Source organism: Streptomyces sp. HUAS MS02, assembly GCF_055702265.1.
Window position 1 is genome coordinate 2563250 of record NZ_CM146747.1, and the last position, 57671, is coordinate 2620920.

The 57671-nt window shown below is 71.6% G+C and carries 38 protein-coding genes and 2 pseudogenes (2 of these 40 running past the window's edge); 14 read left to right on the forward strand and 26 right to left on the reverse strand.

What is annotated here, in order from left to right; genetic code table 11:
* From ACZ9QC_RS10805 to ACZ9QC_RS10815, 3 genes and pseudogenes are all read left to right on the forward strand, one after another.
* A protein-coding gene (locus ACZ9QC_RS10805; protein ID WP_472919964.1) for a hypothetical protein crosses the window boundary here: on the forward strand, positions 1-113 show its final stretch. It extends 667 nt beyond the left edge of the window; only the last 113 of its 780 coding nucleotides appear in the window; its start codon lies off the left edge, out of view; the stop codon is at positions 111-113.
* Between the two features lie 298 nt (positions 114-411).
* Positions 412-495, forward strand: a pseudogene (locus tag ACZ9QC_RS10810) (SCO5717 family growth-regulating ATPase); the annotation flags it as partial.
* 1305 nt (positions 496-1800) lie between these two features.
* Positions 1801-4086, forward strand: a pseudogene (locus ACZ9QC_RS10815) (MinD/ParA family ATP-binding protein); the annotation flags it as partial.
* Positions 4087-4175: 89 nt separating this feature from the next.
* On the opposite strand, the gene ACZ9QC_RS10820 reads toward ACZ9QC_RS10815, so the two are convergent.
* The 9 genes from ACZ9QC_RS10820 to rimP all read right to left on the reverse strand — a co-directional run bounded on the left by ACZ9QC_RS10820 (position 4176) and on the right by rimP (position 17597).
* Positions 4176-5138, reverse strand: coding sequence for a bifunctional riboflavin kinase/FAD synthetase (locus ACZ9QC_RS10820; RefSeq protein ID WP_472919965.1), 963 nt, complete (start codon positions 5136-5138; stop codon positions 4176-4178).
* Between the two features lie 155 nt (positions 5139-5293).
* Complete coding sequence (locus tag ACZ9QC_RS10825; protein ID WP_472919966.1) at positions 5294-9805, reverse strand: trypsin-like peptidase domain-containing protein; 4512 nt, start codon at positions 9803-9805, stop codon at positions 5294-5296.
* Between the two features lie 612 nt (positions 9806-10417).
* A complete protein-coding gene (gene truB, locus ACZ9QC_RS10830; protein ID WP_472919967.1) occupies positions 10418-11332 on the reverse strand; it encodes a tRNA pseudouridine(55) synthase TruB in 915 nt (304 codons plus the stop codon).
* Positions 11329-11787: a 30S ribosome-binding factor RbfA gene (gene rbfA, locus ACZ9QC_RS10835; RefSeq protein ID WP_472919968.1), complete on the reverse strand. Its 459-nt coding sequence runs from the start codon at positions 11785-11787 to the stop codon at positions 11329-11331. The genes truB and rbfA overlap by 4 nt, the downstream gene beginning before the upstream one ends.
* A 63-nt stretch (positions 11788-11850) precedes the next feature.
* A complete protein-coding gene (locus ACZ9QC_RS10840) occupies positions 11851-12144 on the reverse strand; it encodes a DUF503 domain-containing protein (protein WP_472919969.1) in 294 nt (97 codons plus the stop codon).
* A 247-nt stretch (positions 12145-12391) separates the two neighbouring features.
* The gene (infB, locus tag ACZ9QC_RS10845) at positions 12392-15493 is read right to left on the reverse strand and encodes a translation initiation factor IF-2 (RefSeq protein ID WP_472919970.1); all 3102 of its coding nucleotides are present in this window, start codon (positions 15491-15493) and stop codon (positions 12392-12394) included.
* Between the two features lie 147 nt (positions 15494-15640).
* Complete coding sequence (locus ACZ9QC_RS10850; RefSeq protein ID WP_472919971.1) at positions 15641-15937, reverse strand: YlxR family protein; 297 nt, start codon at positions 15935-15937, stop codon at positions 15641-15643.
* 152 nt (positions 15938-16089) lie between these two features.
* Entirely contained in the window at positions 16090-17076 is a 987-nt protein-coding gene (gene nusA, locus ACZ9QC_RS10855; protein WP_033527005.1) for a transcription termination factor NusA, read from the reverse strand.
* A gap of 2 nt (positions 17077-17078) precedes the next feature.
* On the reverse strand, positions 17079-17597 hold the full coding sequence (gene rimP, locus ACZ9QC_RS10860; RefSeq protein WP_184899989.1) for a ribosome maturation factor RimP: 519 nt from the start codon (positions 17595-17597) through the stop codon (positions 17079-17081).
* 285 nt (positions 17598-17882) lie between these two features.
* Here rimP and ACZ9QC_RS10865 point away from each other — a divergent pair, with 285 nt between their 5' ends.
* From ACZ9QC_RS10865 to ACZ9QC_RS10875, 3 genes are read left to right on the forward strand one after another with little or no spacing between them, the layout of a single operon-like run.
* Positions 17883-18407, forward strand: a complete 525-nt coding sequence (locus tag ACZ9QC_RS10865) for a hypothetical protein (RefSeq protein ID WP_472919972.1) — start codon at positions 17883-17885, stop codon at positions 18405-18407.
* Positions 18404-18859 carry a ferritin-like domain-containing protein gene (locus tag ACZ9QC_RS10870; protein WP_472919973.1) on the forward strand — a complete coding sequence of 152 codons (456 nt, stop codon included), beginning with the start codon at positions 18404-18406 and terminating at the stop codon, positions 18857-18859. The genes ACZ9QC_RS10865 and ACZ9QC_RS10870 overlap by 4 nt, the downstream gene beginning before the upstream one ends.
* 28 nt (positions 18860-18887) lie before the next feature.
* Positions 18888-19820, forward strand: coding sequence for an aminoglycoside phosphotransferase family protein (locus tag ACZ9QC_RS10875; RefSeq protein ID WP_472919974.1), 933 nt, complete (start codon positions 18888-18890; stop codon positions 19818-19820).
* A gap of 154 nt (positions 19821-19974) precedes the next feature.
* Here ACZ9QC_RS10875 and ACZ9QC_RS10880 read toward each other — a convergent pair whose 3' ends face one another.
* From ACZ9QC_RS10880 to dxr, 6 genes are all read right to left on the reverse strand, one after another.
* Positions 19975-21678, reverse strand: a complete 1704-nt coding sequence (locus tag ACZ9QC_RS10880) for a proline--tRNA ligase (RefSeq protein WP_472919975.1) — start codon at positions 21676-21678, stop codon at positions 19975-19977.
* 101 nt (positions 21679-21779) lie between these two features.
* The gene (locus ACZ9QC_RS10885) at positions 21780-22310 is read right to left on the reverse strand and encodes a GNAT family N-acetyltransferase (RefSeq protein ID WP_472919976.1); all 531 of its coding nucleotides are present in this window, start codon (positions 22308-22310) and stop codon (positions 21780-21782) included.
* 78 nt (positions 22311-22388) lie between these two features.
* Entirely contained in the window at positions 22389-23243 is an 855-nt protein-coding gene (locus ACZ9QC_RS10890) for a GNAT family N-acetyltransferase (protein WP_472919977.1), read from the reverse strand.
* 210 nt (positions 23244-23453) lie between these two features.
* Entirely contained in the window at positions 23454-24611 is a 1158-nt protein-coding gene (gene ispG, locus ACZ9QC_RS10895; RefSeq protein WP_472919978.1) for a flavodoxin-dependent (E)-4-hydroxy-3-methylbut-2-enyl-diphosphate synthase, read from the reverse strand.
* A gap of 152 nt (positions 24612-24763) precedes the next feature.
* Positions 24764-26068 carry a M50 family metallopeptidase gene (locus tag ACZ9QC_RS10900; protein WP_472919979.1) on the reverse strand — a complete coding sequence of 435 codons (1305 nt, stop codon included), beginning with the start codon at positions 26066-26068 and terminating at the stop codon, positions 24764-24766.
* Positions 26065-27348, reverse strand: coding sequence for a 1-deoxy-D-xylulose-5-phosphate reductoisomerase (gene dxr, locus ACZ9QC_RS10905; protein ID WP_472919980.1), 1284 nt, complete (start codon positions 27346-27348; stop codon positions 26065-26067). The genes ACZ9QC_RS10900 and dxr overlap by 4 nt, the downstream gene beginning before the upstream one ends.
* Before the next feature lie 202 nt (positions 27349-27550).
* Here dxr and ACZ9QC_RS10910 point away from each other — a divergent pair, with 202 nt between their 5' ends.
* A complete protein-coding gene (locus ACZ9QC_RS10910; protein ID WP_472919981.1) occupies positions 27551-28006 on the forward strand; it encodes a lamin tail domain-containing protein in 456 nt (151 codons plus the stop codon).
* A gap of 94 nt (positions 28007-28100) precedes the next feature.
* Here ACZ9QC_RS10910 and ACZ9QC_RS10915 read toward each other — a convergent pair whose 3' ends face one another.
* Positions 28101-30041: an acyl-CoA dehydrogenase family protein gene (locus tag ACZ9QC_RS10915; protein WP_472919982.1), complete on the reverse strand. Its 1941-nt coding sequence runs from the start codon at positions 30039-30041 to the stop codon at positions 28101-28103.
* 358 nt (positions 30042-30399) lie between these two features.
* Between ACZ9QC_RS10915 and ACZ9QC_RS10920 the strand changes: the two genes are divergently transcribed.
* From ACZ9QC_RS10920 to ACZ9QC_RS10935, 4 genes are all read left to right on the forward strand, one after another.
* Positions 30400-31413, forward strand: coding sequence for a LacI family DNA-binding transcriptional regulator (locus tag ACZ9QC_RS10920; RefSeq protein WP_472919983.1), 1014 nt, complete (start codon positions 30400-30402; stop codon positions 31411-31413).
* A gap of 87 nt (positions 31414-31500) precedes the next feature.
* The gene (locus ACZ9QC_RS10925; protein WP_472919984.1) at positions 31501-33552 is read left to right on the forward strand and encodes a glycoside hydrolase family 31 protein; all 2052 of its coding nucleotides are present in this window, start codon (positions 31501-31503) and stop codon (positions 33550-33552) included.
* Positions 33553-33905: 353 nt separating this feature from the next.
* Positions 33906-34931 (forward strand): AI-2E family transporter, encoded by a 1026-nt coding sequence (locus ACZ9QC_RS10930; RefSeq protein ID WP_472921655.1) that lies wholly within the window; start codon positions 33906-33908, stop codon positions 34929-34931.
* Between the two features lie 149 nt (positions 34932-35080).
* Positions 35081-36268 (forward strand): sulfotransferase family protein, encoded by a 1188-nt coding sequence (locus ACZ9QC_RS10935; RefSeq protein ID WP_472919985.1) that lies wholly within the window; start codon positions 35081-35083, stop codon positions 36266-36268.
* 71 nt (positions 36269-36339) lie between these two features.
* On the opposite strand, the gene ACZ9QC_RS10940 is transcribed toward ACZ9QC_RS10935, so the two are convergent.
* The gene (locus ACZ9QC_RS10940) at positions 36340-38814 is read right to left on the reverse strand and encodes a CBM35 domain-containing protein (RefSeq protein ID WP_472919986.1); all 2475 of its coding nucleotides are present in this window, start codon (positions 38812-38814) and stop codon (positions 36340-36342) included.
* A 240-nt stretch (positions 38815-39054) separates the two neighbouring features.
* On the reverse strand, positions 39055-40092 hold the full coding sequence (locus tag ACZ9QC_RS10945) for a LacI family DNA-binding transcriptional regulator (protein ID WP_472919987.1): 1038 nt from the start codon (positions 40090-40092) through the stop codon (positions 39055-39057).
* Between the two features lie 141 nt (positions 40093-40233).
* Between ACZ9QC_RS10945 and ACZ9QC_RS10950 the strand changes: the two genes are divergently transcribed.
* On the forward strand, positions 40234-42744 hold the full coding sequence (locus ACZ9QC_RS10950) for a glycoside hydrolase family 36 protein (protein ID WP_472919988.1): 2511 nt from the start codon (positions 40234-40236) through the stop codon (positions 42742-42744).
* A gap of 93 nt (positions 42745-42837) precedes the next feature.
* Here ACZ9QC_RS10950 and ACZ9QC_RS10955 read toward each other — a convergent pair whose 3' ends face one another.
* From ACZ9QC_RS10955 to ACZ9QC_RS10980, 6 genes are all read right to left on the reverse strand, one after another.
* On the reverse strand, positions 42838-43563 hold the full coding sequence (locus ACZ9QC_RS10955) for a glycoside hydrolase family 12 protein (protein ID WP_472919989.1): 726 nt from the start codon (positions 43561-43563) through the stop codon (positions 42838-42840).
* A 152-nt stretch (positions 43564-43715) separates the two neighbouring features.
* Entirely contained in the window at positions 43716-45728 is a 2013-nt protein-coding gene (locus ACZ9QC_RS10960; protein WP_472919990.1) for a beta-galactosidase, read from the reverse strand.
* Positions 45728-47956 (reverse strand): 1,4-beta-glucanase, encoded by a 2229-nt coding sequence (locus tag ACZ9QC_RS10965; protein ID WP_472919991.1) that lies wholly within the window; start codon positions 47954-47956, stop codon positions 45728-45730. The genes ACZ9QC_RS10960 and ACZ9QC_RS10965 overlap by 1 nt, the downstream gene beginning before the upstream one ends.
* 226 nt (positions 47957-48182) lie before the next feature.
* Positions 48183-49145, reverse strand: coding sequence for a carbohydrate ABC transporter permease (locus ACZ9QC_RS10970; protein ID WP_472919992.1), 963 nt, complete (start codon positions 49143-49145; stop codon positions 48183-48185).
* Entirely contained in the window at positions 49142-50176 is a 1035-nt protein-coding gene (locus ACZ9QC_RS10975; RefSeq protein WP_472919993.1) for an ABC transporter permease, read from the reverse strand. Before ACZ9QC_RS10975 ends, ACZ9QC_RS10970 begins: the two co-directional genes overlap by 4 nt.
* A 27-nt stretch (positions 50177-50203) precedes the next feature.
* Positions 50204-51892 (reverse strand): extracellular solute-binding protein, encoded by a 1689-nt coding sequence (locus ACZ9QC_RS10980; RefSeq protein ID WP_472919994.1) that lies wholly within the window; start codon positions 51890-51892, stop codon positions 50204-50206.
* Between the two features lie 388 nt (positions 51893-52280).
* Here ACZ9QC_RS10980 and ACZ9QC_RS10985 point away from each other — a divergent pair, with 388 nt between their 5' ends.
* Positions 52281-55133, forward strand: coding sequence for a glycoside hydrolase family 3 C-terminal domain-containing protein (locus tag ACZ9QC_RS10985; RefSeq protein ID WP_472919995.1), 2853 nt, complete (start codon positions 52281-52283; stop codon positions 55131-55133).
* A gap of 145 nt (positions 55134-55278) precedes the next feature.
* Here the strand turns inward: ACZ9QC_RS10985 and ACZ9QC_RS10990 are convergent, their stop codons facing one another.
* Positions 55279-56766 carry an aldehyde dehydrogenase family protein gene (locus ACZ9QC_RS10990; RefSeq protein ID WP_472919996.1) on the reverse strand — a complete coding sequence of 496 codons (1488 nt, stop codon included), beginning with the start codon at positions 56764-56766 and terminating at the stop codon, positions 55279-55281.
* A gap of 192 nt (positions 56767-56958) precedes the next feature.
* On the opposite strand from ACZ9QC_RS10990, the gene ACZ9QC_RS10995 reads away from it, so the two are divergent.
* A complete protein-coding gene (locus tag ACZ9QC_RS10995; protein WP_472919997.1) occupies positions 56959-57309 on the forward strand; it encodes a hypothetical protein in 351 nt (116 codons plus the stop codon).
* Between the two features lie 19 nt (positions 57310-57328).
* On the opposite strand, the gene ACZ9QC_RS11000 is transcribed toward ACZ9QC_RS10995, so the two are convergent.
* Positions 57329-57671 carry the 3' portion of an anthrone oxygenase family protein gene (locus ACZ9QC_RS11000; RefSeq protein ID WP_472919998.1) on the reverse strand. It continues 104 nt past the right edge of the window, so the window shows 343 of its 447 coding nt (coding positions 105-447); the start codon falls outside the window, past its right edge — the gene reads right to left on this strand; it ends in the stop codon at positions 57329-57331.

The window sequence follows — 57671 nt, forward strand, 5'->3', positions numbered from 1 at the left end:
CGCTCGCCGACGGTGTCACTCTCTGGAGTGCCGACCGTGACCGGCAGTACGTGATGACCCAGCCGACCGACGCCGAGATCGGATTGCTGGGTACGCCCCGGCGGATGGACTGACGGATACGACCGCCTCGGCGTACCGGTCCCGTAACCCTTCGCCTCCTTCTTCTTTCGAGTTGTTCACCTGCAATGACCGATTTGCCGGCACTCGTTGGGGATATGTGCGCCATCTCAGGGCAGGGCGTGACGGAGCGGGCAGGTACGCAGGGGTGGACTGGCCTGCCGTCATGGCGCTTGTGGTGATTAGGCTGGGACCGGGGGCGCACATCACGACGTCACGACGACACGGCTCGAACGACCAGAACGGTCGGCCCCGGCACGGCTTTGAGGGTGCTCGACCACACCAGGAGGAATTGTGAACAGCGATCGGGACGGGATCCGCGGGGGCTGGGCCACACCCGGCGATGACCAGTCCGACGCGGAGTCCGCCGTCGAGGCGACGGGCGAGTTCACCATCGACTACGCGCCGCCTGCCTGGTACACGCAGAACGCTTCTTCGCAGGGGGCCGGTTCGGAATCGGGGTCGAGTTCGGGTGCGGCTGCGAACGCTGACACGGGGGTGGGCGCGGGGAGCATGCCGTCCGCCGACGGGGCCGTGACGCCTTCGCCCGCGCCGCCGGTCGGTCCGCCTGTCGGTCCGCCTGTCGACACGTCCGGTGCGCCGGTTGGCGCTTCGGGTGGCACGTTGCCGCCGCCCTGGCCCCCGGTGGCCGCCGCCCCCGAGGCCGGCGGCCAAGGTGCGGACATCGAGAGTGGCGCGACCATGCGCATCTCTGCTACCGCGTTGAAGCGTGAGATCGCGGACGTGGCCGTGCCCACGGGTGCCTCCGGCGAGCCTGCGGGTGCGGCTTCGGGTGCGAGCGAAGACAGTGGCGCCGCCTCCGCTGCCGCTGAGATCGTCGAGACGTCGGGGGATGCCGCCCCGTCCGGCGAGGGTCACGGCGCGGCGAGCGGCCACGGTCAGCACGGCGAGGGGAGTGGCGGCGCCGAGGGTTCTGCCGCTGAGGTGGCGTCTGGCTCTGCCGATGCCCCTGAGGGCGAGCAGTCCGGTGGCGTCGCGGCCTCCGAGGACGTCTCTGCAAGCGTCACCGATGCGGCCGAGCCGGTGGGTTCGGGATCTCAGGACGCCGTTGCGCAGTCTGCCGGTCCGCAGGAACCGTCCACTCAGGGCTCAGACCCCCAGGAGCCGTCCGCCCAGGGCCCGGATTCGCAGGACAGTCCCGCCCCCGGCGCCGTCTCACAGGGAGCGCCCACCGAGGGCATCGCTCCGCAGGGCGCGGCTCCGCTGGACGCGACTCCGCAAGATGCCCTTCCTGGGGATCCCGCTCCGCAGGACGCCGCTCCCGACGCCTCCGAGGCCGCCGATTCCTCTCCCGGCGCCGAGCCCCGGGCCACCGCTTCGCAGGAGTCCGCTCCCGAAGCCACCGCGCCTCAGGGCGCCGCTCCTCAGGCCACCCCGCCCCAGGACCTCCCGCCGCAGCCCGGCACTCCTCAGGCTGTCCCGTCCCCCGCCGCCGCTCCCGGCGCGGCCCCCACCGCCGTACCGCAGGCGCCTCCCGCCTGGACGCCTCCGCCGCCGCAGAGTGGACTTCCGCCGTTGCCGCCCGCGTTTCAGCTCGCTGAGACCAAGGCCCCCGCCGCCGCGGCTCCTTGGCCCCCGTCCGCACCACAGGCTCCGACCACACCTGGGGTTCCCGAAACGCCCGACGGGCAGCAGCCGGCGGCCGCGCAGGGGGAACCCTCCGTGCCACCTCAGCAGCCGTTCCACCCGCAGGCCCCTCAGGGCGCGCCCTCGGCCTGGGGCAACCCGGTCGACGCCGCGGTCCCCGCTTCCGCCCCCGGCGCGCCTGTGCCGCCCGCCGATGCCGCCGCTGCGCCGCCGACCCCAGCACCCGGTCCGACGCCGCCGCAGGACCCCGGGGCCCCCTCCCCCGCCGGTTACGGCTTCCCGCCCGCGGGCGCGCCCGTGCCGCCGCAGGCACCCATCCCCCAGCAGGGCGGCTACGGCTTCCCCCTGGCCCAACCCGGCCAGCCGGGACCGGGCCAGCCGGAGCAGCAGGCACAGCAGCAGGAGCAGGGACAGGGACAGACCGAGCAGCCCGGCCAGCCGGGACACCCGGGGCAGCCTGTACACCCGGGTCAGCCGCCGATCGCCCCGCATCCCGTTGCGGCGCCCCCCGCGCAGCCCACCCCCGGTTACGGCTTCCCGCCCCCCAGCGCGCCCGTCCCCCCGCAGGCACCCATCCCCCAGCAGAGCGGCTACGGCTTCCCCCAGCCCCCGGCCCAACCGGGCCAGCCGGCCCAACCAGCCCAGCCGAGCCAGCCAACCCAGCCGGTCCAGCCGGAGCAGCAGGGGACCCCCGGCGGTGTGCCCGTGCCTCCGCAGCAGGGTTACGGCTTTCCTCAGCAGGCGGGGCAGCCCGGCCCTCAGTACCCCCCGGCGCCCCAGCCCGGCTACGGGTTCCCGCCCGCCGCCGCTCCGGGTACGCCGGCGACGACCCCTCCGGGCCCGCCCAACTCCCCCGCGCCCCAGGCCGGTTACGGGTTCCCCCAGCCCCCCGCCCAGCCGGGACACCCGGGCCACCCCGGTCAACCCCAGCCCTCCCAGCCCCCCTTCCCCGGTCAGCCCGGATACCCGGGGCAGCCCGGAGATGCCGTTCAGACCGGTCAACCCGGTCAGCCCGGTGGGCAGCCCCAGCCGTCCGCCCCTGTCGACCCCCGCACCGGCGCCGCCTGGCCGCAGGCCGTGCAGCACGACCAGCGGCAGCCGACCAACCCGGGTGTCGCACCGCTCGGTTACACGGCCGCGGTGGAGCTGTCGTCGGACCGGCTGCTGAACAGCAAGAAGCAGAAGCAGAAGAGCAGCCGCCCGGCCTCGGGCGGCGGGCTGTTCAAGCTGGGCGGCAAGAAGGAGGAGGCCGAGCGGCAGCGGAAGCTGGAGCTGATCAGGACGCCGGTGCTGTCCTGCTACCGCATCGCGGTCATCAGCCTCAAGGGCGGCGTGGGCAAGACGACGACCACCACAGCCCTCGGTTCGACCCTCGCCACCGAGCGGCAGGACAAGATCCTCGCGATCGACGCCAACCCGGACGCCGGCACGCTCGGCCGTCGGGTGCGGCGCGAGACCGGGGCCACGATCCGCGACCTCGTCCAGGCGATCCCGTACCTCAACTCGTACATGGACATCCGGCGGTTCACCTCGCAGGCGGCCTCCGGTCTGGAGATCATCGCCAACGACGTGGACCCCGCCGTCTCCACGACGTTCAACGACGAGGACTACCGGCGGGCGATCGACATCCTCGGCAAGCAGTATCCGATCATCCTCACCGACTCGGGCACCGGTCTCCTCTACAGCGCGATGCGCGGCGTGCTCGACCTCGCCGACCAGCTGATCATCATCTCGACGCCGTCCGTGGACGGTGCGAGCAGCGCCAGTACGACACTGGACTGGCTCTCCGCGCACGGCTACCAGGATCTCGTGGCACGCTCCATCACGGTCATCTCGGGCGTGCGCGAGACCGGCAAGATGATCAAGGTGGAGGACATCGTCTCCCACTTCGAGACGCGCTGCCGGGGCGTCGTGGTCGTGCCGTTCGACGAACACCTCTCCGCGGGCGCCGAGTTGGACCTCGACATGATGCGGCCGAAGGTGCGGGAGGCGTACTTCACGCTCGCCGCGATGGTCGCCGAGGACATCGCCCGGCACCAGCAGTCGCACGGCCTGTGGACGTCGGACGGCAACCCGCCGCCGGTCGTCGCCCCGCCGATGCCGGGTCAGCAGGCGCCGGGCCGGCAGGCGCCCGGTCAGCAGCCGTACGCGCCGCAGTACCCGCAGCATCCACAGCAGGGGCAGCAGCCGTATCCCGGTCAGCCCTATCCGGGCCAGCCGGCTCCGGGACAGGCTCCGCAGCCCTACGGCCACCCCGGCTACCCCGGCGGCCACCCCGGTCAGCCCGGTCAGCCCGCCCCCGGGCAGCCGTATCCGCCGCAGCAGGGTCAGCCGCACCCCCCGGCCCCGCCCCAGCAGTAGCCCGGCGCCGCACGCCGGCACGACCGAGGCCCGTACCGTTCACGATCCGTGAACGGTACGGGCCTCGGTCCATCTCCAGGTCTCGGCGGCTACTTCGCCTCGTCGCCCTCGTACGCGCCGATCAGCTCCCGGCACCGCTTCACGTCCTCGCCCATCGCCACGAGGAGCGCGTCCAGCGAGTCGAACTTCGCCTGGCCGCGCACGAAGGAGAGGAAGTCGACGGCGACATGGAGGCCGTAGAGGTCGAGCCCGACGCGGTCGATGGCGTACGCCTCGACCGTGCGTTCGGTGCCGTCGAACTGCGGGTTGGTGCCGACCGAGATCGCGGCGGGCATGGCCTCGCCGACGGCGTGCAGCCAGCCGGCGTAGACGCCGTCGGCGGGGATCGCGGTGTGCGGGAGGGTCTCGACGTTGGCCGTGGGGAAGCCCAGCTCACGGCCGCGCTGGGCGCCGCGTACGACGACGCCCTCGACGCGGTGGGGGCGGCCGAGGATCTCGCGCGCGCCCTCGACATCGCCCTCGGTCACCAGCCGCCGGGTCAGGGTCGAGGAGAACGGCTGTCCGCCGCCCGCCTCTCCGGTGACGAACAGGTCGACCACCTCGACGTCGAAGTCGTACGTCTTGCCCTGCTCGGCCAGGAACGCCACGTCCCCGGCGGCCTTGTGGCCGAAGCGGAAGTTGGGGCCCTCGACGACGAACTTGGCGTGCAGCTTGTCGACCAGCACCTTGACGACGAAGTCGGCCGGGGACAGCCGCGAGAACTCGGTCGTGAAGGGCAGGATCAGGACCGCGTCCACGCCCAGCTCGGCCATCAGTTCGGCACGGCGGTGGTGCGGGGCCAGCAGCGGAGGATGCGTACCGGGGCGCACGACCTCGCTGGGGTGCGGGTCGAAGGTGACGACGACGGAGGGAACGCCCAGCTCACGCGCGCGTTCCACGGCGTGCCGGAGGATCAGCTGGTGCCCGCGGTGCACCCCGTCGTAGGAACCGATGGTGACGACGCTGCGCCCCCAGTCCTCGGGGATGTCCTCCAAGCCACGCCAGCGCTGCACTGTGACCGCTCCTCATCGAACCCGTGTCCGTATTGACGCTCAATCCTTGCGCAGGTCTAAGGGTGCCATGCCCGATGCTCTCCGCCCGCATCGGCATCCGGGCTGTGACCCGGAGCACGACACCCAGCCCCCCGACCCGGCACGCGCGCCCCTCCTCACGCCGACACCCGCACCCCCGGTACGCCAGCCAGGTTCTCGATCATCCGACGCGTGCTGGGACCCACCACCGCCGCCCACTCCTGGGGCGTGCCGCTCAGCCAGCCGGCCACCAGCTCCGCGAAACCCGGCACATGGCGCGCCATGTCGACGAGCGCCCAGTCGAACCGCGTGGCCCCTTCGGGCGTACGGACGAGGAGCAGTCCGATCCGGTGTACCAGCACCCGGACGGACGCGCGGTCGAGGCCCGCCATACCCGCCGTATCCGCCGTATCCGCCGTATCCAATCTGCCCGTCGTGTTCGCGACGATCGCCCGCAACAGCGCGTCGAGGACGGAGGGGTCCCGCTCGGTCGCCATCAGCAGGTCGAGCAGTTCGCGCCGCAGCGGGCCGGAGACGGCGGTGCCCGGCTCGGCGAAGACCGCCGCGAGAGCCGCGCGCACCTGGACGGGGCCGTCGAGGATGAGGCCACTGACCAGCGGGAACAGCACGGCGCGGGTGCCCGGCCCGTGTTCCAGTCTGCGGTCGACGTACCCGGCGACGTGTCCGGCCACCTCGGGACGCAGCGCGACGACCTCCCGTACGAGGACGGTGACGCGGCGCGCGAGGCCGGGCGTGGTGACCTCGGCGAGCGTACGCAGGGCCTCCCCGTCCGAGCCCTCGGCGCCCGGCACGCGCAGCCGCGCGCGGAAGGCTTCCAGGACCGGGTCCGGGTCGGTGGCCAGCGCGGTGACCACGGCGCTCGCGGGCAGCTGCGGATCACCGTCGGCGAAGCGCGCCAGTGCCTGCGACAGATACCGGGACCTGGTTCGCGGATCCCGTACGAGCAGGGCGAGGGCGCCGCTGTGCAGGGTGACGTCGGCGGGGCGGCCCAGCAAGGCGAGTGCCGCGTAGCGGAGGAGTTCGCGGTCCACCTCGGTGCTGACGTGCGGAGCGGTCCGCAGCCCGTACGCGAGTCCCGCGACGCGCCGGGCCGGACGCTCGTCGTGCGTCCACCGGTCGACGGCCCGGCACACCGCCGAGGGCTCTTCCTCGGACAGTACGGCGAGGAGTTCGTCGCCCCGTCGATGCGCGCTCTCGACGAGGGCTTCGGTCAGGTCGTCCAAGGCGCATCGGCGATGGGTGTGCAGCAGTGCCTGCGCGGCCGTCGCCACGGTGGCGTCCGGGGTCGCGACCAACGGGGTGTCGTCCAGGAACCAGCGGGTGAGGAGCGGTTGTACGGCGGTGGGGTCGGCCGCCAGCAGCCGGGAGACCGCGTCCAGATAGCGGGGCCCCTCGCCGGTGGCCGGGTCGGCGACGACCAGGCGTCGCAGCAGGTCGAACCGTTCCGCCTCGGGCAGGGGCAGCGAGGCCCAGAAGGCCGGCCCGAACTCGGCCGGCACGCCTCGGCCCTGGGCACGCCAGGCCCCGATCCGCTCGGTGAGGAACCGCAGCACCCTGGTGTACGGCGTCGCGTCGGGCACCCGGAGCAGGACCTCGGCCAGGAGACGGGTGGCCCACCAGGTGGGGTCGTCGGGGGCGGGGGCGCCCGGGGGCAGGAGGGCGTCCAGGGCGTCGAGCAACTCCTCCAGACGTCCGGCAAGTTCGGTGGGGCCCTGTTGGCGGCCGAGGAGAAGCAGGGCGTGGACGACGGGGCCGATCCGGTGGCGGGGCACGGGGAGGTTGCGGGTGGCCCGGCGGGCCTGCCTGCGGACGCGCGCCTCCGAGGGCATCGTGCCCCAGCCGCGCCGTGCCTCGGCCTGGGCGACCCAGCCGTGGTGCACGAGCGCGTGCAGTGCGGCGTCGAGGTCCAGGTGGGCGCCCTGGATCCAGTCGGCCAGCTCCTCGTGGGCGAAGCGGTAGCCGTCGCCGGCCGGGACGAGCAGGCCCTCGGTGAGTACGGCCGAGGCCCAGCCGGTGGTGCCGCCGAGCCGCCGTCCCGGCACGGGTCCCCAGGGGAACACGGCCTCGAACGCCGCCCGGTCCAACTCCCCCTGCCCGGGGCCCAGACATCGCCGGGCGGCCTCGTGCACCTGCCCCGCGACCTGCGCCGCCAGCCGCCGTACGCCGGCCCCTCGCACCCCGTTCACCGCGGCGAGCCGCACGGCGACCCGCAGACACATCAGATCCAGATAGGCAGCCAACACGTCGTCCCTGCCGGGGAGGCCGGAGGGTTTGGGGGGTGTGGGGGGTGTGGTTGGGCCGGCGGGGGGCGTGGTGGGGCCGGGCCCGTAGGTGGTCTGGTCGGCGGAGGAACCGGTCGAGCCGGGAGAAGAGGCCGCCGGACCTGGGCAGGAGGCCGCACCGTACGCGGATGCCGTGCTGTACGGGGAGGCCCCGCCGGACGCGGAGGCCCCGCCCGCGAAGGAAGTCGCGCCCGGCGAGTGGACGGCCGACCCCGCAGCCGAGGCGGCCGCCCCCGGGGCGGAGGTCGCGCCTGACGAGGGTGCCGTCGCGGCGAAGGAGGGTGCCGTGGCACTGAAGGAGGACGGTTCTCGGTCGGTGGAGGGCGGCGTCCGTCCCGGTGGGTGAGCGCCGACGCCGCGTGGTGCGGAACCGGGCGGAGCGGAGGCACCGCCGGGTTCGGGGGCGGGCGCGGTGGTGCTCCAGGCTGAAGTACCCTCAGCACCAGCCTGCGGGGCACGGAGCCAGTGACAGCCGGGCTCACCCGCTTCCTGGCCTTCCCGACCGTCCCAGACGTGATGCTCGGGCGCCCCGCCGTACCCGCCCTGGTCCTCCGGCCCCCGACCAACCCCGCCCTGCTTCTCCGGTCCCCGGTCCCCCGGTGCCCGGTCCTCCGAGGCCTCGTCGGGCCGGTTCGCCCAGGTGGACCCGGCCGGGGGCTCGTCCGGTGGGCCGGCGAAGGCGCCATCCTCGCCGGGCCTGCCGTTCGTGGGGGCCGAGAGGGCGGCCCGGACCTCGGACAGGAGTCGCAGGGTCAGGGGGTGGCGGGCGTCCGCGGCGGGGAGCGCGTCCTCGGGGATCCCGTATCGCAGGCGCGCCCGGCGGGCCTCGCTCTCGGTCAGGTCGCCCAGGCGCACGCAGGCCGGTCGGGGGTGCCCCTCACCGTGCAGCGCCTCACCATGCAGCAGCTCCGCCGGGAAGTGCGCCCCCGCCCGCTCCCAGTACTCGGCGCGGCAGCCCACCACGAGCCGAGCCCCGTTCGCCCGCAGCCACTCGACCGTTCCCGCGGTCCACTCGGCCAGCCGGTGGGCGAGGGTCGGCGGCATCCCCTCGGGTCCGTCGAGGAGCAGCAGCAGCGGCCGCCCCTCGGCCTCCGCGAGCCGCGCCAGCCGCTCCGGTCGGATGTCCCCCAACTCGCCCTGGTATCGCCCTGGCAGCCAGGCCCGCCCGTCCCCACCGCCCGAGGCACTCTCACCGCCGCACGCACTCGCGGAAGCGGCGGAAGCGGCCGAGAAGTCCGACGCGGCCCATCCACCGGCCTCCCCCGCCTCCGGCGAAGCGCCCCACTCCCCCGTCGAACTCTCCGCGTCCGCCCCGACCACAGAGGCCTCCGCCGAGGCCGCCGCCACGATCCGTCCCGCGCGTTCCAGGGCGCGGCGGGCCGCGTCCGCCACGGAGGTGTCGTCGGAGAGGAGGTCGGCGCCGCGGAGCCAGAGGGTGGGAGCGGGGGCAGGACCCCGGCCACGTCGGGCGGCGAGCGCGGCCAGTTCCGTCGTACGGCCGCTGCCCGGCGGTCCGACGAGACCGAGAACCGTGGCGGGGCCCTCGGAGAAGGCGCTGAACTCCCGTACGACATCGACCCGTTCGACGGGATCGGCTCCGGCCGCCGCCACAGCTCCGGCACCCGCCCCCGGCCCGTCCGAGCCGACCGTCGTGGCCGTCAGCTCCAGCACCCCCGCCAGGTTCAGATCGGTCCCGTACGCCGGTACGGTCGCCGCGTTGCGCGCGAGCAGCTCGGCCAGCGGCTGCTCGGCCCGCCACCCGCGCAGGGAAACGGCGAAGCCGGTGGCCCGGTGCTGTGCCTCCAGGGCCGTACCGAGGACACCCAGGACCGCACCCGTGGTCATGTCGAGCACGGGCCCCCCGGCCGCGCCTCCGCCCAGCCGCAGCGCCTCGCTCCCGGCGGTGCCGATCGCCAACTCCAGGGCGCCGCGCAACAGATGGAAACCGTCGGTCGCGGTGTACGTGACGTCCGCCGTGCCCAGCACCCGGGCCTCGCGCCAGCCGCCGGCCGCGATACGGACGTACGCGCCCGTCTCGACCTCGTCCCGCGGGGCGAAGGGCAGCGGGTCCACGGACAGCCCCTGGGTGCGGATGAGCGCGAGGTCGAGGGCGGGCAGCGGGGTGACCGCGTCGGACGTCACCACGCAGACACGGTCGCCGGTGGCGCGCACCACGATCCGGGCCAGGCCGTCCACCGCCTCGTGGCTGGTGACGACCGTGCCGTGGTGGTCGGCGACGAAGCCCGTGCCGCGTGGTCGTCCCGCCAGATCGCCGACCCGCACCAGGACTTCGTCCCGTGCCGCCCGGCGGCCGTCGTCGGTCGCCCGACGGCCCCGTACCACCATGTCCTGACCTCCCCGTCGTACCTGTGTTCCGACGGTAGGCACGTGAAGATCAGCGGAACAGATCGCGCGGCGAACGCGCCCCCTTCCGCTCCCTCGGTTCACTCCGAGCGCCTGCACGAAGGGGTGAATAGCCCCGAGCAGATGGATACACCTCTGGGTGGGGGAACCGAGGGGGGACCGTGGAGCGGCGGGAACAGCTACCCCGTGACCGCCGCTCCACGCTCCGCTGGGCTTGGCCGTGTCGTGACGGGTGCGGTGCGATGTGGTGCGGTGCGTGTGGCTCCGGCCAGGGGCAGGGGCTGCGCCCCTGGCACCCCCCGCCTATAACTCGGGTTGTCGCGCTGGGTTTTGCGGGTGCGGGTAGTACGTGGTTGATCGCGCAGTTCCCCGCGCCCCTAAAAACCGCAGGGCCCCACACCCCCCAGAAGCCGCCGTGCCCCGCGCCCCCCAGAAGCCGCCGTGCCCCGCGCCCCTAGAAACCGCCGTGCGCGGCACCCCGCAGAAGCCGGCGTCTCCCACGCCCCTGAATAACCCGCAGGCCCCGGGGGCCGCAAGAACTCTCAGCCCCCATGCCCACCCCTACCCCTACCCAGCCCATGGGCCGGCGCAGGCTCAGCCGAAGACTGCCAGGCTCTTCGCCTTGCCCTTCTGGCTTTCGACCAGGGCCAGGAAGCGGCCGGTGGGGTCGAAGACGGCGGTGGCGCCCCGGTCCGCGTACTCCTCGGGCATGTCCAGGCGGACGCCGTTCAGCAGGAGCCTGGCCCGCTTCTCGTCCACGTCCCAGCGGGGGAACGCGGCCGCGGCGGCCTCGGCGACCGGCATGACGGTCAGCTCCTGCTGAAGCTGGTCGAGGGTGCGCGCGGAGTCCAGCTTGTACGGGCCGACGCGGGTGCGGCGCAGCGCCGTGAGGTGGCCGCCGACGCCCAGTCCCGCGCCCAGGTCGCGGGCGAGGGCGCGGATGTACGTCCCGGAGGAGCACACCACCGACACCACCAGGTCGAGCACGGGGGTGCCGTCCTCGGCGACGACCTCGCGGACGTCGTACACGGCGAAGGAGGAGATGGTGACGGGCCGGGCGGGGATCTCGAAGTCCTCGCCGTCCCGGGCCCGTTTGTACGACCGCACGCCGTCGATCTTGATGGCGCTGACCTTGGACGGCACCTGCATGATCTGTCCGGTCAGCTCGGCCACACCGGCGTCGACCGCGTCCCGGGTGACCTTCGACGCGTCGACCGACGCCGTGATCTCGCCCTCGGCGTCGTCGGTGACCGTCGTCTGCCCGAGCCGGATGGTGCCGAGGTACTCCTTCTCGGTGAGGGCGAGGTGACCGAGCAGCTTGGTCGCCTTCTCCACCCCCAGGACGAGCACTCCGGTGGCCATCGGGTCGAGCGTCCCCGCGTGCCCGACCCGTCGGGTCCGGGCGATGCCCCGCATCTTGGCGACGACATCGTGCGAAGTGAAGCCCGACGGCTTGTCGACGATGACAAGGCCGTCGGGCGTGGTGTTCTTCTGACGCTGCTGGGTCATTCGGCGGCGGCATCCTCGTCGTCATCGGCGTCGTCGCCCGGCTTGCGGTACGGGTCGGCCTCACCGGCGTACTTGGCCCCCGAGGCGCTCTCGCGCACCGCGGCGTCCGAGGCCCGCGCCTTGTCGAGGAGGTCGTCGATGGTTTTGGCGGTGTCCGGGAGGGCGTCGGCCACGAACGTGAGGGTCGGCGTGAACTTCACGCCGGCGGCCCGGCCGACCTCGGAACGGAGGATGCCCTTGGCGCTCTCCAGCCCCGCGGCGGCGGCCGCCCGCTCCTCGTCGTCCCCGTACACCGTGTAGAAGACGGTCGCCTCCCGCAGGTCCCCGGTCACCCGGGTGTCCGTGATGGTGACGTGTGAGCCGAGCCGCGGGTCCTTGATCCCGCGCAGCAGCTTCTGGGCCACCACCTCTCGGATGAGGTCCGCCAGCCTCTTGGCACGCGCGTTGTCGGCCACTGGTCCGTCTCCTAGCTCGTTCTGCGTAACTACTGCTTCTTCAACTGTCCCCGTGCCGCCGGTTCAGTCGTCGTCGCCGTGCAGGCGCCGGCGTACCGACAGCAGCTCGATCTCGGGGCGCGCGGCGACCAGCCGCTCGCACCGGTCCAGTACGTCGGTCAGGTGCCCCGTGTCACCGGACACCACCGCCAGACCGATCACGGCCCTGCGGTGCAGATCCATATGGTCGACCTCCGCCACGCTCACCGCGAACCTGCGGTGCAGCTCGGCCACGATCGGGCGGACGACGGAGCGCTTCTCCTTGAGCGACCGTACGTCGCCGAGGAGGAGATCGAAGGACAGAGTCCCCACGTACATGTGTGTATCCGGTTCACCCGCCGGTACGGGATCGATGGCCCACCCGTAGGCCGGGCGGCAACATCAGAACCGTACATCGAACGCGATGGGGGCTCGACAGGATTTGTGTCGGCCCCTGTCCGCGGCTGAATGGGGCTTCTCGCGCAGTTCCCCGCGCCCCTGAAAAGGGGCGCGGGGAACTGCGCGGAAAACGGCCACACCGGCCGGGGGCACTCCATGGCACCCCCGGCCGGCGTGAACCACCGGCTTAGCCCCGCGGCTTCTCGCGCATCTCGTACGTCGCGATGACGTCGTCCACCTTGATGTCGTTGAAGTTTCCGAGGTTGATACCACCCTCGAAGCCTTCGCGGATCTCGGTGACGTCGTCCTTGAAGCGACGCAGACCCTCGATGTTGAGGTTCTCCGCGATGACCTTGCCGTCGCGGATGAGGCGGGCCTTGGTGTTCCGCTTGACCTCGCCGGAGCGGATGAGAACACCCGCGATGTTGCCCAGCTTGGACGACTTGAAGACCTCGCGGATCTCCGCCGTACCGAGCTCGACCTCTTCGTACTCCGGCTTGAGCATGCCCTTGAGGGCCGCCTCGATCTCCTCGATCGCCTGGTAGATGACCGAGTAGTAGCGGACGTCCACGCCCTCGCGCTCGGCCATCTGCTGCGCACGCCCGGCGGCGCGCACGTTGAAGCCGATCACGATGGCGTCGGAGCCCATCGCCAGGTCGATGTCGGACTCCGTGACCGCACCGACGCCGCGGTGCAGGACGCGGATGTCGACCTCTTCGCCGACGTCCAGCTGGAGCAGGGAGGACTCCAGGGCCTCGACGGAACCAGAAGCGTCACCCTTGATGATGAGGTTGAGCTGCTGGACCTCGCCGGCCTTGAGCACCTTGTCCAGGTCCTCGAGCGAGACGCGGCGCGTGCGCTTGGCGAACGCGGCGTTGCGCTCACGGGCGGCGCGCTTCTCGGCGATCTGACGGGCCGTACGGTCCTCGTCCACGACGATGAAGTTGTCGCCCGCACCCGGGACGTTGGTGAGACCCAGGACCTGGACCGGCGTCGCCGGGCCCGCCTCGAGCACGTTGTTGCCGTTGTCGTCGTGCATGGCACGGACACGGCCGTACGCGTCGCCGACCACCATCGTGTCGCCGACCCGCAGCGTGCCTCGCTGGACGAGGACCGTCGCCACGGCACCGCGGCCGCGGTCGAGACGGGACTCGATCGAGATGCCCTGCGCGTCCTGGTTCGGGTTGGCCCGCAGGTCGAGCGAGGCGTCGGCGGTCAGGATGACCGCCTCGAGCAGCGAGTCGATGTGCAGACCCTGCTTGGCGGAGATGTCGACGAACATCGTGTCGCCGCCGTACTCCTCGGCCACCAGGCCGTACTCGGTCAGCTGACCGCGCACCTTGGTCGGGTCGGCGCCCTCGACGTCGATCTTGTTGACCGCGACGACGATCGGCACACCGGCCGCCTTCGCGTGGTTGAGCGCCTCGACCGTCTGCGGCATGACGCCGTCGTTGGCCGCGACGACCAGGATCGCGATGTCGGTCGACTTGGCACCACGGGCACGCATGGCGGTGAACGCCTCGTGACCCGGGGTGTCGATGAAGGTGATCTTGCGCTCTTCTTCGTTGACCTCGGTGGAGACCTGGTAGGCACCGATGTGCTGGGTGATGCCGCCGGCCTCGCCCGCGATGACGTTCGTCTTGCGGATGGCGTCGAGCAGTCGGGTCTTACCGTGGTCGACGTGACCCATGACGGTGACGACCGGCGGGCGGACGACCAGGTCGTCCTCGTCGCCCTCGTCCTCGCCGAACTCCAGGTCGAAGGACTCGAGCAGCTCGCGGTCCTCCTCCTCGGGGCTGACGATCTGGACCGTGTAGTTCATCTCGCCGGCGAGGACCTCGAGGGTCGCGTCGGAGACGGACTGCGTGGCCGTGACCATCTCGCCGAGGTTCATCATGACCGCGACGAGGGAGGCGGGGTTGGCGCCGATCTTCTCGGCGAAGTCGGTGAGCGACGCACCGCGCGACAGGCGAATGGTCTCGCCGTTGCCGCGAGGCAGCATCACGCCGCCGACCGACGGGGCCTGCATGGCCTCGTACTCCTGGCGCCTCTGCCGCTTCGACTTGCGACCGCGACGCGCGGGACCGCCGGGACGGCCGAAGGCGCCCTGCGTGCCACCACGGGCACCCGGACCACCGGGACGGCCACCGAAGCCGGGACGGCCACCGCCGCCGGCACCCGGACCACCGGGACGACCGGCGAAACCGCCACCGCCACCGGGAGCACCGGGACGACCGGCGAAACCGCCACCGCCGCCACCGGGACGACCGGCGAAGCCGCCACCGCCACCGGGACGACCGCCACCGCCACCGGGACGACCGCCGCCACCGGGACCGCGGCCACCGGGGCCACCGCCGCCGGGACGCGGGCCGGCAGCCGGGCGCTGCGGCATCATGCCGGGGTTCGGACGGGGGCCGCCGGGGCCACCGCCGGGACGGGGACCGCCCTGCGGACGGGGCATGCCGCCCGGGGTCGGACGGGCGCCGCCCGGAGCCTGCGGACGGGGACCGCCGCCGGCACCCTGCGGACGGGGCGCCTGGCCGGGAGCCGCGGGACGCGGACCGCCCTGGGCACCGCCGGGGCCGCCCTGGCCGCCGTGTCCACCAGGGCGAGGCGCGCCGCCGGGACGGGGGCCCTGCGGGCGACCCATGCCGGTGGAGCCACCGCTGGTGAAGGGGTTGTTGCCGGGACGCGGACCCGCGGGGCGGGCACCGCCCGGCTTGGGCGCACCGGCGCCGGGACGGGCACCACCGGGGCGCGGGGCCTGGCCGCCACGCTCCTGGCCGGGACCGCTCGGGCGCTGGGCGCCTCCGTGGCCTCCGGCCGGTCGCTGAGCGGCCGGGCCGGGACGGGCACCCGGACGCGGGGAAGGCGCGGCCGGAGCCGACGGGGGTGCCTGGAACTCGGGCACGCTCGGGGCCGGGGAGGCCGGAGCGGGCTTCGGCGTCGGCGGCTTGGGACCGGGCGTCGGGCGCGGACCCGGGGCCGGAGCGGCGGGCCGCTCGGCGGCGGGCGGCTTCGGCGCGGCCGGGCCGGGACGGGGCGCGGCCGGACGTGCGGCCTGCGCGGGAGAGGGGGCCGCCGGACGTGCCGGGGCGGCCTTGCGCGGGGCGGGCTTGCCGCCGCCGCTGCCCTGCTGGAGGGCGTCAGTCAGCTTGCGTACAACGGGCGCCTCGATCGTCGAGGACGCCGAACGGACGAATTCACCGAGCTCCTGGAGCTTGGCCATGACGACCTTGCTCTCAACCCCGAACTCCTTGGCGAGTTCGTATACCCGGACCTTAGCCACTTCGCTCCTTTTTAGGTCCGGGTGCGTCCGGACCGTCGCTACTTCATGGGCGTACTCATCGCGTGCTCATCGAGTGCTCATCGCAATCTCGACCTACTTCCAACTCGCGGGGTACCAGGGCCGCACGGAGGTTCCGTGCGACACGTCTTACGGTGTTGCCTGCTCGGCAACTGTTGTCTGCTCCACGTAACGGCGCAACGCCTTTGTGTCGAGCGCTCCCGGGGCGCGCAGCGCCCGTGTGAACGCCCGGCGGCGTACGCCCAGGTCGAGACAGACCTGAACGGGGTGTACGTACGCACCCCGGCCGGGCAGCGTACCGCGAGGATCGGGGACGCATTCACCCTCGATCGCCACGACGCGCAGCAGTTCGGTCTTGGTCGATCGCCGCCTGCACCCCACACAGGTGCGTTCAGGGCATGCGCGGGCACGCGTCCGGCCAGACACTGCTAAGTCTACCTCCCCGCGCCGACCTCACCCCTTTGGGGCAAGAATCGAACAGTTGCCGCGCATATAACTGACGTGATCTAAGCGACCTGCGGCTTGGATCTATTCCCCGGCCGCTCGGACGACTACGACGACTACGACGCCTCCGACGACTACTCGGACGGCTGCTCGGTGTCCGGCCGGATGTCGATCCGCCAGCCGGTGAGACGGGCGGCGAGGCGGGCGTTCTGGCCCTCCTTGCCGATCGCCAGCGACAGCTGGTAGTCGGGCACCGTCACGCGCGCGGAGCGGGCCGCGAGGTCCACGACGTCGACCTTGGAGACCCGGGCCGGGGAGAGCGCGTTCGCCACCATCTCCGCCGGGTCGTCCGACCAGTCGACGATGTCGATCTTCTCACCGTTCAGCTCGCCCATGACATTGCGCACCCGGCCGCCCATCGGGCCGATGCAGGCGCCCTTGGCGTTCAGACCGCTGCGGGTCGAGCGGACGGCGATCTTCGTGCGGTGCCCCGCCTCCCGGGCGATGGCGGCGATCTCGACGGACCCGTCGGCGATCTCCGGCACCTCCAGGGCGAAGAGCTTCTTCACCAGGTTCGGGTGGGTGCGGGAGAGCGTCACGGAGGGGCCGCGCACACCCTTCGCCACCCGCACGACGTACGACCGGAGCCGCATGCCGTGCTGGTAGGTCTCGCCGGGGACCTGCTCCTGCACGGGCAGGATGGCCTCCAGCTTGCCGATGTCGACGAGCACGTTCTTCGGGTCGCGGCCCTGCTGGACCACACCGGTGACGATGTCGCCCTCTCGCCCGGCGTACTCACCGAGCGTGGCGTCGTCCTCGGCGTCCCGCAGTCGCTGCAGGATCACCTGTTTGGCGGTGGTGGCGGCGATGCGCCCGAAGTCCGACGGGGTGTCGTCGAACGCGCGCGCCTCCTGCCCCTCCTCCAGGTCCTCGGGGTCCTCCTTCGCCCACACGGTCACATGGCCGGTCTCCCGGTTGAGCTCCACGCGCGCGTGGCGGCGGCTTCCCTCGGTGCGGTGGTAGGCGATGAGGAGGGCCGCCTCGATCGCCTCGACGAGCAGGTCGAAGGAGATCTCCTTCTCCCGTACCAAGCCCCTGAGAGCACTCATGTCGATGTCCACGGCTACGCCTCCTCCTCTTCCGTCATGTCCTTCTGGTCCTTCTTGTCCTTGCGGTTGAACTCGACCTGGACGCGGGCCCTGTCGATCTCCGCGAAGGCGAGCCGGCGGGTGGTGGCCTTGCGGCCCTTCACCCCGGGCACTTCGAGGTCGAGGCCGTCGTCGTCCACGGTCAGGATTCTGGCGATCAGTTCCCCGTCCTCGCGGAGCGCGAACTTCACCAGACGGTCCACGGCACGGCGGTAGTGACGGTGTTCGGTGAGGGCGCGCTCGGCGCCCGGCGTACCGACTTCCAGGGTGTACTCCGCCTGGCCCATCGCGTCCGTCTCGTCCAGCTTGGCCGAGAGGGCGCGGCTGACATCGGCGACGGTGTCCAGATCGGCGCCCTCGTCCGAGTCGACGACCACACGCAGCACCCGTTTGCGTCCGACCGAGTCCACTGCGATCTCTTCGAGATCCAGGCCCTGGGAGCGTACGAGCGGTTCCAGCAGTTCTCGCAGCCTCTCGCTCTGGGTGGTGCTCATCCGGGTGACTCCTCGGCCGCGTGTGCTGTTGTGGGTAGGGCGCGTGTCAGGTCAAAGGGTAGCCGCTCCACTGGGGTGTTGCCGTCCGCCTCCGAGCTCGAGCGGCGGAGTCCGTCCGGCGCGTGCGGGTTGTCCGTGGCTCGGCGCGCCGTTCCCCGCGCCCCTTCCGGGGCGCGGCCGGGTAACGTGATCACACCGCTCTTTTGTTCGTACGACCCCCCGAGGACGTCTGCTGTGTCGTTCAGCCTGTCGTCGCGTGCCCCGTCGGGACCGCGCAGAAGGAGTTTGCTCGTCGGGGCCGCCGGTGCGGGGCTGCTCGCGGGGTGCTCGTCCGGGGGTCAGGGGTCCGACGGCGGGAGTGGCAGGTCGGAGCTGGACCGGGCGCGCGCACGTGCGGCGCGGGACAGCGAAGGGCTCGTGGAGCGGTACGACCTCGTGCTCGCCGCCCATCCGGACCTGGCCGCGCTGCTGACCCCGCTGCGGGCGGAGGTCGTACGGCACGCCGAGGCGTTCGGGGGCGCGAAGGGGGCGGGCACGGGTGAGGCGAGCGCTTCCCCGTCCGGTTCGCCCTCCTCCTCGGGTGCGCCGTCCCCGTCCGGTACGCCGTCCTCGTCCGCCTCGGCCTCGTCCGCCCCCGTGCCCGACGACCCCGGGGCCGCCCTCACCGAGCTGGCCGCCGCCGAGCGGGCGCTCGCCGACAAGCGGGCCAAGGCGTTGCTGCGGATGCCGGGTGAGGTGGCGCGGCTGATGGCCTCGGTGGCGGCGGCGGGCGCCGGGCACGCGTACATGTTGACGGAGGGTGCGAAGTGAGCAACGGGGAGCTGAAGGCGGTACAGGCGGCGCTCGGGGCCGAGCACGCCGCCGTGTACGGCTACGGCGTCGTCGGCGGGAAGATCGGTGAGGCGCGCCGGCGCGAGGCCCGGGAGGCGTACGACGCGCACCGGGCCCGCCGGGACGAGCTCACCCGGGCCGTACGGGACCTGGGCGGCAAGCCCGCCGTGGCGGCCGCCGGGTACGCGTTGCCGTTCCAGGTGGCCGATTCCGAGTCCGCCGTGCGGCTCGCCGCGGAGCTGGAGGAGCGGGTGGCGGGCGTCTACTCCGATCTCGTGCGGGCTGCCGAGGGCGACCGGCGCGCCACGGCCGCCGAGGCGCTGCGGGAGGCGGCGGTGCGGGCGGTGCGGTGGCGGGGCGGAAGCGTAGCCTTCCCTGGTCTCGCCGAGCGGACGGCAGCCGCCGGTCCGTCGGCGACACGGCACAGCTGATCACGCTCCGGAAGGGAACGACTCGCCCATGGCGCGCATGGCCTTCGAGGACTTCGAACCGCCGCGGCGGCTGGTGCGAGCGCTCGCCGAGACCCGTCGGCCGGACGGCGAGGACGGGATCGGCGAGTGGCTGGAAAGACTCCCCGCGCTGGCCCAACAGGCCGTCGATCTACGCGAGTTGACGGTCGAGCGGGTACAGGCCCCAGGTGGCCGGAGCAGTCTGGTGATCCTGGTGCGGCTCATCGACGGCACGCCCGCCGTGCTCAAGCTGGCACCCGAGCGGGCCCGGCCGGAGGGCGAGCGGGCCGCGCTCGCGCACTGGGACGGGCGGGGAGCCGTTCAGTTGCTGAACCCCGGGGACAGTCATGGCGTACTGCTGCTGGAGCGGCTGCACCCCGATCTGTCGGTGCGGTCGCTGCCCGAGGCGAAGGCGCTGCTGGAGGCCGCGGCGACCCTGCGCCGACTGTGGGTCGAGCCGCCGGAGGCGCATGTCTTCGAGACCGTGTCCGAGCGGACGGACCGGCAGGCGGAGGCCCTGCGGGCGGGCGCCGAGGAGGACCCCGAGGTGCGGGGGCTGGTCGAGGCGGCTCTCGGGGTCCGTGCGGAGTTGCTGGAGTCCGCGCCGGAGGAGCGGGTGCTGCACGGGACGTTCCGGCAGAGCAAGGTGCTGGCCGGGGAGCGGTTGCCGTGGCTGGCTGTGGGCCCGGATCCGGTGGTGGGTGAGTGCGCGTTCGATCTGGCCCGGCTGGTGCGGGATCGCGTGGAGGATCTGATCGCCTCCCCGTCGGGGGCGGCGATCACTCGGCGGCGGGTGCGGAAACTGGCCGAGTCGCTGGACGTGGATCAGGAGCGGCTGCGGGGGTGGACGTTGTTCCGGGCCGTGGAGTCGGGGGTACGGGCCCGGCGAGTGGGGCGGCCGCGGGACGCCGAGCTGTTGCTGGAGTTCGCCGGGTGGCTCTGACCGGGTCGGACGATGTGGCTGGTCGCGCCCGCGCGGCGGAACCGCACATCGATACAGCCCCGCGCGCCTAGCGGCGCCCGCCGGGTTTCCCCGACCGCGGTGGCGTTCTGTCACGCGCCACGGTCGGGGAACGGTCCGGGAGAAGCGAGGTTGCTCAGACCGTCAGGCGGGCGATCGCCTCGTCGACCGTCAGCTCCTCGCGCTCGCCGGTGCGGCGGTCCTTCAGCTCCAGGACGCCTTCGGCGGAGCGGCGGCCGGCGACCAGGATCTTCGGTACGCCGATCAGCTCGGAGTCGGTGAACTTCACGCCCGGGGAGACACCCGCGCGGTCGTCGACCAGGACGCGGAGGCCGGCGGCCCGCAGCTTCTCGGAGACGTCGAGGGCCAGTTCGGTCTGGAGGGCCTTGCCCGCGGCGACGACGTGGACGTCGGCCGGAGCGACCTCGGCCGGCCAGCACAGGCCCTTGTCGTCGGCGGACTGCTCCGCGAGGGCGGCGACCGCACGGGAGACGCCGATGCCGTAGGAGCCCATGGTGACGCGGACCGGCTTGCCGTTCTGGCCGAGGACGTCGAGCTTGAGGGCGTCGGCGTACTTGCGGCCGAGCTGGAAGATGTGGCCGATCTCGATGGCGCGGTCCAGCTTGAGGCCGGTGCCACAGTTCGGGCAGGGGTCGCCCTCCTGGACCACGACGACGTCGACGTACTCGCCGACCTCGAAGTCCCGGCCCGCGACGACGTTCCTGGCGTGCGTGCCCGGCTTGTTGGCGCCGGTGATCCAGGCGGTGCCCGGGGCGACGCGCGGGTCGGCGATGTACGTGACCTTCTCCCCGAGGCCCTGCGGGCCGACATAGCCGCGGACCAGGTCGGGGCGGCCGGCGAAGTCCGCCTCGGTGACCATCTCGACGACCGCCGGGGCGAAGTGCGCCTCGACCTTGCCCATGTCGACCTCGCGGTCACCGGGGACGCCGACGGCGACGATCTCGCCGTCGACCTTGACGAGGAGGTTCTTCAGCGTGGCGGAGGCCTCGACACCGAGGTGCGCGGCGAGGGTCTCGATGGTCGGGGTGTCGGGGGTCGGGATCTCTTCGAGGGCGGGTACGTCGCCCGCGTCCACCGGCTTCAGTTCGAAGGTGATCGCCTCGGTGTTGGCCGCGAAGTCGCACGCCGGGCAGTCCGCGAAGGTGTCCTCGCCGGCGCCCGCCGGAGCGAGGAACTCCTCCGACTTCGAGCCGCCCATCGCGCCGGCCGTGGCGGCACAGATGCGGTAGTCGAGGCCGAGGCGCTCGAACACCTTCTGGTACGCCTGGCGGTGCAGGGCGTACGACTGGGCCAGGCCCTCGTCCTCGGTGTCGAAGGAGTACGAGTCCTTCATCAGGAACTCACGGCCGCGCAGGATGCCGGCGCGGGGGCGGGCCTCGTCACGGAACTTGGTCTGGATCTGGTAGAGGATCACCGGCAGGTCCTTGTAGGAGGACGCCTGGTCCTTCACGATCAGCGTGAAGATCTCCTCGTGGGTGGGGCCGAGGAGGTAGTCGCCGCCCTTGCGGTCCTTCAGGCGGAACAGCTCCGGGCCGTACTCGTCCCAGCGGCCGGTCGCCTCGTACGGCTCCTTCGGCAGCAGCGCGGGGAGCAGCACCTCCTGGGCGCCGATCGCGTCCATCTCCTCGCGGACGATCCGCTCCACGTTGGCGAGGACCTTCTTGCCGAGCGGCAGCCAGGTCCACACACCGGCCGCGGTGCGGCGGACGTAACCGGCGCGGACGAGGAGCTTGTGGCTGAGCACCTCGGCGTCCGCGGGGTCGTCGCGCAGCGTCTTCGCCATCAACTGGGACATGCGCTGGACCGGTGCGTTCGCCATGGTTGTCGTACTCCTGCCGGGGTTTGGTTGATGGCAGGAGGTTAGCCGGGGGGCGGGTGCCCGTGGAAATCCGGTGGTGGCGGGCGGGGCCGGCGGGTCGGCTACCTGCGGCGCAGGGGCAGGGGGGCGCCCATCACCGCGTACGGCTTGGGGGCGCTGGGGAAGACGACCCGGCGGGCGAGGTCGGTGTAGCCGAGGGAGTGGTAGAGGCCGCGGGCGGGGCTGTCGACGTCGATCGCGGAGAGGATCGAACGGGGTTCGGCGGCGTTGTCGGTGATGGTGGTGATCAGGGCGCGGCCGATGCCGTGGTTCTGGTGGCGGGGGTGGACGTGGAGTTCGGTGATGACGAAGGAGTCGTCCAGCCAGTGGTCGTGGCCGAGGGCGCGGAGGTAGGGCTCGACGACGGTGGACCACCAGTGGGTGCGGTCGTTGGGCATGCCGTAGACGAACCCGACGAGGCGGCCTCCGGCCGTGGCGCCGAGGGCTCTGGCCCCCGGGTACGTCATGTGACGGAGGACGATCTGGCGGCGGACCGCGACCTCGTCGGGGCCCAGTCCGAAAGCGACGGCTTGGACGGCCAGGGCCTCGTCTACGTGGGCGGAGAGGTCCAAGGGGCCGATGACGAGGCTCATGTTGCGGATGCTACAGGGGGGTTCGGGTCGCATGCGGTGTCCCTCCCAGCCGATCACTCGGAACGGGACGCTCCCGAATCAGAACAGCACGCTCATGAACGCGCCCACCTCTTGGAAGCCCACCCTCTGGTACGTGCGCCTCGCCGCCGTGTTGAAGTCGTTGACGTAGAGGCTGACCACGGGGGCCACGTCGGCCAGGGCGTAGCGGAGGACCGCTGCCATGCCGGGGGCCGCGAGGCCCTGGCCCCGGTACTCGGGGGCGACCCAGACGCCCTGGATCTGGCAGGCCCGGGGGGTGGCGGCGCCGATCTCGGCCTTGAAGACGACGCGGCCGTCGGCGTCGAGACGGGCGAAGGAGCGGCCGGAGCCCACGAGTTCGGCGACCCGGGCCTGGTAGAGGAGGCCCCCGTCGCCGGCCAGCGGGGAGACGCCGACCTCCTCGGTGAACATGGCGACGCACGCCGGCATGATCGTGTCCATCTCGTCCTTGCGGATCCGGCGGACGTACGGGTCGGGGGTGACCTCGGCGGGGTCGGGCAGCCGGTCGGTGACCATGAGGGGCTGGTGCGAGCGGACCTCGCGGGCCGGGCCCCAGCTGGGTTCGAGGAGGCGCCAGAGCTGGGCGGTGGGCTCGGCTGGGCCGACGACCGAGGAGCAGCGGCGGCCGGCCCGGCGGGCACGGTCGGCGAAGGCGCGCACGGCGCGGGGGGTGGCGCAGATGGGGACGAGGTTGGCGCCGGCGTAGCAGAGGGAGGTCAGGGCGCCGTCCTCGTACCAGCCCCACATCTCGCCGCCCAGCCGCCACGGGTCCAGCCCGGCGACCTGGACGCGGGAGGTCACGAAGGCGTTCGCGACGGGGTCTCGGTCCAGGACGGCGAATGCGGCGTCCAGGTCACTCGGTTCGAGGACCCTGGTGGTGGTCTGGGTCAACACGTGCGGGGGCCTCACCCTGGGGTCTGCGCTGGTCTCCGCACGATACCCTGCCGGGCTGTGCGGGGGCGCCCTGCGGCTGCGCCGCGGCCGGGGCGCCTGACAGCTCGGGGGCTCCTGTGCTTTGGCGGGTGCGGGTGCTTCGTGGCTTGTCGCGCAGTTCCCCGCGCTCCTGGAGGACGGCCTGCGGCCTGCCCTCCAGGAGCAGCGGTGTCAGCCCGCTACCGCCACCGTCGGTTCGCCGGAGGTCACGCCGTCCGCCTCCATCTGTTCGGCGATCTTCATCGCTTCCTCGATGAGGGTCTCGACGATCTTGGACTCGGGGACGGTCTTGATGACCTCGCCCTTGACGAAGATCTGGCCCTTGCCGTTGCCGGAGGCGACGCCGAGGTCGGCCTCGCGGGCCTCACCGGGGCCGTTGACGACGCAGCCCATGACGGCGACGCGGAGGGGGACCTCCATGCCGGTGAGGCCGGCGGTGACTTCCTCGGCGAGCTTGTAGACGTCGACCTGGGCGCGGCCGCAGGAGGGGCAGGAGACGATCTCCAGGCGGCGCGGCTTGAGGTTCAGCGACTCCAGGATCTGGTTGCCGACCTTGATCTCCTCGACCGGCGGGGCCGACAGGGAGACGCGGATCGTGTCGCCGATGCCCTCGGAGAGGAGCGCGCCGAAGGCCACCGCGGACTTGATGGTGCCCTGGAAGGCGGGGCCCGCCTCGGTGACGCCGAGGTGGAGGGGGTAGTCGCACTGGGCGGCGAGCTGACGGTAGGCGTTGACCATGACGACCGGGTCGTTGTGCTTGACCGAGATCTTGATGTCGCGGAAGCCGTGCTCCTCGAAGAGGGAGGCCTCCCAGAGGGCGGACTCGACCAGCGCCTCGGGGGTGGCCTTGCCGTACTTCTGCAGGAGGCGGCGGTCCAGGGAGCCGGCGTTGACGCCGATGCGGATCGGGGTGCCGTGGTCGCTCGCCGCCTTGGCGATCTCCTTGACCTTGTCGTCGAACTGCTTGATGTTGCCCGGGTTGACGCGGACGGCGGCGCAGCCGGCCTCGATCGCGGCGAAGACGTACTTCGGCTGGAAGTGGATGTCGGCGATGACCGGGATCTGCGACTTCCTGGCGATCACCGGCAGCGCGTCGGCGTCGTCCTGCGTGGGGCAGGCGACCCGGACGATCTGGCAGCCGGAGGCCGTCAGCTCGGCGATCTGCTGGAGCGTGGCGCCGATGTCGGACGTACGCGTCGTCGTCATGGACTGGACCGACACCGGTGCGTCTCCGCCCACCGCCACGGACCCGACCTGGATCTGCCGGCTCTTCCGGCGCTCGGCGAGCTTGGTCGGAACGGACGGCATGCCGAGAGAAATCGCAGTCATCTGCTGTGCAACCCCAAGTTGTGGATCAGGATCGGGTCCCGGTACGGGCGGGCTCCAGGCTTCGAGATTACGGCACCGGCACGGGCCCGGGCACATCACCGTCCGGCCGGGCCACCACGTGAGTGTGCCCGGCCGTCGTGAACCGCGGGTGGCTAGGAGATGCGCACCGGGTTCACGAGGTCCGCGATCAGGACCAGGAGGGTGAAGCAGACGAAGATGCCGGCCACGACGTAGGCGACGGGCATCAGCTTCGCCACGTCGAACGGGCCCGGGTCGGGCCTGCGCAGCAGCTTCGCCGCGTTCCGGCGAAGCGACTCCCACAGGGCGCCCGCGATGTGGCCGCCGTCGAGCGGGAGCAGCGGGAGCATGTTGAACAGGAAGAGGGAGAGGTTGAAGCCGGCCAGCAGGATGAGGAAGCTGGCGAGCTGCTGGGTGGCGGGGATGTCCATGGTGAAGATCTCGCCGCCGACGCGGGCCGCGCCGACCACGCCCATGGGCGAGTCGGCCTCGCGCTCGCCGTCGCCGAAGGTGGCGTTCCACAGGGCGGGGACCTTGGAGGGCAGGGCGAGCAGGGACTCGACGCCGTTCTCCATCATGTCGCCCATGCGGTCGACCGACTCGCCGAAGGAGAGCGGGACGATGCCGGAGGCGGGGGTGAAGCCGAACCAGCCTGCGGAGACGTACTTGTCCTTGACGTAGCCGCCGTTGCCGTCGGTCTTGCTGACCTGGTTCTTGACCAGGGTGGCGGTGAGGTCGAGCTGCTTGCCGTCGCGGTCGACGGTGACGGTGACCTGCTTGCCGGGGTTGGAGCGGATGTCGGACTGCAGGGCGGCCCAGTCGTCGACGGGCTCGCCGTTGAACGCGACGATCTTGTCACCCGGCTTCAGGCCCGCGGCCTTGGCGGGGGCTTCGGCGTCGTCGGAGCGGCACTTGGAGCGGTTCTCGCTGGCCTCGATGACGCAGTCCGAGACCTTGCTGACGGTGGTGGTCTGGGTCTGGGCGCCGAAGGTCATCATCACGCCGACGAAGATCACGACGGCCAGGACCAGGTTCATGAAGGGGCCGGCGAACATGACGATGACGCGCTTCCAGGGCTTGCGCGTGTAGAACAGCCGCTTCTCGTCGCCGGGCTGGAGCTCCTCGAAGGAGGCCGCGCGGGCGTCCTCGATCATCACGCGCCACGGGGAGGTCGAGCGGCTCTCGATCCGGCCGTCCTCGCCGGGCGGGATCATGCCGATCATGCGGATGTAGCCGCCGAGCGGGATCGCCTTGACGCCGTACTCGGTCTCGCCCTTCTTCTTCGACCAGAGGGTGGGTCCGAAGCCCACCATGAACTGGGGCACGCGCACGCCGAAGAGCTTCGCGGTCGAGAAGTGGCCCAGCTCGTGCCATGCGATCGAGAACGCCAGGCCGATCACGAAGACCACTATGCCGAGGATGAACATCAGGGTCGTCATGCACGGGCCTCCGCGGTCGTCCGCTCGGTGGGGTTGCCTGTCGAGGTGGTCGGTGTGGTGAGTTCGCGGGCCCTGGCGCGTGCCCAGGTCTCCGCTTCGAGGACGTCCGCCACGGTCAGGGAGGTTCCAGCGGCGGGGGCGCCGTGCTCCTCCACGACCCGCGTGACGGTCTCCATGATCGCGTCGAAGCGGAGACCCCCGTGCAGGAACGCGTCGACGCACTCCTCGTTCGCCGCATTGAACACCGCCGGGGCGGTGCCCGCGAGCTCTCCCACGTGCCGGGCGAGCCCGACCGACGGGAACGCGTCGTTGTCGAGGGGGAAGAACTCCCAGGTGGAGGCCTTGCTCCAGTCGAAGGCGGGCGCCGCGTCGGGGACGCGCTGCGGCCAGCCGAGGCCGATGGCGATGGGGCCCCGCATGTCGGGGGGCGTCGCCTGGGCCATCGTCGATCCGTCCGTGAACTCAACCATCGAGTGGACATACGACTGGGGGTGCACGACGACCTCAATGCGGTCGAAGGGAATGTCGTAGAGCAGGTGCGCCTCGATGACCTCCAGGCCCTTGTTGACCAGGGTCGCGGAGTTGACCGTGATGACCGGGCCCATGGCCCAGGTGGGGTGCGCGAGCGCGTCGGCGGGCGTCACGCCGGCCAGCTCCGCCTTCGTACGGCCGCGGAACGGGCCCCCGGAGGCGGTGACGACCAGCTTGCGCACATCGGCGCGGGTGCCGGAGGCGAGGGCCTGGAAGAGGGCGGCGTGCTCGGAGTCGACCGGGATGATCTGGCCCGGCTTCGCCACGGCCTTCACCAGCGGGCCGCCGACGATGAGCGACTCCTTGTTGGCGAGCGCGAGGGTGCGGCCCGCCTCCAGGGCGGCGAGGGTCGGGGCGAGGCCGATGGAGCCGGTGATGCCGTTGAGCACGGTGTGGCAGTCGGAGGCGGCGACGTGGGTGGCGGCGTCCGGGCCGGCAAGGATCTCGGGCAGCGGCTCCCCCGCGCCGTACGCCGTGGCCAGGGCCTCGCGCAGGGCCGGTACGACGTCCTCGCGGGCGACGGCGACGGTCCGCACGCGCAGGCGGTGCGCCTGCTCGGCCAGCAGGTCCACCCTCCCTCCGGCGGCGGAGAGCCCGGTGACGCGGAAGCGGTCCGGGTTGCGCAGGACGAGGTCGATGGCCTGGGTGCCGATCGAGCCGGTCGATCCGAGGATCACTACGTCCCGTACGCCGTCGACCGGGTCGTAGACGAGATGCGGATCGGCGAGAGGGGCTGGACTGTCGCTCATCCCCCCATTGTGGCCGCATCCGGTCTCCGGCTGGACCGCGCGTCCCCCGACGGCCCACGGATGTACCGCTTCGTGCGGTCTGTGGTTGACGGGGCTGTTTCTCCGTTTGTGAAGTACACGTGAAGGTGGGGTGATATGACTTTTCACCTGTTGATCGGATTGCCGGATCAACCGATCGCGAACGAGGACCCTGGGGGGATCCATGCACAAGCGCGTACGCGCTGCCCTGCCCGCGCTCGCCGGAGCCGTCGCCCTCACCGGCACACTGCTCAGCAGCCCGGCCGAGGCCGCGGGCGGGGTGATCATCTACCGCGTGTACTTCGACAGCCCCGGCAAGGACACGCGTTCCAACACGAGCCTCAACGGTGAGTGGGTGCAGATCAAGAACACCGGCTCGTCGGCGATCTCGCTGAAGGGGTGGGTGCTCAAGGACCCCGACAACCACAAGTACACGTTCCCGAACGTCAAGATCGGGGCGAAGAAGTACATCAAGGTCCGTACGGGGTCGGGCACGGACACGAGCGCGACCAAGTTCCAGAACCGCAAGGCCTATGTGTGGAACAACACGAGCGACACGGCGACGTTGTCCAAGGCGAGCGGGACGAAGGTGGACTCCTGTTCCTGGACCACTCGGGACGCCAGCGACAAGTACTGCTGACGCCACACGGGCGCCGCTTTCGGCTGCGGGTCCGCTGTGGCTGGTCGCGCAGTCCCCGCGCCCCTGAAAAACCGGGGCGCGGGGAGACGTCACGTCACTGGATGCGGCGGTGGACGTTCTCCTTCTCGCTCTCGCCCGGTGTCGCGTCCGCGATCCAGGGGCCCTCGCCCGACGGGTCGATCACGCCCTGCTCCAGCCATGCGTAGGCGCCGCCCAGGACGCCCTTGACCACCTTGTGGTCGATGTCGTCGGTGTTGGTCCACAGGCGGCCGAAGAGTTCCTCGACGCGGATGCGGGACTGGCGGCAGAAGGTGTCGGCCAGTTGGTAGGCCTCGCGGCCGTGGTCGGTGGTGGTGCGGAGCAGCTCCGCCCGGACGACGGCCGCGCTCATCGCGAAGAGCTCGGCGCCGATGTCGACGATCCGGCCCAGGAAGCCCTGCTTGGTCTCCATCCGGCCCTGCCAGCGGGACATGGCGTAGAAGGTGGAGCGGGCCAGCTTGCGGGCGTTGCGCTCGACATAGCGCAGGTGGGTTGCCAGGTCGGGGTGGCCCACCGGGTGGAAGTCGCCGTAGGTGCGCGGGAGTTGGCCCGGACCGGCGACCAGTTTCGGCAGCCACCTGGCGTAGAAGACGCCCGCGTTCGCGCCCGCCTTCGCCTTGTCGGACAGGGACTTCTCCGGGTCGATGAGGTCTCCGGCCACGGTGAGGTGGGCGTCTACGGCCTCGCGGGCGATCAGCAGGTGCATGATCTCCGTGGAGCCCTCGAAGATCCGGTTGATGCGCAGGTCGCGCAGCATCTGCTCGGCGGGGACGGCCCGTTCGCCGCGGGCCCGGAGGGAGTCGGCGGTCTCGAAGCCCCGGCCGCCGCGGATCTGGACCAGCTCGTCGGCGATCTTCCAGCCCATCTCGGAGGCGAAGAGTTTCGCGAGGGCCCCCTCGATACGGATGTCGTTGCGGTCCTCGTCGGCCATCTGGGAGGAGAGGTCCAGTACGGCTTCGAGGGCGAAGGTGGTCGCCGCGATGAAGGAGATCTTCTGTCCGACCGCCTCGTGGTGGGCGACCGGCTTGCCCCACTGCTCACGGGCAGCCGACCACTCTCGGGCGATCTTCAGGCACCACTTGCCGGCGGCCACGCAGGACGCGGGCAGGGAGAGCCGGCCGGTGTTGAGGGTGGTGAGGGCGATCTTGAGGCCCGCGCCCTCGGGGCCGATGCGGTTCGCGGCGGGGACCCGGACCTGGTGGAAACGGGTGACGCCGTTCTCGATGCCGCGCAGGCCCATGAAGGCGTTGCGGTTCTCCACGGTGACGCCGGGTGAGTCGGTCTCCACGACGAAGGCGGTGATGCCGCCCTTGTGGCCCTCGGACTTCGGGACGCGCGCCATGACGACCAGGAGGTCGGCGACCACGCCGTTGGTGGTCCAGAGCTTCACGCCGTCGAGGACGTAGTCGTCGCCGTCCGGCACGGCCGAGGTGGCCAGCCGTGCGGGGTCGGAGCCGACGTCGGGTTCGGTGAGGAGGAAGGCGCTGATGTCGGTGCGGGCGCAGCGCGGGAGGAACTTCTCCTTCTGCTCGGGGGTACCGAACAGTTTCAGCGGCTGCGGTACGCCGATCGACTGATGCGCCGAGAGCAGGACGCCGATGGCCGGGCTGGCCGAGCCGGCCAGGGCCAGCGCCTTGTTGTAGTACACCTGGGTGAGACCGAGACCGCCGTACTTGGGGTCGATCTTCATGCCGAGGGCACCGAGTTCCTTGAGGCCGTTGATCACCTCGTCGGGGATCCGGGCCTCGCGCTCGATCAGTGCGCCGTCGACCTTGGTCTCGCAGAAGGCGCGGAGCTTGGTCAGGAACTGCTCGCCGCGCCGGACGGCCTCGTCGGTGGGGAGCGGGTGGGGGTGGATGAGGTCGAGGCGGAACCGGCCCAGGAACAGTTCCTTGGCGAAGCTGGGCTTGCGCCAGGCCTGCTCCCGGGCGGCCTCCGCCACCTGGCGGGCCTCACGTTCTGTGACGACGGGCTTCTTGAGGGGTGGGGCGGACATGAGGCTCACCTCGCCGCGAATCGGGATCTTGTACCGGTGGGTACCTGAATGGTTACCGATGGGTGCTACTCGATCGTTGGTACCCGATCCGGGACTCCCCCGCCACCCCTCGCGTTCTAAGCTGGGGGCGACAACAGCGCCCTGAAGGGGCGCGGGGAACTGCGCGAGAAGCCCCACGGACCCGCAGTCGCCACCCCACACACCCGCACCCCTCCCCTTGGGCGTCCGGCGAATAATCGAAGCGCTTCGACAACCTATGGACACCCACTCACCGCCGAGCTAGTGTCGAGCCACCCCCACTCGCTTCTGTTCAAAGCTGGCGCGCTGTCGAAGCGCTTAAACACCCTTGGAGAGCTGGATGGTCACCCTCGCCGAGGTCGCCCAGCACGCCGGAGTCTCGGCGAGCACGGTGAGCTATGTCCTCAGCGGCAAGCGGTCCATCTCCGCCGGCACCCGGCAGCGGGTCGAGCGGAGCATCCAGGAGCTCGGCTACCACCCGAACGCGGGGGCCCGCGCCCTGGCGAGCAACAGGTCGAACATCGTCGCCCTGATGGTCCCGCTGCGTACCGACATGTACGTCCCGGTGATGATGGAGATCGCCATTGCGGTGGCCACCACGGCCCGTACGTACGGCTACGACGTGCTGCTGCTCACCGGCGAGGAGGGCCCGGACGCGGTGCGCCGGGTCACGGGCAGCGGGCTCGCCGACGCGATGATCCTGATGGACGTGGAGCTCGACGACGAGCGGCTGCCGCTGCTGCGCGACACCGACCAACCGTCCGTGCTCATCGGGCTGCCCGCCGACACCAGCGGCCTGACCTGCGTCGACCTCGACTTCGGGGCGACGGGCGCGCTGTGCGTGGAGCATCTGGCGATGCTCGGCCACCGCGACATCGCCGTCATCGGCGAGGCACCCGCGGTGTACGAGCGGCACACCGGTTTCGCCGAGCGCACGCTCGACGGACTGCGGTCCCGCGCACGGGAGTTGGGCCTGCGCGTGCTGCACCGGCCCTGCGAGGGCGGCTACGACGCGATGGCCGCGACCCTGGCCCGGATCTTCGACGAACGGCCCGGCACCACGGGGATCGTCGTGCAGAACGAGTCCGCGGTGGAGCCGCTGCTCGCGCTGCTGCGGCAGCAGGGGCGCGCGGTGCCGGAGGACGTCTCGGTGATCGCGGTCTGCCCGGACCAGGTCGCCGTACAGGCATCGGTGCGGCTGACGTCCGTGGCCATCCCCGCCCAGGAGATGGGCCGCCGGGCCGTGGAGCAGCTGATCGCCAAGCTGGAGGGCCGGGGCGACGACGAAGTGGTGCTCCTCGCCCCCGAGTTGACGGTCCGCGCGAGCACGGGGCCGCTGTCCCCCACCGGCTGAGCCGACGGCGTACGCGAGCCGGGGTCGTACGCAAGCCACCGCCCGCCTCGATTCCTCCCTTCACTCCTCCCTTCCAGGAGACCTCACGTGAATCAGCCTGCCGAGAACCAGACCCCGACGGGTGCGGTCAGCCTCGCCCAGTCCTCCCCCACCGTCGGCACGTTCCGTGAGCGGGACGGTGCCCTGGAGTGGAGCGGACGTCAGGAGACCCTGCGGATCGAGCCCTGGGGCCCGGACGCGGTCCGGGTCCGGGCCCGTCTCGGCGGTCCGGTGCTCGACGGGCTGCCCGGCGCTCTGCTCGACGAGGCCGAGTCCACCGAGTACAGCGTCAAGATCGAGGACGGGCTCGGACGGCTGACCGTCGGCGCGCTCACCGTCGAGGTGGATGCGGAGGGCCTGGTCCGCTACAGCCGTACGGCCGACGGGAGCGAGCTGCTGTCGGAGGCCCGCGCCCACTTCTGGTGGCCCGGCCCGCGCCTCTACACGGCCGTCGGCAACGGGTACCACCGCCTGGAGCAGCGGTTCGCCGCGTACGACGACGAGAGGCTGTACGGCCTCGGGCAGCACCAGCACGGGCGGCTCGACCAGAAGGGTCTGGTGCTGGACCTGGTGCAGCGCAACGCGGAGGTCGGCATCCCGGTGCTCACCTCCAGCCGGGGCTACACCCTGCTGTGGAACAACCCGGCGATCGGCCGCGTCGAGCTGGCCGGCAACGGCACCCGGTGGGTCGCGGACTCTGCGCGGCAGATCGACTACTGGATCACCGCGGGCGATCCGGCCGACGCGCAGCGCCGCTACAGCGCGGCGACGGGCCGTACGCCGATGCTGCCGGAGTGGGCGGCCGGGTTCTGGCAGTGCAAGCTGCGCTACCGCACGCAGGACGAACTCCTCGCGGTGGCACGGGAGTACAAGCGCCGGGGCCTGCCCATCGACGTCATCGTGTGCGACTTCTTCCACTGGACGCATCTGGGCGAGTGGAAGTTCGACCCGGCCGAGTGGCCCGATCCGGCGGCCATGGTCCGGGAACTGGACGAGCTGGGCATCAAGCTGGTGGTGTCCGTGTGGCCGTCGGTGTCGCCGCTGAGCGAGAACCACCCCGTGATGGAGCAGCGCGGGTACTTCATCGGGACGCAGTACGGCCCGATGGCGCACGCCGACTGGCCGGACAAGGAGGTCGCGTCGACGGTCCAGGTGGCCTTCTACGACGCGACGAACCCGGAGGCCCGTGAGTTCGTGTGGTCGCGGGTGAAGGAGAACTACCTGGACCCGTACGGCATCGACGCGTTCTGGCTGGACGCCTGCGAGCCGGAGCTCAAGCCGGGCTTCCAGGAGAACCTGCGCTACTGGGCCGGGCCCGGTCTGGAGGTCGGCAACATCTATCCGGCCGAGAGCGCGCGCACCTTCTACGAGGGGCTGCGGGCGGCCGGCCGGGAGGAGATCGTCTCCCTCAACCGGTCGGCGTGGGCGGGCAGTCAGCGGTGGGGGGCCGCGCTGTGGTCCGGTGACATCGGCACGGACTTCCCCACCCTGCGGCGGCAGATCGCGGCGGGGCTCAACACGGCGTTGTCGGGCATCCCCTGGTGGAACACGGACATCGGCGGCTTCCACGGGGGCGACCCCGACGACCCGGCGTACCGCGAGGTGATGGTCCGCTGGTTCCAGTTCGGGGCGTTCTCGCCGTTGATGCGGCTGCACGGGTTCCGGGAGCCCGGGATGCCGTTGGGGCCGGACATGACCGGCGGCCCCAACGAGGTGTGGTCGTACGGGGAGGAGGCCGGGGAGATCCTGGAGACGTATCTGCGGCTGCGGGAGCGGTTGAAGCCGTATGTGCTGCGGGTGATGCGGGAGGCCCACGAGGAGGGGCTGCCGGTGATGCGGCCGCTGTTCCTGGAGTTCCCCGAGGACGAGCGGGCCTGGTCCGTGGACGACGCGTATCTGTTCGGGCGGGATGTGCTGGTGGCGCCGGTGCTGGAGGCGGGGGCGAGGGTCCGGACGACGTACCTTCCGGCGGGGGCGCGGTGGACCGACGCGTGGACCGGGGAGACGTACGCGGGGGGTGCGACCGTGACCGTCGACGCGCCCCTGGAGCGGATCCCGGTGTTCCTGCGGGACGGGGTGGCCCTGCCGATCGCCGAGTAGGCCCGCCCGCGGTGAGTTGGGGGGCTCTCCCGGCTCACGGGGCGTTCGTCGGCCGGGTCTACGCTATGGCGCCACGGCCATCCCATGATCCTCAGGGGGTGTGCGCGACCTCTGAGTGAGTGGAGATGACGGGGATGAACAGCCGTACGGGAGACTCTCGCGCCGTGCGCGGGGGACGGCCTGGTCGTAGGGGTGGCGGGCCGGTACGCGGACCGGTTCATCGGACGCGTACGACGATACGTACCACCGGCGGGTACGCCGGGCACGGCGGGTACGTGGAGGTACCGGCGGCGGCGACCTCGGAGCCGGTCGCGCCCCGTGGGTTCCTGCCGGGGCCCGCTGGGCACGTCGCCGTGTGGAGCGCGCTCATCCTGCTGGTGGCGGGTGTCGTGTACGTGGGCGTGTGGATCTGTGTGACGTTCCAGACGGCGGTCACGCCGCTGCTGATCGCGCTGCTCGGCACCGCGCTGCTCGGCCCGCTGTACCGGCGGCTGGTGGCGATGCGGTTCAACAGGTCCCTCGCCGCCGGGCTGACCTGCGCGGCCGTGATCGTGGTGATGGGCGGGGCGGCGTACATCGTGGTCGCCGCGCTGATCGACACCGGTGACCAGATCATCTCGTCGCTCAGGGAGGCGGCGAAGTCGCTCAGTGACGAGTTCGGGCTGGCGGGCACGTCGTTGGACGACCTCGCCAAGAACGCCAAGGAGCTGCTGTCGAAGTTCGGCGGGACGGCGGCCTCCGGGGTGCTCACCGGGGTCAGCGCCGTCAGCGAGTTCGTGGCCAGCGCGGTCCTGGCGATGCTGCTGATGTTCTTCTTCCTGCGGGACTCCGACAAGGCGGTCGCGTCCCTGCACTCGCTCGCGCCGCGCGGCTCCGGTGACACCCTGGAGGTGATGGCCCGGCGCGCGTTCCGTGCTATCGAGGGCTATATGCGGGGGACGACGCTCATCGCCTTCATCGACGGTGCCCTGATCGCCATCGGCCTGCTGATCCTTCAGGTGCCGGGCGCGGTGGGGCTCGGCGCGCTGGTGTTCGTCGGCGCGTACATCCCGTATCTCGGCGCGTTCCTGTCCGGCGCGGTGGCGATCCTGGTCGCGTTCGCGGACCGGGGCCTGGTGACCGCGCTGTGGGCGGTCGGGGTGGTCTTCGCGGTGCAGCTGATCGAGGGGAACGTGCTCCAGCCGATGATCCACAGCCGGACCGTGCAGATGCACCCGGCGGCGATCCTGCTGGCCCTGACGGCGGGTGCCTCCATCGCCGGCATCCTCGGCATGCTCCTCGCGGTGCCGCTCGTCGCGGCGGCCAGCGGGGTGCTGTCGGAGCTGCGGGCGCGGTACGGGGACGGACAGGGGGCGAGCGTCCCGGCGGCGCGGACATGACGTGACGGTCCCGGGGCCCGTGCGGGGCCCCGGGACCGTCGGCGGACGCAGGGTGACACGTTCCGGGGACCACTCCCCGTTTATGCTGGGGTCCCAGCCGGTCCGACGCGACGCGTGCCGTCCGTCGCACTCCCGGAAAGGACACGCCCGTGCCCTCCACCCCGTCGGCCCTCACCCTGGCCAACCTCCTGCTCCGGCCCACGCTCCGTTCCCGCCGCGACCCGGACCGCGTCTTCGCGCGGATCCTCGACGGGGCCGGATGGCCGGAGGGCGAGGAGGAGTTCCTGGACGGCTTCCGGTCACTGCTGCGCGACTGGGCGGGCGACCCGGGCCTGTCCCCGGTCGGCTGGCAGTCGGCGCAGGCCCACGTGCGCCGGCATCTCACCAACCGGGCCCGCGTCCGGCGGCTGATCGCCGAGAACCCTGCCATCGAGAAGGAGCCCGTCGAGCGGCCGGTGTTCGTGGTGGGCCTGCCGCGCACGGCCACCACGCTCGCCCACGGCGTTCTCTCGCTCTCGGACGACCATCGGTCCCCGCGGCTGTGGGAGTTGCTCGCCCCCGGCCTCGAACCGTCGCCCGAGCAGCGGCGGAAGGCGATCACCTCGGCGCGCCGGATGCTCGACGGCACCCATCGGCTCGCTCCGCGCTTCCGGGAGATCCACCCCATGACCGCCGAGGGCCCCGAGGAGGACACGTTCCTCCTGCCGCACGCCATGGTGCCACTGTCCCAGGCGCATCTGCCGCGCTACCACGCCTGGCAGTTCGAGCGGGACTTCGTCCCCGACTACCGCCACCTCAAGCAGGTCTTCCAGGTGCTCCAGTACGGCCGCCCGCGCCGCCGCTGGATCCTGAAGTCCCCCTTCCACACCGGCAACCTCGACGCCCTGTTCGCCGTGTTCCCGGACGCCACGCTCGTGTGGACGCACCGTGATCCGGTGACCGCCGTCGCCTCCTTCTGCAGCCTGGTCGAGGTGGGCATGGCCCTGTCCCGCCGCACGGTCGACCCGCACCACCTCGGCGCCACCTGGCTGGACCTGCTGAGCCGGTCGGTACGGCGGGGTCTCGCCGCCCGCGCCGGCATCCCCCGCGAGGCCGTGGTGGACGTGCCGTACGCATGGCTCGGCTCCGATCCGGCCACGGGGGTGCCGAAGCTGTACGACGCCGTCGGCGCCCGCTGGACCGACGCGGACGCCGCCCGGCTGCCCCAGGTCGCCACCGGCCTCAAGGGCTCCCGCCCCCACCGCTACGACCTGGCCCGCTACGGGCTGACCCGCGAGGACGTCGAGGCCGAGTTCACGGAGTACGAGGCGCTGCGGGCCGAGGTCGACCGCGCCTGACGTGCGTGGGCTCCCGGCCGCCGGCGGTCGCCGACGCCCGGGGGCCCGCAGACGCCCCTGCTCGGGAGGCCCTAGCCGACGACCCGGCCCACCTCGATCCGGTCGATGTTCGGCGCCCAGGCGCTCGCATTGCCGAAGGTCACCTTGTTGGGCCCCTTCCCCAGGTCGACGGGGACGCCCACGCTCCAGTAGTCGTCCCAGCCCCAGGTGTTCTTGAAGGTGACCGTGCGCGGTTCGCCGTCCCCGACCGTGATGTCCGCCGTGCGGGACATGATGTCGGTGTTGTAGGCGTGGCCGTTGTCGCGGCGGTCGTTGTGGGCGTAGTGGACGACCAGGACGTACCGGCCGGCGGTGGGGGCGTCCACCGTGAACTCGGCGGTGGAGTCCGCGCCGTTGCCGAGCCATCCGATGTACGAACCGGCCGAGGCGTGGGCGGAGTCGACGAGCTTGGCCCCGCCGGCGAGGCCGGCCGTGGCGCTGTCGTACGCCAGGGTGCCGGTGGTCGAACCCGCGCCCGTGACGTCGAGGGAGCGCACGGCCGTGTGCTTGGCGGTCGCGGTGATCCGGTTGTTGCCCGCGACCAGGTAGAGCCGCAGCGGCCGGTCGGGCACCGCCGGCACCGACTGCCCGTGCAGGGCGAGCCGCACCGGCGCCGACGCCCGGGGCACCACCCGGTAGTAGCCGTCGCGCGGGGCGTACACGTCGAAGACCGCCTTGTCCCCGGAGCCCAGCACGAGCGCGCCGGTGCCGACGCCGGCCGAGGAGGAGTAGTCGTACGACGGCTTCCCGCTGATGTCCGCGAGCGTGGCCTCGTAGGACGCGGCGGGCTCGCCGGTGCGGGCGGTGAGGTCGATCCGGTCGAGGGTGACCTCGGTGTCGCCCTTGGCGAGGGTCAGTCGATGGGTGCCCGCCGTGAGCCGGACGGTGAGGTCCTTCTTGGCGCGGTAGGTCCAGTTCTCGGTGGAGGGGTAGGTGACCGTGACCGGTTCGCCACCGTCGACGGTCAGCTTCTGGGTGGCCGGGGTCCCGGACTGGTTGCCGTAGAGGATCGCCAGGTCGTACGTGCCGTCCTCGGGGACGGACACGGTGAAGTCGACCTTGCTGGTGGGCTGGTTGAGGGAGCCCACGTCCTTGGTGCCGGAGGCGGCGTAGCCGTTGGCGTTGGCGACGGTGCCATGGGTGTAGACCTTGCCGTCGGTGACGGCCGCGTCCTCGGCCTCGTAGGAGGCGCTCCAGGGGACGGCGGGCGTGGTCGGGGTGCCGGAGCCGCCCGGGGTGAGGACGACGCGGTAGGCCGACATCTTGTGCAGGCCGCGCAGCGGGACGGTGACCGTGCCGTCGTCCGCGATCCGCACCTTCGTGCGGGACAGGACACGCGGGGCGGCGTGCTGTCCCTCGTATCCGGACCAGGCGGCCTCGGCGACGGTCGCGGTGACCGTACGCCCGAAGAGGGACCGGGGGATCTCCCGGACCACGACGTCCGCGTCGCCTGCGGAGCCGCCGAGCAGGACCTGGGCCTGACGGCGGGAGGTGTCGAGGGAGGCGAGGCCCTGAAGGGTGTCGATGGTGTTGGCGCGCGGCGGGGTGACCTTGACGGTGTTCCCGGTCAGACCCGCGTACCAGCGGAAGAACCACCAGCCGCCGTTGGGGATGTTGGAGCGGACGACGTTGCCGTCCAGGTTGCCGGCCGCGTCCCAGTAGGCCTGGTTGGCATACACCTTGTTGCGCTCGAACATCGAGACCCACTGGACGAGTTGGCCCGGGACGGAGAGGTCGCGGCGGTTGGCGTACTCGTCGATGTTGATCTTCAGGGGGGCCACGCCCGCCGCCCGCTCCAGTGCGCGGTAGTCGTCGTGGTGTCCCTGGAAGTCGCGGAGCGAGCCCGAACTCAGTTCGTGCCAGGTCATCACCTGCGGCAGGACGTTCTCGCGCTTGGCGAAGGCGAGGAAGTCCCGCAGCAGGCGGGGGTGGTAGGCGGCCTCGTTGGGGCCGGCGATGCGCGCGTCGGGGTCGATCGTGCGGATGCGCTCGTAGACCGTCTTCCAGTCGCGGAAGAACCGGTCGCGGTTGATCTCGTACTGGGCCTGGTCGGCGACGTCGAGCTTGTACCAGATCTGGTCGGGCTCGTTGAACGGGATGTAGACGAAGCGGTCGCTGTTCGGGTCGGCCGAGACCTCCTCGACGATTCTGTCGACCTTGGGGAGGTAGTCGTCGATGCCGAGGTCCTCGTACGGCCACTTGGCGTAGATGTCCTGCATCATCACGTTGATCTCGCCGCCGCCGTTGCGGAAGAACGACTCGGAGACGGTGAGCGCGTCGCCGCCTGGGTGCTGGGCGCCGCCCTCCGGCTTCTGCGAGATGCTGGTGATCTTCAGCGGCGCGAGGACCGCGTCGCTGGGCACCCCGTCGTCGCTGAGCCCGTACAGCGCGCCGTTGGCGCCGTGCATCACCGGGCCCTCGGAGGCGGAGAGGTCGACGGTGAGGCGCTGCGGATCGGCGGCCGCGGCGGCGGCCGGTCCGGTGGCGGGGAGGGTGCTGCCTGCCATGACGGTGACTCCAAGTAGCGCTGTGACCAGGGCGGTTCTCGTTCGGGACGTGGTGCGGTGCCGGCTGCGGGCTCTCGTGCGGGTGGGGGTGATCACGCGGCTGGACCTCCGGTCGTCTGACGGCTCCACTGGTGATTCCGGACACGATCTGGGGGGCGGAGAGCTCGGTCGGAGTGTGTGGTCGGAGAGCTGGGTGACTTCGCGCAGGGGCGGGAGGGCCGATCGGGGTGGCGCTGGGGGTCAGGGCCTGGCGGGCGGGGGCCCGACACTTTCCCGCACCACCAGTTCCGGTACGGAGACGGGGTGCGGGGCGATCTGCGCGGACTCCTCGACCACCCCGTGCAGCAGGGCGAACGCGGCCCGCCCGAGGCCGGTGAAGTCCAGCCGGACCGTCGTGAGGGACGGGGTCAGATAGGCGGAGTGCGGGGCGTCGTCGAACCCGGCGACGCTGACCTCCCCCGGCACCGACCGCCCGGCCTCGTGCAGGGCGCGCAGCACGCCGAGCGCGAGGTCGTCGTTGCCACAGAGGATCGCGGTGACCGACGGGTCCCCGGCCAGCCGGCGGCCTGCCGCGTGACCGCCCGCCGGGCCCCAACTCCCCTGTACGGGACGGGGTTCGGGCGCCCCGGCCTCCTTGAGCGCCTGCCGCCAGCCGGAGGTACGGGCGCTGGTCCGCCGGGTGCTGGACGGGATCGCGACGTAGTGCACGGTCTCGTGGCCGAGGGAGAGGAGGTGGCGGGTCGCCTGGTGGGCGGCCTCGCGGTCGTCGGTCCACACCCAGGGGCGATCGCCGCCGGGCGGCGCGGCCGGCGTCTCCACCACGCCCACGACCGGCAGTTCGGCGGGCACGGCCCCGAGGGCCGCGACACCGGCCGGATCGTAGGCGATCACGATGAGACCGCCGCCCACGTCCGCCGCGCGTCGCACCTCGGCGGCGACGGTGGCCTCGTCCACTGATTCCAGGACACCGATGCCGACCGCGTACGACGCCGACCGCGCCGCCTCCTCGATGCCCTGGAGGATCGAGGCGTAGCCGTAGTGCGTGGTGTTCGCGGTCAGGACGGTCACCGCCCGACTGCGGCCGCTGGCCAGCGCATGCGCGGTGGCGTTCCGCCGGAAGCCCAGCTCGTCGATGGCGGCCTGCACTCGCTCCCGGGTCGACTGCTTGACGCTGGGGTGGTCGTTGATCACCCGCGAGACCGTCTGGTACGAGACCCCGGCGACGGTCGCGACGTCCCGGATGCTCGCCGGGCGCCTTGTGTGACCGGTCACATCCATGTCAGGATTGTGACCGGTCACACAGTCGGCGTCAAGAGAACGTGACGAGAGTTTCGCGTGGGCGTCTCCGGCTTCGGACGGCACACGGGCAGGTGGCTCGGACGTCTCGGACGTCTCGGACGTCTCGGGAGGGGAAGCGACGTGGACTCGGGTGTGAACGACTTCGGCGGGGGCGGGCTGGAGAGCGGGGCGGAGGGTGGTCTGGAGAGCGGGCCGGGAGCTGGTCCGGAGAGCGGTGGGACCGGGTCGGGCCGCGCGGGCACGTGCTTCGGCTGGGGGCACCCGGCCATCGAGAGCGTGTTCGCGACGGCTGCCGACGGGACCCTGCGGCTGATCCGGCTCGGGCCCTCCGGTGACACCGTGGATCCCGAAACCGCGCTCCCGCTCATCGAGTTGACCGCGTTCGGGCATGGCAGCGGGTGGTCGGGGCCGCGGTTCACGGGGACGGCGTTGGGGTCGAGGCTCGTATACCGGGGGCATCGCACGGAGGTGGGCGTCGCCATCAACACCGGCGCCGGTGGCAGTGGCGGTGGCGGTGGCGGCGACTGGGAGCGGCTGACCGTCGAACTCCATGATCCCGCGACCGGGTTGACCGCGTTCGTCGAGTTGTCCTCCCCCGCCGGAGTCGCCGTCCTCCGCTCCCGGGTGCGGCTGCGCAACGACGGCGCCGAGCCTCTCGTGGTGCAGTCCGTCAGCAGTCTCCTCCTCGGCGGGCTGCCCTCCCCCGACGACCTCGACGTGCACCGGGCGCGCAACGACTGGCTGGCGGAGTGCCGTTGGTACGCCGAGCCGCTGCGGGCGACGGTCGCCGACATCAGCGTCGACGCCCATCAGCACGACAGCCGGGCGGCGCTCACCTTGACCGGGCGCGGGAGTTGGCCCAGCGACGGGCATCTGGCGATGGGGGCGCTCACGGAGCGGGACGGGGCCGAGGGCGAGGCCGGGGGCTGGGATGGGAACCGGGAGCGGGACCGTGGCCGGGGCCGGGCCTGGGTCTGGCAGGTGGAGTCGGCGGCCGGTTGGCGCTGGGACCTGGGGGAACGGGCGCACGGCACGTATCTCGCGCTGAACGGGCCGACGGACGCGGAGCACCAGTGGCGGGTGCGGCTCGCGCCGGGCGACAACTTCACCACCGTGGCGGCGGCGCTCGCGCTCGGGTCGGGAGACGGGTCGGCACGGGGGTCGGGAGTCGGCTCGGGAGTCGGCTCGGGGCTTGGGGCGGGGCGAAGTTCAGGTCTCGATGACGCGCTGTCGGCGCTGACCGCGTACCGCCGCGCCGTTCGCCGCCCCCATCCCGACCACGACACGCTTCCCGTGGTCTTCAACGACTACATGAACACGCTGATGGGCGACCCGACCACCGCGAAGCTGCTGCCGCTGATCGACGCGGCGGCGGACGCGGGCGCCGAGTACTTCTGCATCGACTCCGGCTGGTACGACGACACGGTGGACGGCGGCTGGTGGGACGGAGTAGGTGAATGGCTGCCGTCGTCGCGCCGGTTTCCGACGGAGGGTACGGACGGGGGGACGAACGGAGGGACGGCCGCAGAGGTCGGAGCCGAGGCCGAAGCGGGCCGCGCGACCGGCGGTGAGGCAGGAACCGGCACCTCGGTCGACGGCGGGATCCGTGCCGTGCTGGGCCGGATCCGGGAGCGCGGCATGGTTCCCGGGCTCTGGCTGGAGCCCGAGGTCGTCGGCGTGCGCAGCGCGGTCGCGGCGGAGCTGCCGCCGGATGCCTTCTTCCAGCGCGACGGTGTGCGACTGACGGAACAGGGCCGTCACCAGCTCGACCTGCGCCACCCGGCGGCCCGCGCCCACCTCGACAAGACGGTGGACCGTCTCGTCGGGGACTGGGGCGTGGGCTACCTCAAGCTCGACTACAACATCGTGATCGACCCCGGCACGACCGCACCCGGCGATCTCTCCCCGGGCGCCGGACTCCTGGGCCACGCCCACGCCTACCTGGACTGGCTCTCCGACGTCCTGGACCGCTACCCGCACCTCGTCGTCGAGAACTGCGCCTCCGGCGGGATGCGCATGGACGGCGCCACCCTGGCCGTGGCCCAGCTCCAGTCCACCAGCGATCAGCAGGACCCCCTCCGCTGTCCCCCGATCGCCGCCGCCGCGCCCACGGCGGTGCCCCCGGAGCAGGGCGCCGTCTGGGCCTATCCGCAGCCCGAGTACGAGGACGACCTGATCGCCTTCACCCTGGGCGGTGCCCTCCTGGGCCGGATCCACCTCTCGGGGCACCTGGACCGCATGACGGAGCGTCAGTTTGCTTTCGTGCGCGAGGCGGTGGGCACGTACAAGTCGATCCGCGGGGACCTGGCCCGTGCCGTGCCGTTCTGGCCGCTCGGCCTGCCGGGCTGGACGGACGAGTGGCTGGCGCTGGGGCTGCGCGTCGAGGACGGACGAGGTCCGGCGTACGTGTCCGTGTGGCGGAGGGGCGGGGCGACCGAAGTGTGGCTCCCGGTACGGCACCTGTCGGGCTCGGACCTGCCCGTGCACACCGAGATCCTGCACCCCTCGGCCGCACGCGCGGACTCGGCGGCGTCCTGGGACCCCGCCACCGGTGGACTACGGGTCTCGCTGCCGCGCACCCCCGGCGTCCTGCTGATTCGCCTGACCCGGGAGGAGCGGGCGAGCGCTTAGGACGACCCGAGCCGGCACCGCGTGGGGGCGCGGCACCGGCTCGGACTCGTACGCGGGCCTAGCCACGACCCGTTCGCCGACGATGTCCGCACATCAACTGCTGCTGACCGTCAGGTTGTTGGTGACGAAGTCCAGACCGCCGGAGGACGAGGTCACTTCGAAGCCGAACTGCACGTCTCCGATGGTCTCGTTGCCCATCCAGCCCTTGGTGTCCTTGATCCACTTGAGGATGGGGAGGATCTGGACCGTGCCGGAGTTCGAGTCCGAGGTGCGCAGGAAGGAGAAGACCTCGTTGGCCCCGTTGCTGCCCTTGTAGACGCTCCAGGTGTGGCCGCCGAGCGTGACGTTGCCCTGCGCGGTGCCGAGCGGACCGACGGCTCCGTTGTAGTTGACCCAGAGCATGATCTCGTAGTCGTGGTCCGTGTCCCAGATGTCGTACGAGGTGTTGTACGCGCCCGACGACGGGACCGTGACGTTGTAGCTGCTGTTGAGCGAGCCGAGCGAGGTGATCGTCTTGTTGATCACCTTCTTGGAGTTGGGGTACGACTTGATGCCGCCGGTGTTGGGGTGGTTGGCCCAGACTCCCCAGTTGGTACCGGAGTTGGCCCAGATGCACTGGCTGCCGGCGCCGGAGCCCCAGATGTTGTTGTAGAGCGTGTAGCCGTTGAGGCTGGTGTTGCCCCACTGGTCGCACGAGTTCCAGACGGCGGCCGAGGCGGGGGCGGAGGCGAGGCCGAGCGTGGCGCCGAGCGCGAGCGCGGGGGCGAGCAGGGCTTTGCCGATCCGGCCCAGGGTGCGGGTGCGGGTGCGTAGTGCCATGGGTGTCGGTTCCTTCCATGGGTGGGGGGATGTGCGGGTGGGGAGCTACCGCGGACTCGTGGGGAGATCGCGGTCTTCTCCGGCGCCGGGGCCGATCACTGCGGACGTCCGACCTGCCGCGGCGCCGGGGGAAGTCATGGGCATGGTCACGGTCACGGCTTCAGCACCGCCACGCCGTGCCGGCCGAGCGAGAGCGAGCCGGTGACGGTCGCCCCCGTCAGCAGGTCGCGATGGGTACCGGGCACGTCGACGGTGACCTCGTCGCGGCCGTGGTTGAGCACGAACAGCAGGTCGCCGCGCCGCACCGCCTCGACCCCGCCGGGCAGTCCGTCCAGCACCGGCCGTACCCCGGCGTCGGCGGCGATCCGCTCCAACAGGGCACGCAGTTCGGCCGGTTCGGGCAGCGTGGAGACGTACCAGGCGCGTCCCTTCCGCAGCACCGCCGGGAGGCCGTCGAGTTCGCCGCCCTTGTAGGGGACGACCTCGTCCGCGTCCGCCGGCTCGATCTCCTCGGACCACAGCGTTCCCCGGAAGACGCCCCGGGCTCCGTCGCACTCGATCTCCTCCCCCGGGTCCAGCGGCCACCACTCGTGCAGGGTTCGGATACCGAAGAGGTCGCGGAGCCGGGCGTCCATGCCGCCGGGGCGCACCCGGTCGTCCTCGTCGGCGACACCGGTCAGGAAGCCACTGACGAGGGTGCCGCCGCCCCGTACGTACACGAGGAGGTTGTCCACGGCGGCGTCCGTGAGCAGGTAGAGCTGCGGTACGACGACGAGCCGGTGGGCGGAGAGGTCGTGCTCGGGGTGGGCGAAGGCCGTGGTGAGGTTGGCCTCCCAGAGCGCGCGGTGCCAGGCGCGTACGACCTGCGGGAGATCGACCTCGGACGACAGCCGGCCGTCCTGGGCACCGGCCCACCAGGAGTTCCAGTCGAACAGCACGGCGATGTCCGCCTGGATGGGCCGGCCTGTCACCTCGCCCCCGATGGCCGCGAGTTCCTGTCCGAGCTGCTTCACCTCCTGGTAGGTCCGCCCCTGCTCGCCCGCGTGACCGACCATGCCCGAGTGGAACTTCTCGGCGCCCTGCCGGGACTGCCGCCACTGGAAGTAGCAGACGGCGTCCGCGCCCCGGGCCACGGCCTGGAAGGACCACAGACGGTTGAGCCCCCGGGGTTTCGGGTGGTTGACGCCGCGCCAGTTGACGGGCCCTGCGGCCTGTTCCATCAGCATCCAGGGGCCGCCGCCCGCCTGGGAGCGGGTCATGTCCTGGACCAGGGCGCCGCTCTGCGCGCCGAGCGGATCACGCGGATCCGGGTAGAGGTCGACCGAGACGACGTCCTCCTCCTCGGCCCACCGCCAGGCGTCCTGCCCCACCCACATCGGCATGAAGTTGGTGGTGACCGGCAGATGGGGGGTGTGCCGGCGGACGATGTCGCGCTCCATGACGTAGCACTCCAGGAGCATGTCGCTCGTGAAGCGTTTGAAGTCGAGCACATGGGTGGGGTTGCGCAGGTAGTGGGCCCGGCGCGGTGGGAGGATCTCGTGCCAGCCGTCGTAGCCCTGGCTCCAGAAGGCGGTGCCCCAGGCGTCGCCCAGCGCTTCGAGTGTGCCGTACTTCCGCCGGAGCCACGTCCGGAAGGTGCGCGCCGCCTCGTCGCCCCAGTCGTAGGTGCAGTACTCGTTGTTGATGTGCCACATCGTGAGGGCCGGGTGGTCGGCGTAGCGGGCGGCGAGATCCTCGGTGATGGCGGCGGCATGACGCCGGTAGACGTCGCTGGAGTGGGAGAAGTGCTGGCGGGAGCCCCACCACTCGATCCGTCCGTCCTCGTCGCGCGGGAGGGTCTCGGGGTGCAGGCGCCCCATCCACGGCGGCGGGGAGGAGGTGGGGGTGGCGAGGACGACACCGATCCCGCTCGCGCGCATCAGGTCCATCAGCCGGTCCAGCCAGTCGAACTCCCGTGCCCCGGGCCGGGGTTCGAGCTTCGCCCAGGAGAAGACACCGAGCGTGACGGAATTGACGCCCGCCTCCCGCATCAGGCGTAGGTCCTCCTGCCACACCTCCTCGGGCCACTGCTCGGGGTTGTAGTCGCCGCCGAAGAGGATGCGGCCCCGGGTGGCGTCGGCCAGGGACGGTCCCGTCAGCCCCGTCGGCCCCGTCGGCCCCGGCATCAGACCGGCTCCCCGTACTGGATGCCGCGCCCGTTGGTGGCCAGGTACACACGGCCGTACACGCGCGGGTCGCCGACGATGACCTCACCGGTCCAGCCCCACTGGTGCGCGTCGTCGTTGATACGGGTCCAGGTCTTGGCGGCGTCGTCGGAGCGGTGGACGGCGGTGCGGGTCTCCGTCGAGCCGACCTGGTAGATCGCCGGGTAGTCGGCGCCCGGGGCCGCCTTGCCGAAGCCGAGGGTGTACGAGGCCCGGCAGCTGTCGACCTTCGAGAAGGCAGCCCCCTCGTCGGTGGACCGGTACAGCCCGTTCGTCTTCGCGCTCAGCCACAGGTCACCGGCGCGTCCGGGGGCCGCGACCAGCTTGAACTGGCTGTCCCCCGCGGGCAGTCCGGTGGCCCGGGCCGAGAAGGAGGCACCGCTGTCCGTGCTCGCGTACAGCGTTCCCGTGTCGGTGTCGTAGGCGTAGAAGCGCGCCGGGTCGACCGGGTCGGCGACCGGCGTGGCGCCCTTGGGGAAGGTGGGGACCTCGGCCCAGGTCGCGCCGCTGTCGGTGGAGCGGTGGGCCGCGTACTTCGTGCCGTCCCAGTGCACGAAGGACCACAGCAGCACGCCGGCGTCGGCGCTCACGGCGATCGGTCCCGGAGCGTCCTTCGCGATGTCGGGCTGGGCCCCGAAGGGCTCCCAGGTCCGGCCGCCGTCGTTCGAGCGGGCGCCGTTGCCGTGGTCGCCCCAGCCGGTGCGGACCACGTACGACGGCTTCTTCGCGGCCTGCGCGAGTCCGGTCGCCGATCCGAACACGGGGTTCGACGCCATGCCGCGCGACGGGGAGGCGGTGAGCCGCTCGTGGTACATCGTGCCGATGTCCCCGCTGCCGCTGATCAGGTGCGCCTGCCCGGTCGGGGGCGAGATCAGCTGGCGTACCGACGCCTCCTCCAGGCCCCTGATCTGCGGGGCCCAGTTCTTCAGGTCCCGGGTGCCGTAGAGGGTCGCGCCGGTGCCGTAGACAAGGTGCTTGGAATCGTAGGGGTCGAGGGCGAGCGCCTGGATCCACCAGCCGAACTTCGGCTTGTCGGCGCCCCACTTGAGATAGGGGGTCTCGGACACGTCGAGGACGGCGGAGTCCTTGAGGGAGGTCCAGGTGCGGCCGCCGTTCGTGGACCGGAACAGGGTGTCGATCTCCGCCCAGCGGTTGTTGGTGGACACGACCACCGTGCCCGGGCGGCGGGCGTCGACGGCCACCCCGCCGTAGCCGAAGGCGTCGGTGCCGCCGTCGGTCGTGGTGCCGCCCGGCTGCACGGGGGTCACCTCGGTCCATGTGCCGGTGGTGGTACGGAGCTTGTGCACACTGCCGTCCGACTGGCCGTTGGGGCCGGGGGCGTTCGCGTACGTCAGGTACAGCTCGCGGGTGTGCCGGTCGTAGGCGGCGCGGATCGGGACCTTGGCGGCGGCGCCGGTCGGGCTGCCGGGGACGGCTTCCCAGGTGGTGCCGTCCCCTGTGCGGTAGAGGTTCGCCGTCGCGGAGGTGCCGTCGGCGTCTCCCCAGCCGGCGTACACGGTGCGGCCGGCGGCCACGAGCAGGGTGACGCCCTGGCCGGAGGCGCTCGGGGTCGCGGGGAAGCCGGTCGCGGGCGCCCAGGTGGCGCCCCGGTCCGTCGACCTGAGCAGACCGTCGTGCCGGGTGCCCAGCCACAGGGTGTCACTGTCGCGCGGGTCGACGAGGAGCCGCTCGCCCGCGCCCCGGCCGTCCTCGTTGGCGCCGAGCTTCACGGTCAGGTCGCTGCGGGTCCAGGTGGCGCCGCGGTCGTCGGAGCGCAGGATCGCGCCGTTGCCGGCCCAGGGCTGGGTGTAGGTACCGAGGGCGAGGTAGACGCGGTCCGGGTGGGCGGGGTCGAGGGCGATGGCCTCCACGCCGAGGAGGTTCCAGTCGTCCCAGCCGAGGTGGTCGGTCAGCGGGGTCCAGCGGGCCTTGTGGTCGTCCCAGCGGTAGGCGCCGCCGATGTCGGTGCGGGCGTAGGCGAGACCGCGTCTCGCCGGGTGGAAGAGGACGCCGGTGACGAAGCCGGTGCCGCCGATCACGGCGTTGCGCCACCGGTAGCCTCCGGCGGTCGGGCGGCTTCGGACCTCGGTGGCGTGGGCCTGGGTTGTCAGTGCGGGGAGGGTGGTGAGGGCCGCGGTGGCTGCGGTGCCGGCGAGTACGGTGCGGCGGGTTGGGTGGGGGGTGCGCATGACATACCTCGTCTTGTACGGGAGTGAACGGGTGGATCGCCCAAGAGCTCGGAGGGTTCGGCTCGTTGGCGAGTACAGGTGGTTCGTGGCTGGTCGCGCAGTTCCCCGCGCCCCTAACAACTCCGGGCGAGCCCCATGCGCCCAGGGGCGCGGGGAACTGCGCGAGAAGCCCCACGAACCCGCAGCCGCCCACGCACCCGAACCCCGGAGCTAAGAGGCGCCCCGGTCAGCCCTTGACCGCGCCGGTCAGCATGCCCTTCTTGAAGTGCTTCTGGACGAAGGGCGAGAGCACCGCGACCGGCAGCAGGGCCATCACCATGACCGCCATCTGGACGGCCAGCCCCGACAGCTGACCGGTCCTGATCGCCTGGCTCAGACCGACCGGGGCCTCCTGCTTCTGCACGAGCTGGATCATGACGTTCTGCAACGGCATCATGTCCTGGTCGTTCAGGTAGATCGACGCGTTGAACCACGCGCTCCAGTACCCGACCGCGTAGAACAGCGTGATCACGGCGAGGACCGCCCGGGACAGCGGCATGACGATCTGCCAGAGGATCCGGAGGTCACCCGCGCCGTCGATGCGCGCGCTGTCGATGAGTTCCTGCGATATCCCCATGAAGAAGCCGCGCAGCACCAGGATGTTGAAGATGCTCACCGCGCTCGGCAGGATCAGCGCGAGATAGGTGTCCATCAGTCCGAGGGACTGCACCAGCAGGTAGGTGGGGATGAGCCCCGCGCTGAAGAACATCGTCGCCAGCAGCGTCATCAGGATCCAGCGGTGTCCGAAGGATCCGCTGCGCGACAGGCCGTAGGCGCACAGGACGGACACCGCCATGGAGAACACCGTGCCGACCAGGGTGATGAGGATGCTGATGACCGCGGCGCGGGTGACCTGGCCGCCGCTGAGCAGTTCCTCGTAGGCGATGAAGGTGATGCCCTTGGGCACGACCACCAGGCCGCCCGCCTCGTCGATGGTCTTCCGCGACGACAGACTGGTGACGACCACGATCCACAGCGGGAAGAGGACCGCCAGACAGGCGAACGACAGGGCGATCCCCTTGCCCGCGAGGCCGGCCTTCGAGGGCGCCTCCTCCCAGGCGGGTCGGGGCGGGGCCTGCCACCAGCGGGGCGCCCTCTCCCGGCGGTCCGGCTCGGTGTCCTGGCGCGGCCGCGCCATCACGGACGTCATTTCTTGTACACCCCCTGCTCGCCCATGAGATGGGCCACCTTGTTGGCGGCGAGCACCAGGCCGATGCTGACCACGCCCTTGACGAGGCCGGCGGCGGCCGCGTAACCGAAGTCCTGGTTGCGTACGCCGTTCCACCACACGAAGGTGTCGAGGACCTCCCCCGCGCCCGGTCCGACGCCGTCGCGTTGCAGCAGGATCTGTTCGAACCCGACGGTCAGGGCGTCGCCGACGCGCAGGACGAGCAGCAGGGCGATCACCGGACGCAGGGCGGGAAGCGTGACGTGCCACATCCGGCGCCATCGACCGGCGCCGTCCATCGCGGCGGCCTCGTAGTGGTCCGTGGGCACCGAGGCCAGCGCGGCGAGGAAGACGATGATCCCCCACCCGGCGTCCTTCCACACGCTCTGCGCGGTGATCAGGAAGGGGAAGGTGTCCGGGTTGGTCATGATGTCGAGGCCGTCGTAGCCGTTCTGCCGCAGCAACTGGGACAGCATCCCCGCGCCGCCGAACATCTGCTGGAAGACGGCGATGACGAGGACCCAGGAGAAGAAGTGCGGCAGGTAGAGCACGGCCTGGGCGACGGCTCGCACCCGGGGCCGGATCACGCTGTTGATGAGCAGCGCGAGCAGGATCGGGATCGGGAAGAACAGCACCAGCTGGACGAAGAACAGCACCAGCGTGTTCTCGACGGCGTTCCAGAAGGCCGAGTCCTCGAAGATCCGCTGGAAGTTCTCCAGGCCCACGAAGGGACTGTTCAGCATGGACACGATGCCGTTGTCGCTGATGTAGGGGTCGTAGTCCTGGAAGGCGACCGCATTGCCGAGCACCGGCAGGTAGTTGAAGACCAGGACCAGCACGACGGCCGGCAACGTCATCAGGAGCAGGACCCGGTCGCGTCGGAACCTGAGCCGCAGGCTCAGCTTCTCCGGGGGGCGTTGCTGGGGGGAGCCGGTGGTGCCGTCGGTTGTCGCCCGGGTCTTCACCGGCGTGCTGGCCTCGGTCTCGCTGCGAGGCACCGTGCTGTGGGACACAGCCGTTCTCCTTGCCTCAGAGCCCGGTCAGCTCGCCGCCGAACCGTTCTCGTCGAGGAGCTTCCTGTACCAGTCACGCAGCTTGTCGCCGCCCTTGCTCTTCCAGTCGGACACGGCCTGCTGCATGTCGCTGATCTTCTTGTGCCCGCGGATGATGTCGTCCTCGAGCTGCTCGAAGTCGTTGGCGAGGTTGGTGTAGCGGGAGGGCTCGGTGATCTGCAGGCCCCAGAAGGACGACTTCTTGGTGAAGGCGCCCATCCGCTGCTGCCATTCGACCTGGGCTCTGGTGTAGTCCGGGAGGTCGGGGTGCGCGATGGTCGGGGCAGGGCTCGCCACCATGACGTAGGCGTTGATGACCTCGTTGTTGCCCTTGTCGTTCTTGACGGGGACGCCGTCCTTGAGCGTGTAGTGGGTGCCCTCGACGCCGTAGTTGGTCATCATCCACTCCTTGGTGCCGTACGGCGCCGCGGTGACGTTGGCGACCGCCAGCACGTCGCGGATGACGGACTCGGAGACCTTCTTGTTGACGAAGGCGAAGATGTTGGCCGGCATCGTGGCGTACAGCGTCGGGTCACCGCCGTCGTGGCCCCAGATGTCCATGCCCCAGACCTTGACGTCGGGGTTCTGGGTCGAGAAGGAGGCCTGGTGCCCGTACCAGCCGGACATGTCGGTGTTCCAGATCAGGAACTCGCCGGCGGCGAACTTGGGGGCCGGGTCGCCGATCTGGCTCTTGCCCAGCTTGAAGTTGGGGTGGACGACTCCGGCGGCGAACAGCTTCCGCGTCCACTCGATGGCTTCGAGGTACTCCGGGGTCTCGATACGGTTGATCAGCTTGCCGTCGACCAGGTTCCACCAGAGCGGCTTCTCACCGCCCCCGAGCACGCCGAAGTTGCTGAACGCGGTCCACTTCATGTCACCGCAGGCCCACCGCTTGGCCCTGGGGTTGGTGATGTCCTTGCACAGGGCCATGAACTCGTCGGCGGACCGCGGGATTTCGTAGCCCTCCTTGTCGAAGATGTCCTGGCGGTAGAGCGGCACGATGTTCCCGACGTACCCGGCGGGCATCGGCAGGCCCATCAGCTTGCCGCCGAAGATGGAGCGCTGCCAGGCGTCACTGGGGATCGCCGCGAGGTTGGGATACTCCTTGACCCTGTCCCCGGACAGGTACGGGCCCAGGTCGGCGAACTTGCTGATGATGGCGCTGGGTATCTTGCCCATCATGTTCCAGCCGGGGATGACGACCACGTCCGGGACGTCGCTGGAGGCGAGGACAGCGCCGAGCTTCTGGTCGTAGGTGCCGCCGTCCTGGTTGCGCCACTGGACGTCGACGCCGATCAGGTCGTTCATCGACGTGTAGTAGGCGTTGTCCTGCTTGGGCGGCGAGCCCCAGAACGGCGACATGATGGTGACCCTGCCGCCCTTGCCGAGCTTCTTGGTGACCGACGTCCTGAGGTCGGCGCTGTCGAGCTTGGCGGTGAAGCCCATCGACGAGCCGTTCTTCGCCGGGATGTCCGGCTTCACCACGTCGCTCGCCACGTACGCCGGGAGGATCTTCTTGGCGTCCTTGCCCGACGTGGTGCCCTCGCGCGAGCCGCTGTCCGAGCCGCCGCAGGCGGACAGCAGCGGCAGCCCCCCGGCAACCGCTGCGGTGGCGACCGCCGTGGAAGCGAGGAAGCTTCTCCGGCTCGGGGCGGGGGTGGCGGAGTTCGGCGTCATTGCGTCAACCCTTCATGGCGCACACCAGGACACCCGGCGGTGGCCGTCGGCTGCGGTGTCTGTGAGGAACTGGCTGTGCTGAAGCGGTGAACCCTCGAGCGGCGGAGGGAGGTGAGCACGCGACGAAGCGTTGCCCTCCACAGTCGAAGCGCTTCGATGTTGCTGCGAGGTTAAGTGAACGACCGGGGGTGCACAAGGGTCGATTCCCAGATTCCTCGGCGGTGTGGCCGACCGGAGCACCCCCCTCCGGCCTTCGCTGTCCCGGCCTGTATGTCGGGGCGGAAACGGATCTGTTGCGCCTTGGTCTCTTGACACCCGCCCTACGGTCGAATGAGCATCGAAGCGCTTCGAAAGCGCCCTGTCGCTCCATCGCAAAGGGAACCCCAACGTGACCGCACAGACGACGCCCACGCCGCCTTTCCGCGATCCGCAGCTGCCGCTCGCGAAGCGCATCGACGATCTGCTCCAGCGGCTCACCCTGGACGAGCGGGTCGCCTTCCTGCACCAGTTCGCCCCCGCCGTCGACCGTCTGGGGGTGGCCGCCTTCCGCACCGGCCAGGAGGCCCTGCACGGCGTGGCCTGGATGGGCCCCGCGACGGTGTTCCCGCAGGCCGTCGGCCTTGGCGCGACCTGGAACGAGGACCTCGTCCGCCGCGTCGGCGAGGCCGTCTCCACCGAGGTCCGCGCGATGCGCGCCCGCGACGACCGCGTCGGCCTCAACGTCTGGTCCCCCACGGTCAACCTGCTGCGCCACCCGCTGTGGGGCCGCAACGAGGAGGGCTACTCCGAGGACCCCAGGCTGACCTCGGCGATCGCCACCGCGTACACCCGCGGCCTGCGCGGCGAGCACCCCACCTACTGGCGTACGGCTCCCGTGCTCAAGCACTGGCTGGCGCACAACAACGAGACCGACCGCTCCACCACCTCCTCCTCGGTCCGCCCCCGGGTCCTGCACGAGTACGACCTGCGCGCTTTCCGCGAGACCGTGGAGGCGGGCGCCGTGGCCGGGGTGATGCCCGCGTACAACCTGGTCAACGGCCGCCCCAACCATGTCTCGCCCCACCTGGCCGAGCACCTGCGCCGCTGGACCGACGAGCACCTGCTGGTCTGCTCGGACGCGGGCGCGCCGTCGAACCTCGTCGACTCCGAGCACTACTACGCCACCCACGAGGAGGCGACCGCCGCCTCGCTGCGCGCCGGGGTCGACAGCTTCACCGACCACGGCACGGAGAGTTCGACGATGACCGGCCGCATCCGGGGCGCCCTGGACAAGGGCCTGCTGACGGAGGAGGACATCGACCGGGCGGTCCGCCGCCAGCTCTCGGTGCGCTTCCGCCTCGGCGAGTTCGACACCGACGCCGACCCGTACGCCGCCGTCACGGACTTCGACACCCCGGCCCACCGCACCCTCGCCCGGGAGGCCGCCGAGCAGGCGATCGTGCTGCTGAAGAACGAGGGAGAGCTGCTGCCGCTCGCGGCCGACACCCGGATCGCCGTCGTCGGGCTGCTCGCCGACGAGTGCAAACTCGACTGGTACAGCGGCAGCCTCCTCCACCGCTCCACCCCGCTCGAAGGCCTCTACGACCGCTTCGGCGCCGAGCGGGTGACGTTCGCGGAGGGCGTGGACCGCGTACGTCTGAGGGCGCTGTCCACCGGCGCGTGCGTGTCCGTGCCCGAGGCCGCCGGGGCCGCCCACGAGGTGCGCGGCGCGGAGGGCGCCCTCGACCCGGCGCTGCTGGCCGGCCGCACCGATCTGCCCCCGCTCACCACGGACCCGGACGGCACCGAACTGGCCCTCGTCGACTGGGGCGGCGGCGTCCTCACCTTCCGCGCCCCCGACGGCCGTTACCTCTCGGTCGCCGACGACGGGTACCTGCGCGCCTCGGCGGACCAGCCGGGCGGCTGGATCGTGCAGGAGACGTTCCACCTGGAGCCCTCGGGATCCCACGGGAACGGTCACCTCCTCAAGCACGCGGGGACAGGCCGGTACGTCACTGTCGGCGCCGACGGCGTGAAGGTTGCCGACGGGAATCCGGAAACCTTCGAACTCGTGGTGGTGCAGTCCGGCGAGGAGGCCGTGGCCAGGGCGGCCGCCGAGGCCGACGTGGTCCTCGTCGTCGCGGGCAACGACCCGCACATCAACGGCCGCGAGACCGAGGACCGCACCGGCCTCGCGCTCCCCGCCCACCAGGAGCGCCTGCTGCGCGCGGCCCGCGCCGCCAACCCCAGCACCGCGCTGATCCTGGTCTCGGCCTATCCGTACGCGGTCGACCCCGCCGACCTGCCCGCCGTCCTGTGGACCGCGCACGGCGGCCAGGCCGCGGGCACCGCCCTGGCCCGGGTCCTCGCCGGCGACGTCTCCCCGGCCGGGCGTCTCCCGCAGACCTGGTACACCACCGACGCCGACCTCCCCGACCTCCTCGACTACGACGTGATCGGCTCCCGGCAGACATACCTCTACTTCGAGGGCACCCCGCTCTTCCCGTTCGGCCACGGCCTGTCGTACACGGAGTTCGCGTACGGAAACCTGGTCGCTCAGGTGGGTGACGACGCCCTGACGGTCTCCTTCACCGTCACCAACACGGGCGCGACGACGGCCGACGAGGTCGCCCAGCTGTACGTCCGCGCCGAGCACCCGTCGGTCCCTCGCCCCCGCCGCGAGCTGGTCGGGCACCGCCGGGTCACGCTCGCGCCTGGCGCCTCGTCCGAGCTGACCTTCCGACTCCCGCTCTCCGTACTGCAGTTCTGGGACGTGGCCCACGGCACCTGGCATCTGGAGCCCGGCGCGTACGAACTCCTCGCCGGCGCGTCGAGCGAGGACATCCGTCTCCGTACGACCGTCACCGTCGAGGGCGAACCCGTGGCCCCGCGGGCGGTCGTGACGCACGGCCTGGACGCGGCGGACTTCGACGAGCAGCGCGGCACGGAGATCGTCGACCGCGCCAAGGAGTCGGGGGACGCGGTGACACCGACGGGCGGCGGTGCCGGTGAACTGCTCTTCCGCGACTGCGACTTCGGCGCCGGGATCACCGGCGTCGAGGTGGAGGTGTCCGGGGCGGGCACCGTCGAGTTCTCCCTGATCGGCGGCCCGGTCCTCGCCACGCTGACAACGGACCGTCCCACCGGCGACCCGTACACGTACACCACGCTGCGCGCCGACCTGACGGCCGCCGGCGTGCACGACGTCCGCCTGGAGCTGCGCGGCCCCCTGCGGCTGGCGCACGTCGGCTTCTCCGCTTGAGGGTCCGGAAGCAGGCCGACGCACAGAAGGGGCCCGGCACCGGAAGGCATCGGTGCCGGGCCCCTTCATCCCGGGATCTGCCCCCAGGCTACCTGAAAACGATTGTCAGAAGCTAGGGGTGGGACGGGGTGATCTCAGTGGGGCGTCAGAGCTGGAGTCCCGTCAGGACCATGACCCGCTCGTAGGTGTAGTCGTCCATCGCGAACTTCACGCCCTCGCGCCCGGTCCCGGACTGCTTCACGCCGCCGTACGGCATCTGGTCGGCGCGGTAGGACGGCACGTCTCCGATGACCACGCCGCCGACCTCCAGCGCGCGGTGGGCACGGAAGGCGGTCTGCAGGTCGTGGGTGAACACGCCCGCCTGGAGGCCGTACTTGGAGTCGTTGACGGCGGCGAAGGCCTCCGCCTCCCCGTCCACCTTCCGCACGGTGAGGACGGGGCCGAAGACCTCCTCGCAGGAGACGGTCACGTCGGCGGGCACGTCGGCCAGGACCGTCGGCGCGTACGTGGCGCCGTCGCGCTTACCGCCGGTGAGGAGGGTGGCCCCGGCGTCGACCGCCTCCTGGACCCATGCCTCGACCCGCTTGGCGGCGTTCTCGTCGACCAGCGGTCCGACGTCGGTGGCACCGTCGGACGGGTCACCGGTGACCTGGGCCTCGACTGCGGCGACGATGCGCGGCAGCAGCCGCTCGTACACGGACGCGTCCGCGATCACCCGCTGCACCGAGATGCAGGACTGGCCGCCCTGGTAGTTCGAGAAGGTCGCGATACGGGTCGCGGCCCAGTCGAGGTCCTCGTCGCTCGCGTAGTCGGCCAGGACGACCGCCGCGCCGTTGCCGCCCAGCTCCAGGGTGCAGTGCTTGCGCGGCACCGAGTCCATGATCGCGTAGCCGACCTTCTCGGAGCCGGTGAAGGAGATCACGGGCAGCCGCTCGTCCTGGACGAGGGCGGGCATGCGGTCGTTGGCGACGGGGAGGATGCTCCAGGAGCCGACGGGAAGCACGGTCCCGGCTCCCGCGCCTGCCGCGGTCGCCGCGTGGGCCTCGGCCTCGGCGAGCAGCTCTCCGATGATCAGACCGGAGAGCGGGGTGGCCGGGGCGGGCTTCAGGATGATCGGCACACCGGCCGCGATCGCCGGGGCGATCTTGTGGGCGCAGAGGTTCAGCGGGAAGTTGAAGGGTGCGATACCGAGGACGGCGCCCTTGGGGAAGCGGCGCGTGAGGGCCAGCCGCCCCTGACCGCCGAGGTCGGTGTCGAGCCGCTGCGCCTCGCCGCTGTTGAACCGCCGGGCCTCCTCGGCCGCGAACCGGAACACGGACACGGCCCGGCCGACCTCGCCCCGCGCCCACTTGATCGGCTTGCCGTTCTCGGCGGAGATCAGCTGCGCGATCTCCTCGGTCCGCTCGGCCAGACTCCGGCTGACCCGGTCCAGGACCGCGGCCCGCACATGCGCGGGCGTCGCCGCGAACTCGTCCCGCACGGCGTACGCGGCGGCCACGGCCTCCTCGACCTGCTCGTCCGTCGGCACACTCACGCTGCCGACCGAGCGGCCGTCCCAGGGCGACGTCACATCGAGCGTGGTCTCACCGGTGGCCCGACGGCCGGCGAGCCAGAAGGCGTGAGTGGCGGTCATAGTCGTTCCCGGCCCTTCGATAAGTGACACTTCGGCTTCCGCTCCACGGTAGGGCCGAGTCGCCGAGGGGTCGTTTGTCCGGCACGTATGAGTACAGCCGGGGGTTGCGCCGGATTGGACGAGTGGGGCACCGACACCGCCGGAATCAGGCCCGTCGGACCCGACCGGAGCGCCGCCTGCGAGGATTCCCCCGTGAGCTACGACCTCGCAGTGTGGGACGGCGCACGCCCACTCGACGACGATCAAGCGGGCTCGGTCTACGACGAGCTCTATGCACGCTATCTGGAGTCGGACGAGGTCACCACGCCCCCGACCCCGGCCATCGCGGCCTACGTCGAGGCACTCCTCCAGCGATACCCGGACGACATCGACGGCGACACCGTCTGGGCGTCGCCCCCGGTCGTCGACGAAGCCTCGGGGCCGATCGTCTACCTGGTCATGTCCTATCGCGCGACCCAAGAGGTCCTTGATCACGCCGCTTCACTGGCCCACGAGCACGGGCTCGTCTGTTACGACCCACAGGCGGCGTGCCTGCGGGCGTGAGCCACGGGCGCAGGCGGGCTCAGGCGAGGGCCGCGACCAGCAGGGTGAAGGCGGCGATGATGACGGCGACGCGGGCGTAGTGGAAGCGGTCCCAGCGGTTCGCCTGCTCCTTCCAGTCCTCGGGTCGGTTCTCGGGCGTCCAGGTCCTGCCCCGGTTGTTGATCGGGACGAGCAGCAGAAGCGACATGATCACGCTGACGACCAGCAGAACCCCGGCGGTCACCACGAGACCGGTGCCGCGGTGCTGCCATCCGGCGACGGCCCAGACCGCGACAAGAACGAGCGACGTGACGTACCAGACCGGCATCACGGCGCCGAGCATCCGGCCCCCGCGGGCGCGGCCGAGCACGGCACTCTCCTCG

Coding starts and splice junctions, on each gene's coding strand:
- ACZ9QC_RS10825 (WP_472919966.1), bottom strand. CDS start 9,805: ATGGTGGTACGGGGCCGTCGGGCGACCGACGACGGCCGCCGGGCGGCA.
- truB (WP_472919967.1), bottom strand. CDS start 11,332: ATGACCCAGCAGCGTCAGAAGAACACCACGCCCGACGGCCTTGTCATC.
- ACZ9QC_RS10840 (WP_472919969.1), bottom strand. CDS start 12,144: ATGTACGTGGGGACTCTGTCCTTCGATCTCCTCCTCGGCGACGTACGG.
- rimP (WP_184899989.1), bottom strand. CDS start 17,597: ATGAGCACCACCCAGAGCGAGAGGCTGCGAGAACTGCTGGAACCGCTC.
- ACZ9QC_RS10875 (WP_472919974.1), top strand. CDS start 18,888: ATGGCGCGCATGGCCTTCGAGGACTTCGAACCGCCGCGGCGGCTGGTG.
- ACZ9QC_RS10880 (WP_472919975.1), bottom strand. CDS start 21,678: ATGGCGAACGCACCGGTCCAGCGCATGTCCCAGTTGATGGCGAAGACG.
- ACZ9QC_RS10885 (WP_472919976.1), bottom strand. CDS start 22,310: ATGAGCCTCGTCATCGGCCCCTTGGACCTCTCCGCCCACGTAGACGAG.
- ispG (WP_472919978.1), bottom strand. CDS start 24,611: ATGACTGCGATTTCTCTCGGCATGCCGTCCGTTCCGACCAAGCTCGCC.
- ACZ9QC_RS10900 (WP_472919979.1), bottom strand. CDS start 26,068: ATGACGACCCTGATGTTCATCCTCGGCATAGTGGTCTTCGTGATCGGC.
- dxr (WP_472919980.1), bottom strand. CDS start 27,348: ATGAGCGACAGTCCAGCCCCTCTCGCCGATCCGCATCTCGTCTACGAC.
- ACZ9QC_RS10910 (WP_472919981.1), top strand. CDS start 27,551: ATGCACAAGCGCGTACGCGCTGCCCTGCCCGCGCTCGCCGGAGCCGTC.
- ACZ9QC_RS10915 (WP_472919982.1), bottom strand. CDS start 30,041: ATGTCCGCCCCACCCCTCAAGAAGCCCGTCGTCACAGAACGTGAGGCC.
- ACZ9QC_RS10920 (WP_472919983.1), top strand. CDS start 30,400: ATGGTCACCCTCGCCGAGGTCGCCCAGCACGCCGGAGTCTCGGCGAGC.
- ACZ9QC_RS10940 (WP_472919986.1), bottom strand. CDS start 38,814: ATGGCAGGCAGCACCCTCCCCGCCACCGGACCGGCCGCCGCCGCGGCC.
- ACZ9QC_RS10945 (WP_472919987.1), bottom strand. CDS start 40,092: ATGGATGTGACCGGTCACACAAGGCGCCCGGCGAGCATCCGGGACGTC.
- ACZ9QC_RS10955 (WP_472919989.1), bottom strand. CDS start 43,563: ATGGCACTACGCACCCGCACCCGCACCCTGGGCCGGATCGGCAAAGCC.
- ACZ9QC_RS10960 (WP_472919990.1), bottom strand. CDS start 45,728: ATGCCGGGGCCGACGGGGCCGACGGGGCTGACGGGACCGTCCCTGGCC.
- ACZ9QC_RS10965 (WP_472919991.1), bottom strand. CDS start 47,956: ATGCGCACCCCCCACCCAACCCGCCGCACCGTACTCGCCGGCACCGCA.
- ACZ9QC_RS10970 (WP_472919992.1), bottom strand. CDS start 49,145: ATGACGTCCGTGATGGCGCGGCCGCGCCAGGACACCGAGCCGGACCGC.
- ACZ9QC_RS10980 (WP_472919994.1), bottom strand. CDS start 51,892: ATGACGCCGAACTCCGCCACCCCCGCCCCGAGCCGGAGAAGCTTCCTC.
- ACZ9QC_RS10990 (WP_472919996.1), bottom strand. CDS start 56,766: ATGACCGCCACTCACGCCTTCTGGCTCGCCGGCCGTCGGGCCACCGGT.